The sequence below is a fragment of the Thioalkalivibrio sp. AKL12 genome (assembly GCF_000377925.1).
Lineage (GTDB): Bacteria > Pseudomonadota > Gammaproteobacteria > Ectothiorhodospirales > Ectothiorhodospiraceae > Thioalkalivibrio > Thioalkalivibrio versutus.
The window spans coordinates 170634-222409 of sequence record NZ_KB898892.1 but is presented as its reverse complement, the minus strand read 5'-3'; the positions used below and the strand labels follow the sequence as shown (position 1 = coordinate 222409).

The window sequence follows — 51776 nt, the reverse complement described above, 5'->3', positions numbered from 1 at the left end:
CCAGCGCCGCCCAGGGCGTGATCGCATCGATCTCCCCCAGAAAGCGGTCGCGCCGCGTCTGCTTGCGCTTGGCGGAGTACTCGAGATCGGAAAAGCTGCGCTGGGACATCGGCCATCACCTCGGGCAGGAAACCTGGCGCCATTATCCCAAACCCGCCAGGCGGGCGGGACCCACGGCGGATTAAATCAGTGTTTCCCTAGGGAGACCGAGGACGCTACTTCACATTCTGAGCAAGCCAGCGATCCAGGGCATTGCCGAAGGCCTGGCGGTCGCGCGGGCCCAGCGCCGCCGGGCCGCCGGTCTCGACCCCACTGGAGCGCAGCGTGTCCATGAAGTCGCGCATGCTGAGGCGCTCGCGGATGTTGTCGGGAGTATAGAGTTCGCCCCGGGGATTCAACGCCTGCCCGCCGTTCTCGATCACATCCGCGGCGAGCGGGATGTCCGCGGTGATGACCAGGTCCCCGGTACCAAGACGCCGGACAATCTCGTTGTCGGCCACGTCGAACCCGGCCCCGACCTGGATCGAGTCGATCAGCTTCGACGGCGGCGTGCGCATCGGCTGATTGGCCACCAGCGTGACCGGAACCCCCGTGCGCTTCGCCGCACGAAACAGAATCTCCTTGATGACCGCGGGGCAGGCATCCGCGTCGACCCAGATCTTCATGGTTCTCCTTCCCGAAAGCTCGCTAATGATCGGGGCGCAGGGTAGTCGTTTGCGGCGCCCGGCACATTTCCTCACCGTTCGGATTGGCGCCGGGGTGGTACACGTGCTATCTGCTTGGGAGACGTCAACCAACATGCTTGACCTTTCCGGGCCAAGCCTCGCAAGGAGCATTACATGGGCATTGAAGTCACCGGCATTCTGGGCCTGATCTGGCTGCTGATCGTGATCTGGGCAATCGTGCGCACCGCACAAAGCCCCGCGACCCCCATAGTGAAAGTACTGTGGATCCTGATCCTGCTGTTTCTTCCCCTGGTCGGTCTGATCGCCTGGTTGCTGCTCGGGCCCAAGTAGGCCCAACCCAGGCACCGGGCGCTCACATCCGGCGCAGGAACTCCGCAAGGGTCGGCGCGTCATCGCCCCCCTGACGCAGTCGCTCGAGTAGCGCCTCCTGGGGACCAAAACGGGCCGCGTCGTAGGCAGTTGCCGGCACACGAGACGCGGAGCCCGCCCGAGCGGGCCTGGCGGTCGACTCGTCCCGACCCTTCCAGCCGAAATCGGGCGGAGGACGGTCAGCCCCGGGGCGTCGACCCTCCCCGGCTTGCATGGTCGCCGGCGCCGCTACGTCTTGGGGTGCGTCCATCGCGGGCGCAAGCCGCGCACGCAAACGGCCCAGCAACCCGGCATGGGCCTCCGGATCCGCCTGCAGCGCGTCCACCAGTGCCATCAGATCGATCGCAGCGCGGCCTGTTCGCGCCCGGTACTGCTCGTGCATGGCGTCCAATTCCACCGCCAGCGCCTCGGGCTCGGAGACCTCCAGGGCCGCGTCGAACGCCGCGCGCAAGCGCCCGAGCACACCCTCTTCGCTGCCCAAACCGTCCGAGGCTTCCGAGGCTTCCGAGGCTTCCGAGGCTTCCGAGGCTTCCGAGGCTTCCGAGGCTTCCGAGGCTTCCGAGGCATGGTCGACCGAGGGCGGCTCCGCAGCGAGCGCCGGGGCTTGTGGACGGGCGTCCCCCAACGGCGTATGCGCAGCCGGATCATCCTGCTGCAGACGACGCCGCCAGAAAAGGCTGAATGCTGGCGCGTCTTCATGCGGAAGGCTGTCTTCCAGGGCATTCGCCAGACGCTGGAACGGACGCGCCGAGGGGTCATTCTCGGCGAACAGGGCGACCGGGTGCTGCAGTGTGACGGCTGACCGGAGGCTTTCGTCGCGCTGGACGAAGCCAAGAAATTCGACCCGGGTATGCAGATATTTCTCGACGGCATTGGCAAACCGCTGGAACACGCTGCGGGCCTCGGCGACATCCGCCACCATGTTCACAATCACGCGGACATCCAGGGCCTGACGCCGCAACGCCAGCTTGAGCAGGGAGAACGCATCGGTCAGCGAGGTTGGTTCCGGCGTCAGCACCAGCAGGACCTGGTGCCCGGCCGCGAGGAAATCGAGCGTGGTATCACCGATGCCCGCGGCGGTATCCAGCAGCAGGTCGTCGAAATCCGCCTCGATGTTCGCCAGTTCCTCCACCAGCCGCTGCTGATGCGCGCCGGAGAGCTCCGCATATTCGCGAACACCGCTGGCGCCGGGGATGATCTTCAGGCCGTGCGGCCCTTCCAGCAGGATATCGCGGATTCCACATTCGCCCGCCAGGACCTCCGCCAGGCCCTGTTGCGGGCGCAACCCCAGCAGTATGTTCACGTTGGCGAGGCCGGTATCGCCATCCAGGATGCCGACCCGCCGCCCGCGCCGCGCCAGCGTGATCCCCAGGTTCACCGCAATGCTGGACTTGCCCACCCCGCCCTTGCCGCTGGCCACGACAAGGACCCGCGGGCGCGCGGCGACCCGGGAACGGGTATCCGTCAAGGCGCTGTGACGGGACATCGCGGCTTCCTGCATGGCACTCATCGGCATTGGGAAAGAATGATGGCGAACTCACGGTCGGTCTACCCCATTCGGTGGCGCGGGGCAATACCACTCAGTATAGTCAGGAACCAGTGGTGATCCGACAGACTGCATCAGCGGTTCGGTTCCGGACACGCACACAGGGCAAAAGGCGCGGCAGGCCGACTGCACGCGACCGGGGAGCAGCATGACGAGCGTCAATACGGCAACGGACGGTCTACCGAGCCTGCCCCAGGCGCTCATCCCGGTGCTGGACGCCACCCAGGCCCATGAGGCCGATTTCCAGTCCCTGGCCCGGGCGATCATGCAGGACGCGGGCATGTCCAGCCGCCTGCTGCAGGCCGCCAACTCGCCCTTCTACTACCGCGGCTCCACCTGCCGCACCATCGATCGCGCCCTGTTCAGCCTGGGCCTGGATACCGTGCGCAGCCTGGCCCTGACCGCGTCTATCCAGCAGTTGTTCGGCGAGTTCGGACCGCGCCATCGCGGCTACCTGCGCACCATCTGGCAACGGGCGCTGACCACCGCCAACCTGGCACAGGTCCTCGCAACCCTCACCCGCTATCCGCGGCCCGAGGAGGCCTACCTCGCCGGACTGCTGATCGACATCGGGCGCCTGGTCCGCCTGGTGGGTGACGAGGGGCATTACTGGCCCATCCTCCAGTCCGCCGAAGACGACCCCCACCTGATCGAGACCGAACGCACAACCTACAGTCAACACTACGGGGAACTGGGCGGCGAATGCCTCGAGGCCTGGGGGCTGGGCCCGTTCCTGGCCGATGCCGTGCGCTACCACCTGGAACCGGCCGAGCGCGTGCGCGACGCCCATCACCTGGTCAAACTGGTCAACCTGTCGCATGCAATGGGCTGTCTGCCAGGCGCAGGCACACAGGATTCCGCGACCGGGTGCAACGAGACCGCCCTGGCCGCGGCGGATACGCTTTTCGGCCTCAACGAGGGATTGACCCGCGAATTGCGCGGGCGCGTGGCCGAGGATGTGCGGCGAATTGCCGGATCACTGGAAATCGATCTGGGCGCGACCCGGACCACGGCGGATCAAAAGCCGGAGGAGACCGATCACGCGGCGGAACGCGCACTGGCCGCCCGGGTCCGTGATCTGACCGAACTGGAACGCATGAATGGCGAACTGGCCAGGGCGGCCGACCTGCAGGAGCGTTGCACCGCCGCGCGCCGCACCCTGTACCTGACGCTGGGCATAGACCACAGCCTGCTGTTTCTGATCGACCCGGATCACCAGTCCATCGCCGCCTGGGTGGAGGACGACGAGACCCCCGATTTCACCCTGCCGCTGCTACCCGGGCGCAGCCTGGTGACCGATACGCTGCTGGATCGCGAGATTCAGCTCCACGAGGAAGAGAACGCCGCCGGCTTGCCCGTGATCGACCAGCAACTGTTCCGGCTCTGCGAAGCCGAAATCCTGTGGAGCTTTCCGCTGCTCGCCGACGGCCAGGAACCCGCGGGGGTGCTGATCCTGGGCCTTGCCCGCAGTCAGGCGCAGGCCCTGGAGGCTCGCTCGGACTTTATCGGCTCCCTCGCACGCGAGATCGCCCGGGCGCTGGTCGCCACACCCGAGCCGGCGGATGCCCCGGACGGCGCCACCGAGCAGCGCATCCGCGACACGGTGCACGAAGCCGGAAACCCGCTCAGCATCATCCAGAACTACCTGAGCGTGCTGAATCACAAGCTCGGCGAAGAACACGAAGCGCGCCACGAGCTGGGCCTGATCAAGGAGGAAATCGACCGGGTCGGGCGCATCCTGCTGCGCCTGCGCGATCCGCAGGCTGCCGGGAACGAGGACACCGGACCGGCCTCGCTGAATGCACTGGTCCGCCAGGTCGCCGATATCGTGGACGGCTCACTCTGTCGCACACGAGGCGTCCGCCTGCACCTGGATCTGACTCCCTCCGATCCGCCGCTGTCGGCCCCCGCGGATCACCTGCGGCAGATCCTCATCAATCTTCTGAAGAACGCGGCCGAGGCCCAGGCATCCGGCGGGGAGATCACCATCGCCACCCGTGCCCCAACCACCGTAAATGGCCGCAGGGTTGTGCCTCTGTCGGTAGAGGACAAGGGGCCCGGGCTCCCTGCCGAGGTCCAGGCCGCGGCATTCGCGCCTGTGACATCGACCAAGGGCACAGGCCATGCCGGGCTCGGACTCAGCATCGTCAAACGCCTGACCGAGGAGATCGGTGCGGGACTCTCATTCACCAGCGGGAGCGCAGGGACGCGCTTCGAAATCGCACTGCCCCACGCATCACGGGGGTTGGCGAGCGCATCAGGGACGACGCGACAATGATTCGCTACTGACCACGAGACCCCGATGCCCGAACGCGACGCGCCGATCGACCCGCAATCCGTCAAGATCCTCATTGCCGATGACGATCCCGGCCTGCTCGAGAGCCTGCGCGGACTCCTGACCATTCAGGGCTACCCCGTGCGGACGGCCGCGGGGGGTGGCGCGGCCATCGAGGCCCTGCGCGAAAAGCACTACGACCTGCTGCTGCTCGACCTGACCATGCCGGAACTCAACGGACTGGACGTGCTGCGCTTCATGCAAGCCGCCGGGCTCGAGACCCTCACCGTGGTCGTCAGTGGCAACAGCACGGTGGAGGATGTCGCCGGGGCGCTGCGCGAGGGCGCCCACGACTATCTGAAAAAGCCCTACGAGCCCGCCGAGTTACTGGCCACCGTCCGCAATGCCCTGCACCACAAGGCGCTGGAGGACGCCAATCGGACCATGCGGGCCCGCCTGGAGAAGTCCGAGCGCCTGCACCGGGTGATCGTCAATAACTCCCCGGATATTGTCTTTGTTCTCGGCGCCGACCATCGCTTCCGTTTCGTCAATTCACGAGTACACGAGCTACTGGGCCATGCCCGCCGTGACTTGATCGACCGCTCGGTGTTCGACCTCGTCGAACCCGAGGATCGCGACAAGGCGGAATACTTCTTCGAACAGGCCGCCAGCCCGCACCCCCACATCCGCTCGGTGGAACTGGCCCTGAAGCCCGGCACGCCTTCGCGCACCCGCCGCTTCTTCGAGGTCGCGGTGTGGCCGTCCAGCAACAGCGACGACGCGGACAACGGCGAAACGCTGATCTACGGCACGGCACGGGATATCACCGACCGCAAGGAATCCGAGGCCTTCATCAACTTCCAGGCCTATCACGACCTCCTGACCCGACTGCCCAACCGCGCCCTGTTCCGCGACCGGGTGGATGTGGCCATCTCGCATGCGCACCGCTCGGGCACCCAGCTGGCGGTGCTGTTCATCGACCTGAACCGCTTCAAGGTGATCAACGATTCCCTCGGTCACACCATGGGCGACCGCCTGCTGCAGGAGGTCGGCCAGCGGCTGCAAGCCTGCATCCGCAAGGGCGACACGCTGTCACGCTTCGGCGGCGACGAATTCACGCTGCTGATCCCGGGACTGGCCAGCAACGAGGCCGCCATCCAGGTAGCCGACAAGATCCTGGAAAGCCTGCAGGCCCCGTTCAAGATCGGCGACCAGGAGCTGTTCGTCGGGGCCAGCATCGGCATCGCGATCTACCCGGATGCCGGCGACAACCTCGAGGCCCTGATCAAGAATGCGGATATCGCAATGTACCGCGAGAAGAGCAGCGGCAAGACGGGTGTGCGCGTGTACAGCCCGGACATGGGCGGCCATCCGCCGCGGCGACTGCAACTGGAACAGGACATGCGCCGCGCACTCGAGCGCGACGAGTTTCACATCCTCTACCAGCCGCAGGTGGATACGGAAACCGGGCATATGGTGGGCGTCGAGGCCCTGATCCGCTGGGATCACCCCACGCTCGGGCTGCTGGGCCCGGCCGAGTTCATCCCGGTCGCCGAGGAGACCCGCCTGATTGTGGATCTCGACCGTCTGACCCTGCGCACCGCCATCCGCGAAATGCAGCGCCACAGCCGCGCCGGTTACCCGGAGCTGCGCCTGGCGGTGAACCTGTCGCCCGTGCTGGTCGAGCGTGACGACTTCGTCGAGGACTTCCTCGGCATCCTGGGCGAGACGGGATTCCCGCCCGACCTTCTGGAGGTCGAGATCACCGAGAACCTGCTGATGAGCGACACCCCGGACACGGTGCACAAGCTGAACCGTCTAGGGGCCGCCGGCGTGCAGATCGCGGTGGATGACTTCGGCACCGGCTATTCGTCGCTAAGCTACCTGCAGAAGCTGCCGATTCACACACTCAAGATCGACCGCAGCTTCACCCATACGATCTGCCGCGAGGACGAGGCCTGCATCGTCAACGCGATCATCTCCATGGCCCGCGGGTTGCACATGAACATCGTGGCCGAGGGGGTCGAGACCGAGGCCCACCGCGACTATCTGCGCGACCTGGAGTGCCCGATGATTCAGGGCTTCCTGTTCGGCCAGCCGGCGCCACTGCATACCCTGCTGGAGAACGAGGCCCTCTTCGCCGCACCCACTACCTGCCAGTAGCCTCTCCGGCAACCCGGGGGACGCTGCGACTCCATTGCGTGTCCCTACGAATCGGCCGCGACCACCTCAGGCGCCGCATCGGCCAGGAAGCGGTGTCCCTGGCGCAGGCAGTAGCGCAGCCACTTGTACAGGAACCGGTTATGCCTCCAGCGGCAGACCAGGCCCGGGTGACCGGTCAGCATCTCTGGCGCGCGACCGTCGCCCATCGTGCGGCAGTGCAGTTCCAGCACCTCCGCCTGCCGCGCATCATGGAACATGCGTACGCGCATGTCCGGCTGTTGCCGACGCTCGCCCTGGTGGTCGAACCGGTAGGTCAGGTGCAGCGTGGTCGTGTAGCGGGTGCGCTCCAGCACCTCCAGATACAGATCCAGCGCACCCTCGACCCGCGAGACCGACCGCAACGGCTGCCGCTCGAGCTCCGGGCACAAACGCCGCAGTGCGAGGTAGTTTTCCTCGTACATCTCCATCAGCGCCGCAAAGCTCTCGGGCCTGGGCTCCAGATGGGACGGGGTCTTACGCTCCAGCAACATGTCGCGCAGTCTAACAGCACCGATTCGCGGGACACCGATTGTCCGCATCCAGAGCAGGACACCCCCAGGGCTTTTTGGTAACGTCGACAGGGGAGGTGCCGAGCAATGTTGTACTCGCACGCGTTGGTGTCCATGTTCTCCGAGACCCGGCCCGGCACGCAGTCCGGTGGTGGTGCTACCGGCCCGTTCCTGTCCTCATCAAGGCGCAACACAGGATTTGGGAACACGGGGCACCCACCTCACAAGCCATCGAAAAACGGGACTCGGCCGCCCGTGCTGGATGAAAACGGGCCCGTTGCCCGCAAGGCGACTCCCTTGTGCCGAGCGACTGCACGCCAGTCACCACGCCCTGTCGGGCCACAGAATCGACTCGAGCGCGAGCGTCCGCATTGCTCAGCGTCTCCCCGGACAACAAGGATGAGCGACCCATGGACATAAGTGTCGTCACGACCCAGCCCTTTCCCGACCAGAAACCCGGCACCTCCGGTCTGCGCAAGCGCGTCCGGCAATTCCGCCAGCCGCACTATCTGGAGAATTACATCCAGAGCGTCTTCGATGCCTGCCCGGATCTGAAGAACGGCGAACTGCTGGTCGGCGGCGACGGGCGCTTCCACAATCGCGAGGCGATCCAGGTCATCCTGCGCATGGCCGCCGCCAACGGGGTGCAGAAGGTCGCCATCGGGTATGGCGGACTGCTGTCCACACCGGCCGCCTCGCACCTGATCCGGTCTCGGGGGGCCACCGGCGCCCTGATCCTGTCCGCCTCCCACAACCCGGGCGGGCCGGAAGGGGATTTCGGCATCAAGCTCAACACCGCCAACGGTGGCCCGGCCCCACACTCGGTGACCGACGCGATCTTCGAACAGAGCACCCGCATCAGCCATTACCGGATCGCCAACGGCGCTGAGCATGTCGACATCGATCATCTACACGCAGTACAGATGGGCGACATGGACATCGAGGTCGTCGACCCCGTGGGCACCTACGCCGACTACATGGCCACGCTGTTCGACTTTGACCGCATCGGCGAACTGCTGCGATCCGACCATTTCCGCATGCGCTTCGACTCCATGCACGCGGTTACCGGCCCGTACGCCGAGGAGATCCTGATCAACCGCCTCGGCGCCCCGGCCGACACCATCCTGCGCGCGGAACCGCTGGCCGACTTTGGCGGCCGTCACCCGGACCCGAATCTGTCCCATGCGCGTGAACTGAGCGAGGCCCTGTTCGGTCGGGATGCCCCGGATTTCGGGGCCGCGTCGGACGGCGACGGCGACCGCAACATGATCCTCGGGCGCCGGTTCTTCGTCACGCCGTCGGACAGCCTCGCCATCATGGCCGCCAACGCCCATCACATCCCGGCGTTCGCCGACGGCCTGAAGGGCGTGGCCCGCAGCATGCCCACCAGCCAGGCCGTGGACGTGGTCGCCGAGAAGCTGGCCCTCCCCTGCTTCGAGACCCCCACCGGCTGGAAATTCTTTGGCAACCTGCTGGACGACGGGCGCATCCGCCTGTGTGGTGAAGAGAGCTTTGGCACCAGTTCCGATCACGTACGCGAGAAAGACGGCCTGTGGGCCGTGCTGTTCTGGCTGAACCTGCTGGCCGTACGCCGCCAGTCGGTCGAGGAGATCGTGCGTGATCACTGGCGCCAGTACGGCCGCCACTACTACACGCGCCACGACTACGAAGCGGTGGAGAGCGAACGGGCCGAACAGGTCATGGCGCGCATCCGCGAGCAGCTCTCGGTACTGCCGGGCCAGTCCCTGGCCGGCATGCGCGTCGCCCAGGCGGACGACTTCGCCTACCGCGACCCGGTGGACAACAGCCTGACCGAGCACCAGGGCCTGCGGGTACTGTTCGAGAGCGGTGCCCGCATCGTCTTCCGCCTGTCCGGAACCGGCACCGAGGGCGCCACCCTGCGCCTGTATATCGAGCAGCACGAGACCCATCCCGAACACCTCGATGCCGACCCTCAGGAACTGCTGGGCCCGCTTATTGACGCCGCATCGCGCCTGGGCGACATCCCCGGCCTGACCCGCCGCGAGAAGCCCGACGTCATCACCTGACGGATGACGATCACTGCCACTGCGCAGCGCTGGAGCCACGGCTATGCCTTCTTCCTAGCAGCCACGGCCTCGGCGGTGGGGCTGGGGAACGTGTGGAAGTTTCCCTACATCCTCGGGCAGAACGGCGGTGGCGCCTTTCTCGCGATCTACCTCGGCTGCATCGTCCTGATCGGCATACCGATCATGATGGCGGAGGTCATGATCGGTCGCCGGGGCCGCCGCTCGCCTGGATACGCGGCCCGCGAAGTGGCTCGCGAGAGCGGCGCCCACGACCTGTGGCAGCTGGTCGGCTGGCTGGGCCTGTTCTCCGCCTTTCTGATCATGAGCTTCTACGTGGTGATCACCGGCTGGGCCTTCTCCTACATCCACAAGGCCGCCTCCGGCGCCTTTGTCGGCGCCGACGGAGACCAGGTGGCGGGAGTGTTCGCCGCCATGACGGCCTCCCCCGCCGAGATGCTCGCCTGGAGCACCCTCGCCGTTACCCTGGCCTTCGGCATTGTCGCCCTGGGCCTGCGCCAGGGGCTGGAACGCTGGCTGCATGTGCTGATGCCGGTGCTGCTGGTCCTGCTGCTGACCGCACTGGCCAGCGCCTGGTGGATTGGGGATGTCCGCCAGGCGCTGGATTTCCTGCTGCGGCCGGACTTCTCCGCGCTGACCTCGCACGGTGTATTGATCGCGGTGGGCCATGCGTTCTTCACCATGACGCTGGCCTCCGGGGTGCTGATGATGTTCGGCGCCTACCTGCCACAGCACACGTCCATCGGCCGCACTGCCATTGGCGTGGCACTGGCGGATACTGCGGTCGCCCTGATCGCGGGGCTGGCGATCTTCCCCATCGTGTTCGGTTTCGGGCTCGACCCGGCCGAAGGCCCCGGGCTGATGTTTCAGACCCTGCCGCTGGCACTGGCGGCCGTGCCCGCCGGCGTCCTGCTGACGACCCTGTTCTTCGCCACCCTGAGCCTGGCCGCATTCAGCACCATGATCACGAATGTTCAGGCCTTCGTGCACCTGTTCCACGAGCGCCTGCATGCGTCCCGCGTGCTCGCCGTCCTGGTGTGTGGCGGCGCTGTCTGGCTGCTGAGCCTGGCCAGTGTCTTCTCGTTCAGCGGAGCGGCCTGGACACGCCTGGACATCACCCTGCTGGGCCGCGAGATCCCGACCGTCTACCACGCCATCGAACACGTGGCCATCAACCTGCTGCTCCCGTTGGGGGGCCTGTTGATCGCGGTATTTGCCGGCTGGGTTGTGCATACCCGCGTGGCCCGCGACGAGCTCGCCCTGGCCCCCTTCGCGTTCACCATCTGGCGCCTCGTGCTCCGCTATGTTGCGCCAATCGGACTCGGTGCACTCCTGTTGAATCTGGCCGGTTGGATATAGCCCGACGGAGTGCGGCCAGGGGGATCACAACAAGCCCCGCAGGCGCGCGACGGCCTCGCGCAGGCGGGACTCGGACTGGGTGTAGGCGATGCGCAGGTAGTCTCGACCCCGGCTGGGGCTGAAATCCGTTCCCGGCGTCAGGGCCAGGATGCGCGCACAAAGGACCTCGGAGTCCGGGCCATGGGCGGTACAGTCGGCATAGATGTAGAACGCGCCCTCCGGCCGCGCCTGGACATCCAACCCGAGCCCCGGCAGCGCCTCCAGCAGCACGTCCCGACGGCGTTTCAGCTCGCGCACCCGCGATTGCAGCACCGCCTCGGTCTCGGGCGCGAAGGCCGCCAGCGCCGCGGTCTGGGCCATGCTGGCTGGGGCCACAAACAGATTCTGTGCCAGGCGCCGCACCGGGTCCACCCAGGTCTCCGGCACCACCATCCAGCCCAGGCGCCCGTGTTCGCCCATGGGCTGAACCCCGCCGCGGGGCCGGGTCTGATATTCGAGGCTCTGCCCCTGGCACTCTCGGCAATCCCGGCGGGTGTGCTGCGCGCGACCGTATTTTTCGTGGTCCTGGGTATCGGGGTATTCAGCACCATGATGGCCAATGTGCAGGTCTTCATGCACCTGCTAAGGGAGCGCTTCGGGATGCATCCGGCCGGGGCTGCGATGATCTCCGGACTCGCAATCTGGGGGCTCAGCCTGATCACCATTGCCTCGTTTACCGATGCCGAATGGGCGCAGATCGAGCTAACCCTGCTGGGGCGAGAATTGCCCACGCTCTACCACCTGATCGAGCATGCCTCAATCAATATCCTGCTACCCATGAACGGATTGCTGATCGCCCTGTTCGCGGGCTGGGTCACCCCCAACCAGATCGCCGCCAGCGAGATGGGACAGTGGCGAATCACCGACTCGTTACGGCGCACGATCCTGCGCTATCTCGCGCCCGCGGCCCTGCTCGGCCTCTTTTGGCAGCTGTCGGACCTGGGCGGCCATCTGCCGTTGTGAACGACGCCCGCTGCACGTTTCGTCCTCAGGCACCGTTAGAATACGCGCATGAATGATGAATGGATCGTCACGTTCGAGATCGCCGCCACCCTGTTCGCGGGACTCGGGCTGTTCTTCGTCGGCATCCGCCTGATCAGCGAACATCTGCGCCAGTTGGCGGATCGGCGCCTGCGCACCCTGGTCGGACGGGCAACCGCAAGCGATCGTTCGGCTGCCGCGCTGGGACTAGTCGGCGGGGCCATCAGCCAGAGCATCCACGCCGTAATCTTCGTGCTGATCTCGCTAGTGACCGCAGGCGTGCTGGATGCGCGCCGTGCCCAGCCGGTCATCAACTTCGCCAATCTCGGGACCTCGCTGCTGGTGCTGATCGCCGCCCTGGACCTGAGCCTGATGGTGTTCATCCTGGTGGGTGTGACCGGTCTGCTGTTCTATTTCGATCGCGACCAGTCCGCTCGCCTGCGCCATCTGATCCGCGCGCTGCTCGGCATTGGGCTGCTGTTTCTGGGCCTGATCTTCATCAAGGAGGGGGCCAAGCCGCTGGCCGACCTCCCCTGGATGACCGAACTGATGTCCCTCTCGGCGCAATCTCTGCTGATCGCGTTCGTGACGGGGCTGGTATTCGCGGTCATCGCCCACTCCGCCTCCAGCATCACCATCGTCACCATGGCCTTGGCCGCCAGTGGCGTGATTGATCTGGAGTACGGGCTGATGGTGGTCTACGGCGCGGGCTTCGGCACGGGCATCAGCACCCTTGTGCTGGCCGCCTCGCACAAGGGGCTCGGGCGGCAGCTAGCGCTGTACCAGTTTATCCTCAAGGCCATGGGGTTGGCCCTGCTGCTTCCACTGTTCTGGATCGAGTTCTACGGCGGCATCCCGCTGGTCGCGGCCTTGCTGGCCGCACTCCCGGTCGGGATTGGCTTCCAGATCGCGTTCTCCTATGTGCTCTATCAGATTGCCTGCGACATGGTCATGCACCCGTTCCACCACCGCGTCGCCGACTATCTCGAACGCAAGGCCCCACCCACCGCGGAGGAGACCCTGGGAAAGCCGAAGTACCTGTACGCCGGGGCCCAGAACGACGCGGGCAGTGCCCTGATGCTCGCTGAACAGGAGCAGCTGCGCCTGCTGCGGCATCTGCCGGAATATCTCGACGGCGTGCGCGACGAGATTCCACAGCCCCGTCACGACCGCGTTAGCCTGCAGCGCGGCGGAACCCAGGTCGCGGACGCGACGGCACAATTCCTGGACGAGATCCTGTCTGGCGCCCTCAGCGGCGCCACCCTGGACCATGCGATCGTATTGAAGAGCCGGAACGAACTGATCGGGTCGCTGCAGGAGACCCTCAACGACCTGGTCATCGAGGTCGAACGCGCGCGCACTGGCAAGGACTCGGCCGAGGCGCGTGCGCTGACCCATGGCCTGATCGAGACCCTCCACATGATGCTGCTGACGCTGAACGATGCGGCGCGTACCGAGGATGCCGACGACATCGAGCTGCTGCAGTCGCTGACCCATGATCGATCGGAACTGATGGACTCGATCCGTCGCCGTCTACTGACCGGCGGCGAACTCGTCGGCAGCACGCGCGACGCAGTGTTCGGTGCCACCAGCCTGTTCGAGCGCGGGGTCTGGCTGCTGCGCCGCTACTCCCTGCTGTTGGCCTCCCCGGAGGGCGCTCGCCACGAGGCCCCCGAAACCGCAGCCACCAGCGCATAGGAGCCGAGTACTTTCGGCGATCTTGGCCTCGCCAGCGCCCCTTCGGCCAGAGGGCTAGCCTCCTACAGTGCGATGGTCCCGGAACCGCGAGAGCCGTGTCACCCGCGGGCGAACACGGTTTGCAGGCGCTCCAGCGCCTCGCGCAGGCGGGACTCGGACTGAGTGTAGGCAATGCGCACATAATCACGACCGCGGGTGGGGCTGAAGTCCGTCCCCGGAGTCAGGGCCACCCCCGTCTCGTCCAGGATTCGGGCACAAAGGGCTTCGGAATCCACTCCATGCGCCCGACAGTCGGTCCAGACATAGAACGCCCCCTCCGGGCGTGCCTGCACTTCCAGGCCGAGCCTGGGCAACGCGTCCAGTAGCACATCCCGGCGCGCTTTTAGTTCCTGGACCTGGGACTGCAGCAGGGCCTCGGTTTCGGGGGCGAAAGCCGCGAGTGCGGCGGCCTGCGCCACAGTGCCCGGGGCCACGAAGAGGTTCTGCGCCAGACGCCGTACCGGGTCCACCCAGGCTTCCGGCATCACCATCCAGCCCAGGCGCCATCCGGTCATGGCGAAGTACTTGGAGAACGAGTTGATCACCACCACATCCGGGAAGCCGGCCGCGGCACTGGGCTCCGGGGTATCGAAGACGATCTGGGCGTAGATCTCGTCCATGATCACCAGGCCTCCCCGCTCGCGCACGGTCTCGACGATCGCAGCCAGCCGATCACGCGACAGGCAGGTCCCGGTCGGGTTCGCCGGCGACCCGAGCAGCACCGCCCGGGTATTGGCGCCCCACGCGGCGGCAATCGACTCGGCGGTCGGCTGGAAGGCATGTTCGGCCTGGACGGGCAAGCCCACGGGGGTCGCCCCACGCGCGGCGACGAACTGGCGGTTGCAGGCATAGCCGGGGTCCGGCAGCAGGACTTCCTCGCCCAGATTCACCCCCGCCGCCAGCGCCAGCAGGATGGCTGCGGAGGCGCCCGCGGTGATCACGATGCGTTCCGGATCGACCTCGGCCCCATGGCGTCGCCGATAGTCGGCGGAGAGCGCCTCGCGCAGGGCCTGGGTCCCGTGCGCGGGGGTGTAGCGGGTATCCCCCTCCGCCAGCGCGGCGCCACCGGCCGCGATTACCGCGGCCGGCGTCGGGAAGTCCGGCTCCCCTACCTCCAGGTGGATGATGTCGCGCCCGGAGCGCTCGGCCGCCTGGGCCCGTGCCAGGATGTCCATCACCCGAAACGGCTCCACTACCTCGGCGAAGCCGGACAGCGCCGGGTCACGCATCGGATTGGCGGGATGCCCCGGGACCACCGGCGCGATCAGCGGCGCACGTGCCGCATCAGACGCTTGCGCTTGTACTGCTGTCTCGGCGTGAGCTTGTTGCGCCGGCCCGCGTAGGGGTTGCGCCCGGAGCGGAATTCGAGCCGCAACGGTGTCCCGACCAGCTTGAGCTGCTTGCGGAAGAAGTTTTCCAGGTAACGCTTGTAGCTCCCGGCAAGCGCGTCGGTCTGATTGCCGTGGATCACGATCACCGGCGGGTTCTGCCCCCCCTGGTGCGCGTAGCGCAGCTTGATGCGCCGGCCGCTGATCATCGGCGGCGCATGCTCCGCCACCGCGGCCTCCAGCAGACGCGTGAGCTCCGGCGTGGAGATCTTGCGGAAGGCACTGGCGTGGGCCTCGCACACGTCGTCCAGAAGATGCCCGACATTGGTGCCGTGCAAGGCCGAGATCAGGCGCATGCGGGCAAAATCGACAAACCCCAGGCGCCGGTCCAGCTCGTCGCGGATGCGCTCGCGCGCGTGGTCGTCCAGCCCGTCCCACTTGTTCACGGCCAGCACCAGCGAGCGCCCGGCCTCGATGACCATCCCCAGCAGGTGGGAGTCCTGATCCGACAGGCCGGCATGGGCGTCCACCACCAGGACCACCACGTGGGCGGACTCGATCGCCTGCAGCGTCTTGATGACGCTGAATTTCTCGATCACCTCGTGGACCCGGCCACGGCGGCGTACACCGGCGGTATCGATCAGGGTGTACTCCTGACCGTCGCGCTCGAACGGGACAAAGATGCTGTCGCGGGTCGTACCGGCCACTTCCGTGGCCACCACGCGCTCATCGCCCAGGATACGATTCACCAGAGTCGACTTGCCGACGTTGGGGCGTCCGACGATCGCCACACGAATGCCCGGCCAGTCATCCAGCGCCGCCTGTTGTGACGCCTCGTCGAGGCCGTCACTGGCGGCCTCGACGTCTTCGGCATCTTCACTGGCTGCACGGCGTGCGGCCGCCACGTCCTTGCGCACCGCCTGCATCAGGCCCTGCACGCCGCGCCCGTGTGCCGCGGCAATGGACGTCACCTGCCCCAGCCCAAGCGCATAGAACTCGGCACTGACGGAATCGGCATCCAGACCATCGGTCTTGTTCACAACGACCCGCGCCTTGACCCCGGCGCCACGCAGCTGATCGGCAATCGCCTGATCCTGCGGCGTCAGGCCGTCACGGGCATCCACCAGGAACAACACATGATCGGCTTCGGCCACCGCACGCTGGGTCTGCTCGGCCATAGCCCGGTCCATCTGCGCGCCCTCGCCCGAGAGCCCGCCGGTGTCCACGACCAGATAGGGAAAGTCGCCGACCTTGCCAATGCCGTACTGGCGATCACGCGTCAGTCCGGCGACGTCCGCCACCAGGGCATCGCGCGAGCGCGTGAGCTGATTGAACAATGTGGACTTGCCGACATTCGGCCGACCGATCAGGGCGATAACCGGAATCATCTGCGGCTGCGCCCTGCGCGGAGAACCCGGCGCCCTGAAAACCTGTGGCTCACTCGTCACCCCGGATTGAGGGATTCACGGCCGTCAGCTGCCCGTTGTCGGTGACGACATACAGCGTGCCGTTCACCAGGGTGGGACGCGTAACCACGGAACCGGAACTGGCGCGCAGCCGGGCGACAATGCGCCCGTCCTCGACGTCGATCCAGTGCAGGTAGCCCTCGTAATCACCGACGATGGCGTGCTGGCCAACCACCACAGGCGCGGTCACACCACGCAAGCGCAGGCCATCCATCTGCCACAGGTCACCACCGCTGCGGGGTTCCAGGCCCCACAGGTGGCTCTCGGCATCGGTCACGACCAGGACATCGGAACGCGTATCCACATCCCCGCCTTGATAGGAAGAGAAATCACGAACCCAGAAGATCTCGCCGGAGTTGAGATCCAGCGCCGCGAGCCTCCCCTGGTAGGTGGCCGCAATGGCAGCGCCCCGATACATCGGGATATGCCCGTCCAGATCCACCATGCGCTCGACCTCCGTGCGCCCGGTGGGGACCCCCAGGGTGGTCTCCCACAGCACGTTGCCGCGGTTGAGCCCCAGCATCAGCAGGCGGCCGTTGTCGAACCCGGCCAGCACACGGCCGGAGGTGATCTGCGGGCGCTGGGCCCCGCGCAGGCTCAGCGAGGGTGTGGTGCGCAGCGCGGTCCACTGGGTGGCGCCGGAGTCGGCGTCCAGGGCATGGATGCGGCCGTCGTTGGTACGCACGATGACCAGCCCGCCGGACACATCCGAGACTGCCAGCACCTCGCTGGAGAGCGCCGCACGCCAGCGTTCGCCATCGCCGTCCAGATCCACGCCGATGGCGTAGCCGTCCAGCGTGCCGACCACGGCGAGGCCGTCACCGACGCCGACCCCCGCGGAGACCCGGGCATCATCCAGGCGCACCTGCCAGCGCTGGCTGCCACCGTCGGGATTCAGACCGGAGACCCTCCCGGCGGCGTCGCTCATCACGACCAGGTCGTCGGTGATTCCGGGATAGACCTGCCACAGGAAGCGCTCGCCACCGCTGCCCACCGAGCGCGACCACAGCCGCTCCGGCTGCGCTTCGGCCTCGAACTCCGGCAGGTCCGCAGGCGGCTCGGTGGTATCGCGCGACCACAGACCGCAGGCGCTCAGGGACAGGATCAGCGCGCTGGCAATCAGCAGGCGCACGACCGGACTCGCAAGGGAAGGCACAGACATCAGGCGACGGGTCCTCTAGACGGAAAGTTCTTCGTATTTCAGACGCAGGTACTCGGGGCTGTGCCCCGCGTCCAGTGCAGCCTCGTAATGCTCGCGGGCCCGCTCGCGATCGCCACGGGCGCGGGCCAGATCCCCTTCGAGCTCGCGCTTCAGCCCCGTGAAGGCATCGCTGCGAACGTCCGCCAGGGTCGCGTCGGCGTCATCCAGGCGCTCGGCCAGGATCATCTGGCGCGCAAGACGCAGCGTCAGCATCTCGCGATACCCGCGATCGGGGGCCGCGTCGCGCGCAGCCTGCAGCGCGTCGATCGCGGTATCGGTGTCGTCCTGCGCGATCGCCACATCGGCCCGGTAGACCCAGGCAAGCGCGCGGTAGGGCGTACCCCGTCCCTGTTCGATCACCGCGTCGGCCAGTTCCAGCGCGCGATCGGTCTGGCCGGTCTGACCGGCGACCTGCAGGGCCTGATACATCTCGGAGGCCACCTGGGCGCGCGATTCCTCGCGATCGCTCCACCAGTTCCAACCGAACAGGCCGCCGACCCCCAGAACCAGGCCAGCCACAATCGCCATGCCGTTGTTCGCCCACCACTGCTTGATGCGTTCGGCTTTTTCTTCGTCGGTGAGATAACTCATCGTGTTCTCTATCCTTGCGTTGACTACGAGCGCTCTTGCAGAGCCGTGCGCAGATGGTCGGCGAGGGCGGCACGGTCGACGGCCACCTGCTCGCCGCCCTGCGATCTTAACGGCTTCACCGTGACGGTGCCCGCGGCATGCTCGTCACTACCGAGCACCAGGGCATAGTGCGCCCCCAGACGATCGGCACGTTTCATCTGCGACTTGAAGCTGCCGCCACCACAGTGCTGGACCAGTCGCAGCCCCGGCAATTCGCCACGCAGCTGGTCCGCCAGTTGCAGTGCCGGGCCGACCAGTTCGTCGCCGCCGACGATCAGGTAGGCATCCGGACCCGGCGCTGCCGGGGCGTCTTCGCGCGCCTCCAGCAGCGCAACCAGCCGCTCCAGGCCCATTGCCATCCCGATCGCCGGGGTGCCACGGCCACCGAGCTGTTCGACCAGGCCGTCGTAGCGCCCGCCGGCGCAGACCGTACCCTGGGCACCGAGATCCTCGGTGATCCACTCGAATACTGTATGCGTATAGTAATCGAGCCCGCGCACCAGGCGCGGGTTGTGCTCGTACGCGATACCCAGCGCATCCAGATGCGCGCACAAGCCGTCGAAATGGGCGCGCGACTCAGCGTCCAGATCATCCATCAGGCTGGGGGCCTGCGCGACCACCTCGCGGGTATCGGGATGCTTGCTGTCGAGGATGCGCATCGGGTTGTCATAGAGCCGGCGCTGCGCCTCCTCGTCCAGGGCGTCACGATGCTGCTCGAAATAGGCGATCAGGTGGTCGCGATAACGCTGCCGGCTTTCCGGGGTTCCCAGCGTGTTCAGCTCCAGGCGCACGTTCGAGAGCCCGAGCATGCGCCACAGCCGTGCGGTCATCGCGAGCATCTCGGCGTCGACATCCGGCCCCGGCAGGCCGAACACCTCGACCCCAACCTGGTGGAACTGGCGATAGCGCCCCTTCTGCGGGCGCTCATGGCGGAACATCGGCCCCAGGTACCATAGTCGCTGCACCTGGTTGTGCAGCAGCCCGTGCTGGATCCCCGCGCGCACGCAACTCGCGGTGCCTTCCGGGCGCAGGCTCAGGCTGTCGCCATTGCGGTCGTCGAAGGTGTACATCTCCTTTTCGACGATATCCGTGACATCACCGATGGAGCGCTTGAACAGCTCGGTCGACTCCACGATCGGCATGCGGATCTCGTGGTAGCCGTAGGCCTCCACAACCTCGCGCAGGGTGGCTTCCAGATGCTGCCAGACATGAATGGACTCGGGCAGGATGTCATGCATCCCGCGGATCGACTTGATCGCTTTCATGGTGTCTTTTTGTTTGTACGTGATGGCCTGCCGGAAAGACCCGGTCTCAGCCTTCCAGATCGAAGCGCGCGGTGCGGTCGCTCCGGATATGCGTCTCGACGTCCACCGGCTCGCCATCCAGCGTCAGCGAGACCCCGGACGCGTTGCCCAGGATCACCCGGCCAGGCAGATCCAGGCGAATCTCCTCGCGGTCACCCGAGCTGAGCACGCCGGTCAAAACCACCTCGTCGGCAGCATCGCGGATCTCCACCCAGGAGGTCTCGCCAAATTCCAGCACCAGTTGCGCGCCCTCACCCGCCACCGAACCTTCACCGGAAGTCTCGATCACCGGGGAAGCATCCAGTGGGGCTGCGCTTTCGGCCCGCACGGGGGGCTCTGGCGTGACCGGCTCTTCCGGCACGGCCAGGCGTTCGGTCAGGGCCTCAGCCAGCACGGTGGATTCCGAGGATGCTTCCGGGGCACCGGCCGATCCCTCGGCACCCGCCGGCTCCGGCTGGGTGCCCTCCGGGAGGGCCTCCGGCGCGGGCGTGGCGGGCTCCGGATCGGTGCTCCCGGCAGTCGACGGGCTCCGCCCTTCGGCGTCGTCCGGGGTCTGGAAATCGGCGAGGCTCGGGACGGCATCCCGCGCCTCGCCCAGGTTCAGTGACGGCCACCCGGGCGTGTCCGTGCGCTCGCTCCAGGCATAGACCCCAAGCCCAAGCAGGATCACGGCCAGCAGCAAGGCGAGCCAGTAAATACCGCGGCCGCGCCGACGCTGACGGTCGCGCGCGGAGGGCGTTGCGACGGCCCGGAGTTCGGGGTCGACCATCCCGTGGCTCTCGAAGGACTGAATCCACGGATCCGCGGCCACGCCCAGCTCGCGGGCGCAGGAGCGCAGATAGCCGCGCACGTACGCCGGCGGCATGTGATGAAAGCGATTGGCTTCCAGGTCTTCCAGGGTGCCGCGCCCGAGGTGGATGCGGCTGGCCAGGGTCGCGGTGTCCAGACCGGCCGCCTCACGCGCCCGCCGCAGACTGGCGCCGGGCTCGTCCTCACCGCGGGGCGCCTCCGGTCCGGATGCCTCCGGGTGGTCCCGGGTGGTCAGACCATGCGCGGCGGAGAAGGACGGCTCCGGATCGGGGTCCGAACCCTCGGTGCGCAGGGAGGCGACGTTGTTCGTTGAATCATCGACATCCTCGACTCGCCCGAGGCCCGGTTCCTTGTCGCGTGGATCGCTCACCCTTCACGCTCCAGGCGGCGCAGCTCGGCCATCTCGTCGCTGTCCGGGTGATGGCGGCTCAGGCGCTCGGCACACGCGTTGGCCGCGCGGCTGTTGCCCAGCGCGCTTTCGGCCTGATAGCACAGCAGCAGCGTCTCGGCATTCTCGACCCCCTGGCTGTCCAATCGCTGCAGGAAGGCCCGCGTCTGCATCGGCCGGTCGTCCTGATAAGTCAGCCGCGCCATTTCCAGAAGCGCGCGGGGATACTGCGGATTGAGTTCCAGCGCCCGGCGCAACTGCCGCTCGGCCTCCTCGGCATCGCCCGCGTCCGCGTGACAGACGCCGGAGTTCATGTGGGCGATGTCGCGGCGATCGTAATCCGGATTCTTGATCGCCTTGGCGAACAGCTCCTGAGCCTCGTCGAAGTCCTCGCGGGCGCAAAGCAATGCGCCCAGATTGGTCTGCGCAAAGGGGTTGTCCTCGTCGCGGCGCAGGGCCCGGCGATAGTGTTCCTCGGCACGGTCCAGCTGGTCCTTGCGCTCGTAGATCGCTGCCATACCGATATTGGCGAGGACATAGCCGGGGTCATAGTCCAGCGCCCGCCGCAGGTTGCGCTCGGCCTGCTCGAACTCGCCCTCGCGCAGATAGCCGATGCCCAGTTCGGCATGCACCTCGGCGGCATCCTCGCGTTCGCCGGAGACCGGTCGGTCGGCCGTGGCGGCACAGCCACCCAGCAGCAGCGCCAGGGTCAGAACCCCGGCGATGCGCAAACCCGCGCGTCCAGTCATGAAGCCCTCCGATCCGTCTGTGGCAGCTCGGCATGCAGGCGGAACATGCGCATGCCACGATTGGTTCGATCCTCGACCTGCCCCACCAACTGCCCGCAGGCGGCATCGATGTCGTCGCCCCGGGTGCGCCGGACGGTGGTCACGTAGCCGGCCTTCTGCAGGCGCCGCTCAAAGGCCAGGACGGTGGCCTCCGACGGGCGTTCGAACGGAGCCCCCGGGAACGGGTTGAACGGGATCAGGTTGATCTTGCCGGGAATACCCCGCAACAGCCCGGCGAGCTCGTTGGCGTGCTCGGGCTGGTCGTTGACGCCGGCCAGCAGGACGTATTCGAACGTCACGCCACTGTGGGCATCGGTTGCCTCCACGTAGCGGCGGCAACTGTCCAGTAGCTCGGCGAGCGGGTACTTGCGGTTGATCGGCACCAGACGGTCGCGCAACGCGTCATTGGGCGCATGCAGGCTGACGGCCAAGGCGACATCGGTATGTGCGCTCAGACGATCGAGGGCTGGAACCAGGCCGGAGGTCGAAAGGGTCACACGGCGCCGGCTGAGACCGTAGGCATTGTCGTCGGTCATCAACTGACAGGACGGGACCACCGCATCGAAATTGGCCAGCGGCTCGCCCATACCCATCAGGACCACGTTGCTGACTGCGCGTTTGCGGCCGTCCGGCGCCGGGAGGCGCTGCATGGCCAGCCACACCTGACCGATGATCTCGGCACTGGTGAGATTGCGGTTGAAGCCCTGCTGGGCCGTGGAGCAGAAGGTGCAGTCGAGCGCACAGCCGACCTGGGAGGAGATGCACAGCGTCCCGCGCCCACCCTCGGGGATGAAGACGGTCTCGATGGCATTGCCGTCGGGGAGCCGCAGCACCCACTTGACGGTACCGTCGGAGGAGGCCTTTTCCAGACCGATCTCGGGAACGCGGATCTCGGTCTCGCGCTCCAGACGATCGCGCAGCTTGCGCGACACGTCGGTCATCTGTTCGAAGTCGGTGACCCCGCGCTGATGAATCCACTTGATCAGCTGGGTGGCACGAAAACGCGGTTCACCCCACTGCGCCAGCAGCTCGACGAGCTGTTGGTGGCTGTAGCCCAGGAGATTCAGGGGGGTGGAGGATGTGTGTGCCATAACAGGGACCGGTTGGCTCAAGTCCCCTAGTGTACTGTGCCGAAGGGATGCCTGCCTACGGGGCCCGCTGCGCGGTGCAGCCGGGCCCCGCAGTGCCTGCGGAGCTCTTATCGGGTACGCGGGCAGACGCCGTCGTCACCGAAGAAGAACGCGATCTCGCGCTCGGCGGTTTCCGGGGCATCGGAGCCGTGCACGGCGTTCTCGTCGATGGAGACAGCGAAGTCGGCGCGGATGGTGCCCGGAGCCGCTTCCTTCGGGTTGGTCGCACCCATGATGTCGCGGTTCTTGGCAATGGCGTCCTCGCCTTCCAGGACCTGCACCAGCGCCGGGCCGGAGATCATGAACTCGACCAGATCGTTGAAGAACGGGCGTTCCTTGTGCACGTCGTAGAAGCCTTCGGCCTGCTCGCGGCTCAGGTGCATCATGCGCGCGCCAACGACCTTCAGGCCGGCCTTTTCGAAACGGCTGATGATGTCGCCGATGGCATTCTTGGCAACGGCGTCAGGCTTGATGATGGAAAGGGTGCGTTCAACGGCCATGGGGCGGCTCTCCTGGTACTTGGATTGAATATCGGTCGCTGGGCCCGGCTGCAAACGCGAGAACCCGCCGAACGGCGGGTTCCCAACGCAAAAAAGACGCGGACGCAACGTGCGGCGCGTAGTCTAGCGACCTGACGCCCCTGCAGCAACGTCACCGGCCTGGATTCACCACGAAGCGCACGCAGACACGCAGAAGGTCGAGGGACGACACAGAAGCACAGGCCGGGATACCACTTCGCATCGGTGAGCTATCCTGGCTTCGGGTAGGCGTTTCAGCCCCTTGCCCGTCCCGGTGTCCTCTGTGCTCTCTGTGGCGAAAAAGGGTCTGGCCCTTCTTCGTGTGCTTCGTGGTCGATCCAAAAACCCGTCAGTCGTCGACGTCGGCCTCGTCCATCCAGGCAAGCTGGATCGCCTCGAGGACGCGTTCTCCCGAGCGCTCGGGGTCGTCGTCGAATTCCGGCAGGTTCATCACCCACTGGCGCAGATCCACGAAGTTGATATGGCGCGGATCGACGTCCGGGTGCTCATCGGCCAGCTGGATCGCAATTTCCTGGGTTTCAGTCCACTTCATCGCCTATCCCTCGCTCAGTGGTTCTCGGAGACCTGGTTAATGGTGTACTTCGGCAGTTCCACCACGAGATCGCGGTCGGCCACAACGGCCTGACAGGAAAGGCGCGAGTCCGGCTCCAGCCCCCAGGCCTTGTCGAGCATGTCTTCTTCGTCCTCGGTGGCCTCACCCAGGCTGTCGAGGCCTTCACGTACATAGACATGACAGGTCGTGCAGGCGCAGGACTTCTCGCAGGCGTGCTCGATCTCGATGCCGTTTTGCAGTGCAAGATCACAGATGCTGATGCCCGAAGGGGCATCGAGGGAGGCGCCTTCGGGGCAGATTTCCTCGTGGGGTAGAAAGATTACCTGGGGCATGTTCTCAGTTCCCTGCGTCGTATTCGCTAACGTTGTGACCGGCGAGTGCCCGCCGGATGCTGTCATTCATGCGCCGCGCGACGAAGGCCTCGGAGGCCTGCTCGACGCGCTTGCGCGCGGCCTCGATCGCGTCCGGGTCGTCGCCCTTCTCGCGTTCGGCGCGCAGGGCATCGCGCGCCTGTTCGATGGTCTGGCGCTCCTCCGGCTCCAGGTAGCGATCACCATCGGTCTGCAGCGCGGCGTCGATCGCCTCCAGCACGCGGTCGGCCTCCACCTGTTCTTCGCGCAGGCGGCGGGCCTCCATATCCTCGCGCGCGGACGATGCCGAATCGCGCAGCATCTGCTCGATCTCGGAATCGGTCAGCCCATAGCTCGGCTTGACCTCGATATGCGCCTCCACGCCCTGAGTCTGTTCACGCGCGGTCACGTTCAACAACCCATCGGCATCCACCTGGAAGGTCACCCGGATGCGCGCCGCGCCGGCGACCATCGGCGGGATGCCGGACAGGGTGAACTGGGCCAGCGAGCGGTTGGCGTCCACCACGTCGCGCTCGCCCTGCACCACATGCAGGGACATCGCCGTCTGACCATCCTTGAAGGTGGTGAACTCCTGGGCCCGCGAGACCGGGATGGTGGTGTTGCGCGGGACAATGAACTCGACCAGGCCACCCATCGTTTCCAGGCCCAGGGACAGCGGGATCACGTCCAGCAGCAGCAGTTCCGTATCCGGCTTGTTGCCGGCCAGGATGTCGGCCTGCTGCGCGGCGCCAATCGCCACCACGCGGTCCGGATCGATCCCGGCATGCGGGACCCGACCGAAAAACCCTTCCACCGCCTCGCGCACCGCAGGCATACGGGTGGAGCCACCCACCAGCACGACCTCGTCAATCGCACCCGTCTCCAGGCCCGCATCCTCGAGGACCTGCTGGCAGGCCTTCATGGTGCGATCCAGCAATGGACGAGCCAGCCCCACGAGGGTTTCGCGATCCAACGCGCCGGACCAGGTGGAGCCGTCCGCGCGTACAACCTCGACGGCAGTACTCGCGGCATCGGTCAGGGTCTCCTTCGCCTGGCGCGCGGCCAGCAACACCCGACGCAGGCGCTGCGGGTCGTTCTCGCCGCCCATCCCGGCCTGGTTCAATAGCCAGTCGGCGATGGTGCGGTCGATGTCATCGCCGCCCAGGGCCGAGTCGCCACCGGTCGCCAGCACCTCGAACACACCGCGGCGCAGCTGCAGTATGGAGATGTCGAAGGTCCCACCGCCCAGGTCGTAAACCGCGATGGTGCTCTCCTCGCCCTGATCCAGCCCGTAAGCCACCGCTGCGGCAGTCGGTTCGCTGATCAGGCGAAAAACGTTCAGCCCCGCCAATTGCGCGGCGTCGCGCGTGGCCTGGCGCTGGGCATCATCAAAGTACGCGGGCACGGTGATCACCACGCCCTCGAGTTCGTCGCCCAGGGTCGCTTCGGCCCGCTGGCGCAGGGTGTGAAGGATATCGGCGGACACCTCGACCGCGGTCTTGTCACCCGCGGCCGTCTCGATCCGCGGCACGCTGGACTCGCCGGTCTTGAGGCGGAACGGCAGCTCGCCGGACAGGCGCGCGACATCCGCCGCGCCGCGTCCGATGAGGCGTTTAACCGAGGCGATGGTGTTGTGCGGATCATCCGCCGCGTGCTCCGCGGCCGCATACCCCACGCTCACCCCATCCGCGGCGTAGTGGACCACCGACGGCAGGATATGCCGGCCCTGCTCGTCCGGCAGGGTATCCGCCTCGCCACTACGCACCGTGGCGACCAGCGAATGGGTCGTGCCGAGGTCGATCCCGGCCGCGAGGTGGCGCTGATGCGGCGCGGACTCGGCTCCGGGTTCGGTGATCTGCAATAACGCCATCGGGTGTTCGGCTCCTTCACATGGCCGCGGATCAACCGCGCGCCAGGTTCTGTCGGGTTCGTTTCAATTCGTCCAGCAAGCGGTCGAAAAAGCGCAATTCCAGCACTCGGTCCTTGGCCTCGGGCGCCGGGGCCGCCGGGTCCTTCAGGGCATCCGCGACCTTTGCCCGTGCATCGGCCCGGGCCTGCTCCAGCTCTTCGCCGGCGGCCTCCAGCGCGGCACCATCCCTGGCCGCCGCGGCCTCTTCCATGCGTTCGCGCCACTCGATCTGCGCCTCGATGAACTCGATGTTCTGGCTGGTATCGCGTTCCGGGTCGAACGCCACGCCCGTGCGCTCCAGCAGGTGCAGCGCACGGCGGTAGTCATCCCCGAGGATCGCGTAGGCCTCGTTCACGTCGGCCGCCACCGCCGCCGCCATGCGCCGGGCCTGGTCGCCCTGGCGCACGAAGCGGTCCGGATGCAACTCTGCCTGCAGGCGGCGAAAGCGCTCGTCCAGCTGTTGCCGGTCCACCTCGAAGGCGACCGGCAGGTCGAACTGCTCGAATGGGTCGTTCATCAACTCTCGGCCTCGGGAAGCACTGGCGACGCACTGACAAAAGAAAAGGGGTGGGACGACGACCAGCAATCGGCCGCCATGCACCACCCCGGATGCGATCGTCAGTCAGATACTGAAGCTTTCACCACAGCCACATCGGGCCTTCTCGTTCGGATTATTGAACTTGAACCCTTCGTTCAGGCCTTCCTTGCCGAAATCGAGCTCGGTGCCATCGAGGTACACGAGGGACTTCGGATTCACCACCAGCTTCACGCCGCGATCCTCGAACACCGTATCGGTGTCCTCGATATCGTCGGCAAACTCCACCACGTAGGCCATGCCGGAGCAGCCGGTCGTCCTGACAGCCAGCCGCACGCCCACGCCCTTGCCTCTCTTGTCGAGGAAGTTGTGGATCCTTTCGGCTGCGGGTTCGGTCACTGTAATCGACATAGCACCCTCAGGCAGACTTCTTCTCGGCTTCCGCGGCCTCGCCGTGGCGCTCCTGGTAGTTGGACACGGCCGCCTTGATTGCGTCCTCGGCCAGCACCGAGCAGTGGATCTTCACCGGCGGCAGCGCCAGTTCCTCGGCGATCTGGGTGTTCTTGATCTGGCTGGCTTCTTCCAGGGTCTTGCCACGCACCCATTCGGTGAGCAGCGAGCTGGAAGCGATCGCCGAACCGCAACCGTAGGTCTTGAACTTGGCGTCCTCGATGATGCCGTCGTCGTTGACCTTGATCTGCAGCTTCATCACGTCGCCGCAGGCCGGGGCACCGACCATGCCGGTGCCGACCGTGTCGTCGTTCTTGTCGAAGCTGCCGACGTTGCGCGGATTTTCGTAGTGGTCCAGAACCTTGTCACTGTAAGCCATGACCGTTCTCCTGTTGCGTGTGTACGCGTTGCGTTAGTGGTGTCGAGCGGACCCCTAGTGGGCCGCCCACTCGACGGTGCTCAGATCGACGCCGTCCTGGTACATCTCCCACAGTGGCGAGAGTTCGCGCAGCTTGGCGACCGCGGCGCGCACAATCTTGACCGTGTGGTCGACCTCTTCCACCGTCGTATAGCGACCGATGGAGAAGCGGATGGAGCTGTGGGCCAGCTCGTCGTTGCGGCCCAGGGCACGCAGGACGTAGGACGGTTCCAGACTCGCCGAGGTACAGGCCGAGCCGGAGGACACGGCGATGTCGCGCAGCGCCATGATCAGGCTCTCGCCCTCGACGAAGTTGAAGGAGACGTTCAGGTTGTGCGCCACGCGCTGTTCCTGATCGCCGTTCAGATAGACCTCTTCCATGCCGTCGAGACCCGTCCACAGACGGTCGCGCAGCATGCGGATGCGCTCCAGCTCGGGGCCCATCTCGGCACCGGCGAGCGCAAAGGCCTCACCCATGCCGACAATCTGGTGCGGTGCCAGCGTGCCGGAGCGCATGCCACGCTCGTGGCCGCCGCCGTGCATCTGCGCCTCGATCCGCACGCGCGGCTTGCGGCGCACGAACAGCGCGCCGATGCCCTTCGGACCGTAGGTCTTGTGCGCAGAGAAGCTCATCAGATCCACCGGCAGGCTGGACAGGTCGACTGCGACCTTCCCGGTCGACTGGGCCGCGTCCACATGGAACACGATCCCGCGCTCGCGGCAAAGGTTGCCGATCGCCTCGATGTCCTGGATGACGCCGATCTCGTTGTTCACGTGCATCACCGAGACCACGATGGTGTCGTCACGCATCGCGTCTTGCAGCTCCTGCAGGTCGATCAGGCCGTTTTCCTTCACACCCAGGTACGTGACCTCGAAGCCCTCGCGCTCAAGTTGACGCGTGGTGTCGAGCACGGCCTTGTGCTCGGTCTTCACGGTGATGATGTGCTTGCCCTTGCGCTGGTAGAAGTGCGCGGCACCCTTGATCGCCAGGTTATCGGCCTCGGTCGCACCGGAGGTCCAGATGATTTCCTTGGGATCGGCGCCCACCAGCTCGGCGACCTGGCCGCGAGCGTTCTCCACCGCCTTCTCCGCGCTCCAGCCAAAGCTGTGGCTGCGCGAGGCGGGATTGCCGAACAGGCCGTCCTTGGTCAGGCAGCCGGCCATCTTTTCGGCCACGCGCTCGTCAACCGGCGTGGTCGAGGAATAATCGAGGTAGATCGGCAGTTTCAGGTCACTCATTGCGCGTTAGCTCCTTTCCGCGGCCGCTTTGGCGGTCGCATGGCTTTTTCCGGTCGAGGCTTGCAGAGGGGCGCCGTGCATCACGACCTCCTGCACGCCGTCTTTTTCCATTTGTTCCCGATGGCGCTGCAGTACATCCGCCAGCGAGCGGGTGCTGAGGAAGTCATAGACCTGCTGACTCAGATCGGTCCACAGGTCGTGCGTCAGGCAGCGCGAATCCGAATTGCAGTTGGCCTTGCCGCCGCAGCGGGTGACGTCCACCGGCTCGTCCACCGCCACCACGATATCGGCCACGCTGATCCCCTCCGGTTCACGGCTGAGGGCATAGCCCCCGCCCGGCCCGCGACTGCTGTTCACCAGCCCCTTGCGGCGCAGCCTGGAAAAAAGCTGCTCCAGATAGGACAGCGAAAGCTTCTGCCGCCGCGCCACTTCGGCCAGGGATACCGGCCCGTTGCGGGTGTGCATCGCCACATCGAGCATGGCGGTGACGGCGTACCGGCCTTTGGTCGTCAGTTTCATGGTTGAGTGCACTTGTCAGTCATTTGCCGGCAAGCTTAGCAATACCCGAGCAAAACGATCAAGTATTCCCTTGCTGTTTACGTTCTTGTTGGGGCGCCACGTTCGGCGGAACCTCGCACTCGTCCGGCTCCAGACCTTCCAGATCACAGGCCTCCAGCGGGCCCGAATCGTCCTCGCCCAGGGCCTCGCCCGGATCGATACCGGCGCGCTTGAGCGCCTGGCAGGCCCGTTCCATGCGCTCGTCCAGGTCGTGTACGCGCTGCACGATGCGGTGGATCGCGTTGGCCACCGGATCTGGCATGTCCCGCGAGAGGCCGTAGGCATCGAAGCCCATGCGGTCCGCCATCTGCTGGAAGCGCGGATCGGGCTCGGGCCGCGGGCCGAGCACCCGGGCGGGAATGCCGACCGCGGTCGCCTCCGCCGGAACATCCTTCAGCACCACTGCGTTGGAGCCAATGCGCGCGTGGTCGCCCACGTGGATCGGGCCCAGCAATTTGGCACCCGCACCGATCACCACCTCGTTGCCGAGCGTCGGGTGGCGCTTGCCGCCTTCCCAGGTGGTGCCGCCCAGGGTCACCTGGTGGTAGATCGTGCAGTCGTCGCCGACCTCGGCGGTCTCGCCGATCACCACCCCCATGCCATGATCGATAAAGAACCGTCGGCCGAGGGTCGCCCCCGGATGGATCTCGATGCCGGTCACCCAGCGGCTGAAGTTCGCGATCACGCGCCCCAGCCAGCGCATCCGGTGGTTCCACAACCAGTGCGCGAGGCGGTGATACCACAGCGCATGCAGGCCGGGGTATGCGGTGAGCACCTCGAAGGCGTTGCGTGCCGCCGGGTCACGGTCAAACACGCAGCGAATGTCCTCGCGCATCCTGTCAAACATGGGCCGGCCTCAATTCCCGAGTCATCCGCTAGGTTATCACGCCGGTTTCCGGCGCCCTCAGCGGCCCTTTTCCGTGTGCGTCAATATACCGCGCAGCATGCGCACCTCGCTGCCGGTCAGTCCGGCGCGCATATAGAGGTGCCGCAAGCGCCGCATCAGATTGCGCGGATTGTCCGGGTCGAGCACCTCGATGGTCGTCAGGGCCTGCTCGAAATGACGGAACAGACCCTCCATCTCGTCTTGGGTCGCGAGCGGGTCGCGTGCCTCCCCTGCCGCACTCGCCTGCCCGGGATCCATTCCGGTCAGGTCCGCCATGCGGAGCGCGTAGGTCATTACCTGCACGCTGCCGGCCAGGTTCAGGGAGCTGAAATCCGGCACCGTCGGGATCTGCACAAACGCGTTGCAGTAATCCAGCTCGGTGTTGGTCAGACCACTGTGTTCACGTCCGAAAACCAGGGCCACCGGGCCCAGGGCCGCGTTCTCCAGCGCCTGCCCGGCCGCCACGTCCGGGCCCAGCACTGGTACCGAGTGGGTGCGCAGCCGGGCACTGGTACCCACCACCCACACGCAGTCGGAGACCGCGGCGGCCACATCATCCACCACGCGCGCCCGCGCCAGCAGGTCATCCGCCCCGGACGCCAGCGCCGTGGCATCGGCATGCGGAAACCGCTCCGGCGCCACCAGCACCAGATCCGTCACTCCCATGGCCTTCATCGCACGTGCGGCGGACCCAATGTTGCCCGGATGCGTCGTACCCACCAGCACGACGCGCACCCGGTTCAGGCGTTCTTCCATTCGTGGAGTCTCCGTTGCCATGCCCGCATCAAAGCTCGCGGATTGTACACAGGGGGGCTCTCGACTTCCCAAAAAAGAGCGGCTTGTGTATTGTTCGCGGCCTTCCCGCGGCGCGTGCGCGCGCCCGCCGGACACCCCGAAGAACACCAGGAGACACCCCATGCACCCCATGCTGAACACGGCGGTATCGGCGGCCCGCGAGGCCGGACGCATCACCACCCGCGCCTGGGGCCGGCCGGATCGCATGAACACCCGCGAAAAGGCCCGTAACGACTGGGTGTCGGATGTCGACCTGTCCGCCGAGCAGGCCATCGTGAGCACCCTGCGCCGCGCCTACCCCGACCACTCGATCATGGCCGAGGAAGGCGGCGAACAAAGCGGCAGCGACGCCGACTTCGTCTGGATCATCGATCCGCTGGATGGCACCACCAACTACCTGCGCGAGATCCCGCAGTACGGCATCTCCATCGCCCTGAAACACAAGGGCCGGCTGGAGCAGGCGGTGGTCTACGACCCGCTGAAGGAAGAGCTGTTTACCGCCACGCGCGGCGCCGGCGCCTTCCTCAACAGTCGCCGTATCCGCGTCTCCGAACGCAAGGACCTGAACGGCGCGTTGCTGGGCACCGGCATCCCGTTCCGCGAGGGCCAGGACCTGGAGCGCTACCTGAGCAGCCTGCGCCACTTGGTCCCGGGCACTGCCGGAATACGCCGCCCCGGCTCGGCCGCACTGGACCTGGCCTGGGTCGCCTGCGGGCGCTTCGACGGCTTCTGGGAGATGGGCCTGCAGCCCTGGGACATGGCCGCGGGCCTGCTCCTCGTGCAGGAAGCCGGCGGCGTGGTCAGCGACTGGCAGGGCAACCCGGACGTGATGCGCCGCGGCGACGTCGTCGCCGGCAACCCGAAGGTCCTCAAGGCCATGCTCCAGCGCCTGCACAAGGCCGAAAAGGAAGCCACCTCCCGCTCCGACCAATGAAGGCCTCGCGCCCGCCCCGGGCGCCGGGGGTCAGCCCCCGCCACGCCTGACCTTGCGCTCGATGCGCGTGCGCATCAACCGCAGGGACAACCACACCCCCGCGACCACGACCGGCACCGCCATTCCGATGGCCATGTTCACCGGTAACTGCAACGCAACCACCTCGTCCAGCCCACGTAACAGGTAGGCCACCAGGCTGGTCAGGTAGTAGCTGATCACCACCACCGAAAGCCCTTCCACTGTCCGCTGCAGGCGCAACTGCAGGTCGGCGCGCCGGTTCATCGAGCTCAGCAGGTCACGGTTCTGCCGCTCCAGCGCCACGTCCACCCGGGTGCGCAACAGCGATCCGGTGCGGTGGATGCGCGTGGACAGCACCTCCAGCCGCTCCGCCTGCGACGCGCAGGTACCCATGGCCGGATCCATGCGCCAGCCCAGGTATTCGCACAGGGTCTGCAACCCCGGCATGCGCTTGGTTCTCAGTTCCTCAGCGCCCCTGCTCACCAGCGAGGCATAGGCGCGGGATGCGTGGAAACGGCTGCCGGCATAGCTGCTCAGGCGCTCGACGTCGGATGCAAGGTCGGAGAGCACCGCCAGCAACTGCTGCTCGCGGTCCGATGCGGCGAACTGCTCGGTGATCCCCGCCATCTCGTCGTTAATGTCGTTCAGCCGGCCCTCGAGTTCGTCGAGTTCCGGCATCAGCTCGCGGACCAGCGGGAGCGCCAGCAGGGCCAGCAGCCGGTAGGTCTCCAGTTCGAACAGGCGCTGGGCGATACGCCCGGCCTCACGCCGGGTGAGATCGACATCGCGCACCAGGAAGCGGGAGAAACCGTCCTCGTGGACCCGAAAATCGGTCCATACCAGGCCATCCCCGCCAGCCACGCCGTTGCCGACAATGGGATGCGGAGCGAATACGGCTTCCAGCTTCTCGAAGGATCGCTCCGGCATGTCACGCGACTCCAGCGCCAGATGGATCGCGGCGATGGTGCTCCCTGGCAGCTCGCTCAGCCAGTCGGCCGGCACGCGGTTGATCGCCGGGTCGGCGAACGGGTCGCTGAAGGCTTCTCCGGTCACGAAGAATGACCAGGTGGAGAACTCGTTGTGGCGTTCCCAGCGCAAGCGAAACGGCCCCAGATCGCAGGCGACGAAGTTCTTCTGCGGGACCGGCTCGTTCACGCCAAAACGACGGCAGAGCTCCGCTACCAGTTCACGTTCGCGCTCGGCGGAGTCGCGCGGCGACAAAAGCGCCAGCCACGAGGCAGTCGCAGGGGCGTCCAGCGGCTCGTAGAAACGCGCATGGACTTCATCGTGAATCGACTCCCGCAGGGGGTGACTCGGGGGCAGGGACGGACTCTCTTTCATCGCGGATTAAACCTGAAGACGGCTTCCAGAAGCCCGGGCAGGCCACGCTGACGGAAGTGGATATGGACGGCAAGGACAGCGTGCTGGCCCAGACGCCGCACCGATCAACTTCACTTTAGAGCGCCCGAACCTCGATTGCCGTCACCACGAAGGGCGGACCACTCCTCTCGCCGGGCGAGCTGCCCGCAGCCTGCCCGCCTGCACGACCAGCATGGCCCTGGGGAACCCAGCGTAGTTCGCGCACACCTGCGGCGGCAACGCGAACAACCCCGATTCAGACGGCACCCGTTAGTCGCGTTCCTGCAGCCAAAGGATCAGGCGGGCATGCTGCTCCGGGTCGGCATCGATGGCGCGGCCCGGGCGCAGGTCGTAGTCCGCGAAGGCGGCATCCACCGTCTCGCTGCCCTCGGCCCATTCCTCGCTGAGACGGAAGATCAGGGTCGTCGGGGACGGCCGGTGCACCGCCGGGTGGAAACGCTGGGAGATCATCCCCGGCAGCGGCGGCTCCGGCTCCGAACGGAAGCCGTCACCATCGCGGAAGCGCTCCCAGGCCGCCTCCAGCAGTGCCAGGGCCGGGCCATGTTCACCCTCGCCGGTTGCCGCTTCCCAGTCGCGCAGGCCGCGCGCGACGTAGGCGTAATCGTTGAGCGTAGCGGTGCCCGCCTGCTCGGCGGGCAGCCCCATCAGCGCCGGCAGCTCCGCCGGGTCGGCGGCGACCTCCAGCAGCCAGGCTTGAACCGCCGCGCCCGCGTCAAGGAAGCGCGCATCGTGCGCCGACGCCTCCGCCAGGGCGGACAGCAACAGCCCGTGCGCCCCGGTCAGCACCTTCTCGTCACGCGGCAGGCCGCGCGCCTCGCGCGCCTGGATCAGGGCCTCGCGGCCGGACTCCACCTGCTCGCGAACCTCGTCCCCTGCCAGGTCGAAACGCTCCGCAAGCTGCTCGATCCCCGCGCCACTGCGCGGCAGGTAGCCAAGATCAAAGACCGAGCTGCCCTCCATGCCGAACCAGGCACGCACCAACTCCGGGTACTCGTGGTCCGCGAGTGCGGCTTCCAGATCTTCTTCCGGCCACAGGTAGGCCCCGCCCTCGCGGCCCTGATCGTCCACGGCCGACAGGCTGGAGGCGAACCCGCGGAAACCGCCCTCCGCAGCCTCCGCCTGCGCACCCGTCTCATCCTCGCGCAGGGCCATGTCCCGCTTGACGAAATCGAGGTTCTCGAGCCCCAGATCCACCCAGTCCTCGCGGCCGAAATATTCACCGGCACGCAGATAAACCAATGCGAGCTGTGCCTGATCCTCCAGCATTACCTCGAAGTGAGGCTCGTTCCAGTCCGGTGATTCGGAGTAGCGGAAGAAGCCGCCCCCCAGCACGTCACGCAGACCGGAGTGGGCCATCTCGTCCAGGGTGATCTCGAGAAACTCGGCAACCCAGCCTGGGGCCGTGCCGGCCTGCTCGGCCTCCAGCATCGCGTGCAGGTAGGGCGAATGGGGAAACTTGGTGGAACTACCGAAACCACCCTGAAGGTCGTCGGCCTCGCGCTCCAGGCGGCTCCACAGGACCTGCGGCAGTCGGCCCGCGCGGCCCTCGGAAAGCGGTTCCTCTCCCTTGCGCAGTTGCTGGGTGAGCTCCTCGCCCCCACGCCGGGCGAGATCCACCAGTCGGTCGTAATCCGACTCCAGGCGCTGGGTGATGCCATCGAGGAATTCGGCGAACTGGTCACGCGGGGCATACACCACGCCCGTCAGGGCATGACCGTCGGGGGTCACCACCACATTGAGCGGCCAACCTGCACTACCGGCCGTTGCACGCTGGAACTCCAGCAGATAGCTGTCCAGCGCCCCATTGACCTCGCGATCCACCTTCACCGGAATGAAGTTCGTGTTCATCCGTTCGGCAATACCGTCGTCCTTGAAGCTCTCCTCCTGCATCACGTGACAGTAGAAGCAGGAGTAGTAGCCACTGGAGATCAGCAGCGGGCGTTGTTCTTCCCTGGCCTTTTCCAGCAACGCCGGATCCCAGGCGCGCCACTCAACCGGGTCGTCCACATGCAGACGCAGGTACGGTGACACACTGTCGGCCATCTCCGGGTTGGCTTGAGCCGCACCGGGTGCAGCCAGTGCCACAAGCAACAACGGGACATACATCCCGATCCAGCGGTTTCCGACGGTTGCATACATGCGGGTCTCCAGCAGCATCTAGAAAAGGTTGCTACCCTTTTGGGACGCGCAGACAGGGAAGGTTCATTCCCTTTCCCGGAATCACGCGGATCGCATCGTGCATCACCCCCCCCCTTGTACATGCGATGTACAAATGTCGTACAATTATTTCATGGCGAGCGCGACGCACATCGAACTTCAAGACGAAGAAGGGTTGTACCCGATCCGCCACGTGTGCGCGGAGACGGGGATCAACGACGTCACCCTGAGAGCCTGGGAGCGCCGCTACGGGCTGATCCGGCCGATGCGCACCCCCAAGGGTCACAGGCTCTACAGCCAGAGTGACATCGCCCGCATCAAACGGATCATGGAACTGCTCGAACAGGGCATCCCGGTCTCGCAGGTCCATCGCGTACTGAATGACGAGTCCGCACACGGCACCGCCAGGGCCGAATCACCCGAAGCCGATGACACCTGGCCCCAGGCCGCCAGCGAACGCCGCGCCAGCCCCGGCCCCGGGATCGCCCCCCACACCATGGATCCGATCGCCGAGGCTCTGTATGCCTCGGTGGCCAACCTTAATGCCGACGAGCTGGATCGAATCTACACCCGGCTGGTCATGCGGCACGGCTGGGACGGCGTGCATGAAAGCGCCTTTCTGGAGGTTTATCGCCGCCTGCGCGAGGAATCCCGCCACAGTGCCGAAGGCGAGGTTCGCCTGGCCATCTTCGCCGCCTGGGCCACCGCGGCCTTCGCCGATCAGTTGCGCTCGGCCACACGGGCCTGCGACGAGCCGTCCTACCCCTGCCTGGTGCTGGGCGGCGGCCACCAGCAGGTTGGGGGCATGCTGCTGCAGCTCGCCTGCGCACGCCGCGGCATGAAGACCCTGCCCCTGTTCGATGCCACCAGTCCCGAGGGCCTCGACACGCTGATCCGCCGCCTGCGCGCGCCGGCAATGATCATCCATGGCTCCTCGCAGCTGATGCGCAGCCCCGAGCTTCCGCGGGTGGAGGCGATCCTCAAGCAGTCCGGCCCGCCCTGCTATCTCGCCGGCTCGGCCGCCCTCGAGCTGTCGCAGATGGAACACGGTCGCGAGATCGAGGTCCTGCCCGGACCTCCGCTGGAGGCCGCCGCTCGCCTCTCGCGCCACCTGCCCGACTAACCCCGCTCCACCCGCGCCGGCCCCGTGCCCGATTCCACCTCGCCCGTGGCCGTGCGCACCCTTCTGGTCGTGCTCGGCGACCAGCTGGCCCCGGACCACCCCGGTCTGCAGGGACTGGACCCGACGCAGGATCGCCTCTGGATGGCCGAGGTGGCCGAAGAATCCCGACATGTCCCGTCGCATATCGCGCGGACCGCGCTGTTCCTGTCGGCGATGCGTCACTTCGCCAGGGAACGCCGGGATGACGGTTTTTCCGTCCATTACCGCCACCTCGGGGAACGCCCCGAGCAGACCCTGAACGACGCCCTGCGCGCCGACCTCGAACACCTCCAACCGCAAAACGTGCGCGTGTTGCAGCCGGGCGAACACCGCGTGCTGCGCCAGCTGCAAGCCGCCTGCGCCGACCAGGCGATCCCGCTCGAGGTCCTGGACGATCCGCACTTCCTGGTCCCGCTGGACGCTTTTCACCAATGGGCCAAGGGCCGCAAGCAATTGCGCATGGAGTACTTCTACCGCGAGCAGCGCACAGCCCTGGGCGTGCTGATGAACGGCGACGAGCCCGCCGGTGGACAGTGGAATTTCGACGCCGACAACCGCGGGCATTTCGGGCGTGACGGCCCCGGCCTGCTGCCACCACCCCTTTCCTTTCCGCCGGACGCGCTCACCCGCGAGTGCCTGAACGACATCGCCCGGCATCTCCCGGACCTGCCGGGCCAGGCCGACGGCTTCGACTGGCCCGTCACCGCGCAGCAGGCACAACAGGCGCTGGACGACTTCATCCAGCACCGCCTGCCCGCCTTCGGCACCTATCAGGACGCGATGTGGACTGACCAGCCCTGGCTCTACCACGCCCGCCTGTCCACTGCGCTCAACCTGCACCTGATCCATCCGCGCACGGTGATCGACGCCGCGGAACAGGCCTGGCGCGATGGCCATGCCCCGCTGGCCGCGGTCGAGGGCTTCATCCGCCAGATTCTCGGCTGGCGCGAATACGTGCGCGGGCTGTACTTCCATTTTGGCGAGGCCTGGCACGAGTGGAACGCGCTGGAGACCGACCAGCCGCTCCCCGCCCTCTACTGGGACGCCGACACCTCCATGCAGTGCCTGCACCAGGCCGTCGGCCAGACCCTGCAACTGGGCTACGCCCACCACATCCAGCGGCTAATGGTCACCGGTTTGTTCGCCCAGCTGCTTGGCGTGCGGCCTGCCGCGATCCATGCCTGGTACCTGGGCATCTACGTCGATGCCGTGGAATGGGTGGAGCTCCCCAACGTGATCGGCATGTCGCAATACGCCGACGATGGGCGCATGGCCTCCAAGCCCTACGTGGCCACCGGGCGCTACATCCAGCGCATGAGCAACTACTGCGCGCACTGCCCGTTCGACCCGGCCGAGGCCTTGGGCGACAAGGCCTGTCCGTTCACCACGCTGTACTGGGACTTCCTCGACCGCCACCGCGACCGCTTCGCCCGCCACCCGCGCACCGCGCTGCAGTGGAAACACGTCGAAAAGATGGACCCCGACCGCCTGCAAGCCATCCGCGACCGGGCCGGAGAACTCCGCAAGACTCTCGCCCAGGGAGACCGCATCTGATGCAAAGCCCCGGCCCCACCCTCGTCTGGCTGCGCCGCGACCTGCGCCTGGCCGACCAGCCCGCACTGCAGGCCGCCTGCGAACGCGGCGGCCCGGTGATCCCGGTGTTCATCCATGCCCCGGAGGAAGAGGCCCCATGGCAACCGGGGGCCGCATCCAACTGGTGGCTGCACCACAGCATCAACGCGCTGGACCACGACCTGCGTGCGCAGGGCTCGCGCCTGATCCTGCGCGCCGGTCCCAGCCTCGACACCCTGCGGGCCCTGATCCGCGAGACCGGCGCCACCGCCGTCTACTGGAACCGGCTGTACGATCCCGCCATCGTCCTGCGCGATCCGGACATTAAGGCCGGGCTGCGCGCCGACGGCATCGAAGTACACAGCTTCAATGCCCACCTGCTGATCGAGCCCTGGGAGGTCGCGACCGGCCAGGGCCGCCCCTACAAGGTCTTCAGCCCGTTCTGGAAGGCCTGCCTGCAACGCGGTATCGACCGCGACCCGCTGCCCGCACCCTCCGAGCTCCCGCGACCCGAGGCCTGGCCCGACTCGCTCAATCCCGAACAGCTGGGGCTCCTGCCCGCGATCGACTGGGCCGGCGGCCTGCGCGCCACCTGGACCCCGGGCGAGACCACGGCCCGCGAGCGCCTGGAAGCATTCCTCGACAGCGCCGTGCGCACCTACGCCGAGGGGCGCGACCGCCCGGATCAGGACGGCACCTCGCGCCTGTCGCCGCATCTGCACTTCGGCGAGATCTCCCCGCGCCAGATCCTGCGCGCCCTGCGCGCGGCCGGCCTGCACCCGGACAGCGGCGGCCCCGAGGCCTTCGTGCGCGAACTCGGCTGGCGCGACTTCGCCCATCACGTGCTCTACCACTTCCCGCACACCCCGGAGCAACCGCTCAACCCACGCTTCGAGACCTTCCCCTGGCGCCAAGCCGATCGCGACCTGCGGGCCTGGCAGCGCGGCGAGACCGGGATTCCGATCATCGACGCCGCAATGCAGCAGTTGTGGGAGACCGGCTGGATGCACAACCGCCTGCGCATGGTGGTCGCATCCTTCCTGACCAAGAACCTGCGCCTGCACTGGCAGCACGGGGCCCACTGGTTCTGGGACACCCTGGTGGATGCCGATCTCGCCGCCAACACCCTGGGCTGGCAATGGGCCGGCGGCTGCGGTGCCGATGCCGCGCCCTACTTCCGCGTCTTCAACCCGCAAACCCAGGGCGAACGCCACGACCCCGACGGCACCTTCGTGCGCCGCTTCGTGCCCGTGCTCAAGGATGTCGAAACGCGGTATATTCACGCGCCAGGCGCCGGCGGTGCGCGCGGCTATCCGGCCCCGATCGTGGACCTGAAAGCCAGCCGCCAGGCCGCACTCGAGGCCTTCGAGGCCGTAAAAAACCACTGACCCAGACAGGCCCAACCATGACCTTTTCCGAACAGAATCTGTACTACCCGAAGAATGTCAGCTACAACTTCAGCCGCTACGACGAGACCAGTCCCGTGCGTGTAACCCACGACGGCAAGCGCTTTGTTGGCCAGTTGCTGAACTGCGTGGCCCCCTTCCGCATCCGTGTCACCGAGGAAATCACGGGCCCGGGCGCCTCGCGCTTTACCCCGGTCCGAGAAATCGAGATCCAGAGCCTCGACGGCGTGGAGTACCTGCACAAGGGCCACCACGGCCACTGAGCAGCACGCAAAGGCCGGACCGCTTTCCCGATCCGGCCATTCATTACCCACCCTGACGTTCGCACCCGGAACCCTGCATCGCAGAACCGGGGCAAACACCGATGCGTGTCATTCATGCAGTGTTGCCCTGGCCTGCTACCCTTGAGACAGGACATCCGCAAAAGGGACGAACGCCATGCAACGCCTTCTCGCCTCCTTCCTGATGTGCACCCTGCTGATCCCCGGCCTGGCACTCGCCGACAAGCCCGGCGACCAGCGCGCCATCGCCGGCATGGACACGGGACGCATCCTCTGGGACATCACCATTGCCGACCCGGAACGCCTTATTGCCCGCCTCAGCGTGATCCGCGAGACCTATGACGACATGCAGCGCCAGGGCCTGGAGCCGGAAATGGTCTTCGCCTTCCGTGGCGGGGCGGCCGGCCTGATCGCCCGCTCCACCGATCACCTGGAGCTCGAGGACGTCTCTGCGGTGCGCCATATCCATGAGCGCCTGGAGGGCCTGCTGGAGCTGGATGGCATCCACATGGAGGCGTGCAACATCGCCACGCGGCGCTTCGAGCTCGAACAAGACGACCTATTGCCCGGCATCCACATGGTCGGCAATACGTTCCTGTCGATCATGGGTTACGAGCACCAGGGCTACGCGACCATACGCATCGACTAACCCCAACCGCGGAATGCCGTTACAATCGAGTCGGGCGGACATTCGGCGCGGCCCCGGGACCGCGCCGAAGGCACGGTCACCGGGTCATTTGACCGGGTCACAAATGGCAGCGAACGACTGCCGAGCAAGACAAGGGGAGGCCTCTTTGGCGCATATGGAAATCACGACCTTCGGCACCGTTGGTGTACGCGTGGAGGACCGTGACATACCCGCCCTGTCCGGGACGAAGCTCGGGCTGCTCCTCACCTATGTGGCCGCCGAGAGCCCTCGGCGTATCCCGCGCGAGGAACTGGCCCGCCTGTTCTGGCCGGATCTGGACGCCGACAGCGCCCGGGTTAACCTGCGTCAGGGGCTGTTTCAGCTACGGCGCCAACTCCCTGCCGGCGACCCACCCCTGCTCGACACTACACCCCGCTACGTGCGTTTCCAGCCCCAACCTGAATCGCGCATCGACTTCCTCACCCTGAATCGCGCGCGCGCCGAGCGCCGCACTGCCGAGAGCCGCGAGACGACCGCCGCGTCTGCCGAGCGTGCCCGCGCCGAGCGGCGCACCGCCGAGCGACGCACTGCCGAAAGCCGCGCAGCCACAGCCACCCATCCGAACCTCGCAATCGTCTGCGACTACCGCGGGCACTTCCTCGAGGGACTGCGCGCCCTGCAGGATCTTCCGGAACTGTCCGCCTGGGCCCAGGCCCAGCGTGACCATCACTGGCAAAATCTGCTCGTCTTCATCACCCACAACCTCGTCGCACTGGCCAAGCCCAACGAAGGCGAACCCCTGCTCGCCGAGCTCCACCGCCTGCTGGCGATGGAGCCACACGACGAGACCCTGCACCGCCTCCTGATGAAGGCCCTCGCAGCCAGCGGCCACCCGAAGCGCGCGCTCGATCACTATGCCCATCTCGAGGCCGAGGCCGGCAAGGCACCCGGCGAACTGCTGGCGCGCACGCGCGAGGAAATCCTCGGCGCCGAGCGGGCCGAAGCCACTAGCCAGCGCGTCAAGACCGAGGAGGCCGAACCGGCCATCCTGCGCCCGGAACGTCGTCGGGTCACCGTCGTGGCCTGCCATGTCCAGCCCGACGCGGAAGCCGACATCGAGATCCAGCAGCAGCAGGTGAACCGCGCCCTGGAGCACGTCGACTTCGTCCTGCTGAGCCATCACGGCCATGTGGTGCCCTCCCCGGGACACGGCCTGCTGGCTTATTTCGGCTACCCGGCCGGTCGCGAAGAGGCCACCGTCGACGCCGTACACGCCGCCTGGCAAGCGCTGGAGACCGCCCCCGCCGACTGCAAGCTGCGTCTGGCCGTGGATAGCGATCTGATCGTCACCGGTGCCGACCCCGACCTGCCCGATCCAACCGGCCAGCTCACCGCCCGTGTCCACGACTGCGCGCAGCAAGCCGATCCCGGGACCCTGCGCGTCAGCGCACCGACCTACGCCCGTGTCTCGGGATACTTCAGCTTCCGCGCGACCGACGACGGTACCGGTGCCTACCGCGTCACCGGCGACCCCGGCCCGCTGGACCGGGTGGATGCACAGAGCCTGCGCGACCTCACGCCCCTCACCGGGCGCAGCCAGGAACTGCAACAGCTTCGGGGGCACTGGGACCAGGTCCTGGAAAGCAGCGAGGTCCGCTTCGTGCTGGTCCAGGGTGAGGCCGGGCTAGGCAAGAGCCGGCTTGCCCGGGGACTCGACCAGCAAGTCCGCGGGCAGGCTCGCTCACGCTACCTGCTCAAGTGCCGCGAAGATCGCACTCGGCAGCTCCTGGCGCCTGTACGTCAGGCCTTTGCCACCTGGATGGGTCAGGATAGCCTGCGCGAGGCCCGCCAGCGGCGCCTCGAAGGCGCCCTCAAGATCGCGGGCACCCCCCCCAAACTCGCACCACGCCTCGCCCATTGGCTGACCCACCCGGAGGCCGACGGCCCCGAGAGCCTGGCTCACGAGGGGCTGGACCGCGACCGCATCATCGACACCCTGGTCGAACTGGTCCACCGACGGTCGGCCCATGGATCGACCCTGCTGATCTGCGACGACCTGCACTGGATGGACTCCGGTACCTCGGAGTTCCTGCGACGCCTGTACCAGCGTCTGCATCACCGACCGATCATGGCCATCCTGACGGCCCGCATGAGCTTTCGCTCCTCCTGGCGCGACCTGTCGCTGGAGCACATCCGCCTCCACGGCCTGGACGATGCCGCCGCACACGGCCTGGTGGACCGTCTGGACCCGAATGGCCGCCTTTCCAGCGGCCTGCGCGACCAACTGGTCGAGCGTGGCGAGGGCGTCCCGCTCTTTCTCGAGGAACTCACGCGCTATGCCCTCGAAGCCGCCCGCACCGGCCAGCTGCCCGAAACCCTGCCGCCAGGACTCTCCAATCTCCTGGTCGCGCGTCTGGAACAGCTCGGCAGTGCCCGCGAACTGGCGCATTCCGCCGCAGTCATCGGGCGCGACTTTGACACCCGAATCCTCAGCCGCCTGCGCGGCCAGCCCGCCGATACCATCCGCCGCCAGCTGACGCGCCTGACCGGGAAGGGCTTCATCGAACCCGCCGGCATGGTGGATGGTGTGCGCTATCGCTTCCGCCACGTCCTGTTCCGCCAGGCGGCCTACGAATCGATGCTGCTGAGCGACCGCACCCGTCTGCACGGCCAGCTGGCCGACTTGATGCAGGAAGACGGCGAGCATGGCATGCAGACCGCCGACTGGGGTCGCATCGCCAACCACCTTTACCACGCCGGTCGCTATCCGGAGGCCGTAAACGCCTGGCTGCAGGCCGGTGAAGCCGCCTTCGCCCGCGGCATCCTGCCCGAGGCCTCGCACTACTTCGAAGACGCGCTGGACTGCCTGGAGCGTCACCCAGAGGCCCACGCGAGCGGCGATCTGGCGACCCACGAACGTGACACCTTGCGCGCCCTGGGTGGCCTGGGGGCCTCCAACCTGGCCCTGCTGGGCTACGGTTCGCGCACGGTCAACGATATCTTCGAACGCGCCATGCGCCTCACCGCCCCGGAACAGGACCCGGTGCAATACTTCCGCGTCCTCTGGGGCCTGTGGCACGGCGCCGGCTCCTGGCATGGATTCCAGGAGGCTCATCGCCTCGCCGCGGAGATGGAGCAACTGGCCGAGCGCTCCGGCGACCGCCTGCTGCGCATCGCGGCCCATTATGTCCAGGGCAACACCCATTTCTGGACCGGCCGCTTCGCCGAGGCGCTGGAACACCAGACGCGGGCGGTCAAGCTCTATCGCGACGCCGACCACGCAACCCTGGTGGCGCGCCATACCGAAAACCCGGCCATCAGCGCCCGGGGCTTCATGGCCTGGACGTTGCTCCATCTGGGAAATCACGCGCGCGCCTGGACCGAAATGGATGCCGCGTGCCAACAGGCAGACCAACTCGGCCATCGGCCTACCGAGGCCTTCGTATATGCCTTCCGCTCGGTACTCGGCTTCTACTCCAGCGACCCGGAATCCGCGCTGCCTGCAGCGCGCCACGCGCTATCCATCGCCCGCGAGTACGACTATCCGCTGTGGCGCGCCGCCGGCATCACCCTCGAGAGTTGGGCCCTGGCCCGGCAGGGCCAAGCCGATGCCTACCAGGCCATCGAACAGCAGGTCGAGGCGATGCGCCACATCATGGATGGCGTCAACACCATCTTCCAGCTCATCCTGCTGGACGCCCTGGAGACCAGTGACATCGCGGCCGAACAGCGTCTGGCAATAGCCGACGAGGCGCTGACAGGCTGCCGCAAGCGCGGCGATCTCGCCTTCGAACCGGCCATCCGCCGGTTGCGCGCCGTCGCCCTTCTCGCCAGCAGCAAAGGGAAAGCCGACGACGGCTGGCAGGACCTGGAAAGCGCGCGCAGCATCGCCCACGAACAGGGCAATCCCAACATCGAACGCCAGGCCCTGCTCGATTACGCCCGATTCGCCAGCGACCCCCAGGTGCAATCCTGGGCCGAACGCGAACTCTTGCGCATCAACCACTGCATCATCCCGCGCCCGCACCCCGACGAACCCCGCCAGCGCGATCCCCGCCTCGCCTAAGAAGGCGGCGCTGATTCTTTAATCAGCGCCGCCGTGCGCCTCGGCAACAAAACCTTAACGCCCGCGCAACAAAACCTAGACACTGCTGTAACGACTCGGCCTTAGCCTAGGCGCTCGCTTTTTACCAGGCTACGCCATGCAAACGCCCAACAGCTCTCCGCTGCTTGAGTGTCGGCAACTTCGCAAAACCTTCGGGGCCCATATCGCCCTTGATTCCATCGACCTCCAGGTTGACCCAGGCGAGTGTCAGGTCCTGCTCGGTCCCTCCGGCTGCGGCAAGACCACCTTACTGAATTTGGTCGCAGGGTCTCTGGAGGCGGATGCGGGCACCCTCTCGATCGCGGGCAAGACCATGGATGACCCGGTGCGCGGCATTCACCAGCCGATGCAGACGCGTGGGCTGGCGATGGTCTTTCAGAACCACAGCCTGTGGCCGCATATGAATGTGGCGGAAAACGTGGGTTTCGGCCTGAAGCTGCGGGGTATCCCCCTCCCTCAGCGCCGAAATCAGGTCATGGAGATGCTCGAGCGCCTGCAGATCGGGGCGTTTGCGGAACGACCCATCAGCACTCTCTCAGGTGGTCAGCAGCAGCGCGTTTCGATCGCGCGAGCGCTGGTCGTACAACCACGTCTGCTGCTGATGGACGAACCGCTGTCGGCGCTCGACGCCCGTTTGAAAGAAGAACTGAAGTCCGAGATCGCGATGCTGATCCGGGACACCGGCCAAACCGTGATCTACGTGACCCATGATCAAGGGGAAGCCTTCGCTCTAGGTGACCGGATCGCGCTGATGGCGAACGGCGCCATTGTGCAAAACAGTTCACCCGAGACCATCTACCAGACCCCGAGCAGCCGCTTCGTTGCCGAGTTCATCGGCAACGCAAACATACTGGCGTTTCAACGCCGCGGCGACGAAATTGTCCTCGACAACGCCCTGCGCCTGGCCGCCACCCAAGGGCTTCCGGCCCAAGGACATCTGGTGGTGCGACGGGAGGACATCGACCTGGCCCCCGGCGAGGCGCCGCCTCCCGAGGCTCGCCCCAATGGTGTACTGCCCGGATCGGTGCGTCATTCACGTTTTCTCGGCGACCGGCACGAAATCCTGCTGGATCTCGGTCAAGGCCTGCGGCTGCACGCCTTTCACCGCTCGGCCCTTGCCAGCGGCGAACTGGTCGGCGTACGGCTGGATCTGCAACGTGCACACGTTGTTCGTGCCTAATGAAACGGCTCCGAGTTCTGCTGCCCGCGCTGGCGATCATGCTTGTGGCACTGAGCGGATGTCCGGGACCCACGACGGATGACGACACGCTGGTGGTCTATTCAGCGGGCCCCCGCCCCCTGATCGAGCGCATCGTCCGCGAGTTCGAGGCGCACCACGACATTCAGATCGAGTTGTTCGCCGCCACTACCGGGCAGGTCATGGCGAAGTTGGAGGCGGAACGCTACCGCAATCGCGCGGACGTAGTCATTTTCGCCTCGGAACTCGCAGCCGAGGCCCTGAAGCGCGATGGGCGACTGCGCCCCTATCGCCCACGCGACATCGAACAGACACCGGCCGAGTGGCACGACCCGGACGGCCACTTCCATGCCACGGCGGCGGCAATGGTCGGCATTGCCGTGCGTAACGATCGTCCCGTCGGCGAACATCCATCGATCGATTGGCCCGATCTGATGCAAACCCCGTATGCGGAGCGCACGGTAATGCCATCCCCATCGCGCTCTGGGGCCAGCGGCGACTTCCTGGTGAACTTTGCCCAGGTACGCGGGGATGCATTGTGGCCCGCTTTCGTTGCAGCCCGAGCCAACGGCCTCGACTTCGCAGCCGCCAACAGCCAGGCCATTGGGGGCCTCACGACTGGCGCCTACGACGCGATTCTGGGCGTCGTGGACTATCTCGTCCTGCGCCAGAGCGAGCGCAACCCCGACATCGAGATGCGCTATCCAACCAGCGGCGCCGCCATGGTGCGCAGGCCCATCGTCATCCTCGATCAGGCCCAGGCACCGGAACAGGCCGAGGCCTTTGTCGATTTCTACTTCTCCGAATCGGCCCAGCAGGCGGTCGCCGAGCAACACCTGATTCCCGCGCGGGAGGGCATCGAAAACAGCTCCCTGCGCCAGGCGGCCTACGAAGCCGCACCACCGATCCTCGACCTTGACCGGGGGGCAGCGCTCGCCGCACAGAACCGTCTGTTGCGAAGGTTCCAGCTGGAGGTCGAACGCGCCGAGATCCCACGTCGACCGCGAAGCGGGCAGCCATGACGTCCGTTGCCTCGATATCGCCGCGCCCGTTCATCCTGTCCTGGGCTAGTGCCCGTCTACCGGTGCTGCTGGTCTCGGCGATCTTGTTGATCGGTGCCGGCTACCCCATGGCGCTGCTGTTCCTGACCAGCATCTTCCCCGAAATCATGGGGGGGCGCTTTGACGGTTTCCTCGACGCCTATCGCCGTATTGGCGAGACCGAAGGCATTGGCTCGATGTTGTGGAACTCGTTCGCCTGGGCGGCGGCAACCACCGTGGTCAGCTGGATCTTCGGGGTGCCCTGTGGCTACCTGCTCGCGCGGACCAACCTCCCGGGCAAGCTCTGGGCCCGGCTGTCCCTCCTGGTGCCCATCATGACACCGCCTTACATCGCGGCTCTGTCGTACATCCTGGTCATGCAGGACGGCGGGTTCATCGACCAATTGCTCGGGCCGATGCCAGAAAGCCTCCGCGCCTGGTTCTTCTCCTTCTGGGGCGTAACCCTGGTGATGGCCCTGGCTTCATTCGGCTACGTGGCACTGGCGACCGAGGCCGCACTCTCCGCCATACCCCGCCGGCTAGAGATCGCCGCCGCCCAGCTCGGCGCCAGCTGGAGTCAGACGTTGCGGGTCATTCTGATCCCGTTGTTGTTGCCCGCGCTGTTCAACTCCGGCCTGCTGGTATTCCTCGAGGCCCTGTCCAATTTTGGCGTCCCCGCCGTTCTTGGAACACGCGCGAATCTCCCGCTCCTGCCGGCCGAGATCTTCTATCTGGTAACGAGCTGGCCGCTCGACCTGGCACTGGCCACGGCGTTGTCTTCCCTGCTCTGCCTGGTGGCCCTGATCGCCCTGTACGGCTCGCGCCTGATTGCTAACTTCATGGGGAACGGCCGCTACGAGCCCGAAACCCCGCACCAATTCGAATTGGGACCAAGCCTACGCCTTCTGGGTCTGGCGTGGTTTGGAGGACTGTTCTTCCTGTCTACCCTGCTTCCGTACTTCGCCATGATCATCACGAGCGTGGCGGACCAGTGGCGGGGCACCCTGCCCAGTCTGACCCTGGAGCATTATCGCGCCATCCTGACACCAGGCTCGCGCGGCTCGGAAGCGCTATTCACCAGCCTGTGGCTCGCCTTCGCCGCGGCCACCATCAGCATCTTCCTCGGCGCGTGGATTGCGTATGTCACCTCCTGCACCCGTGGCTGGCTACGGCACGCACTGGAAGGACTCGCCACTCTGCCGCGCGTGATACCCAAGATCGTCCTGGCTGTCGGCCTGATCCTGGCCTGGAACGCCTTCTGGGTACCAGTCTCGCCGTACAACACCGTTTGGATGCTGCTTCTGGCCTACGTGGTGATTTACATCACCGACGCACTGAATTACTCCAACAGCCGCCTGCAGTCGATGGACCCCGGGCTAGAACATGCGGCGTCCATCCTCGGAGCCAGCCGCCAGCGCGTATTCCTAGAGGTCGTCCTGCCACAGCTCAAGCCTGCGCTTCTGGCCGCCTGGCTGACCACCTTCATCGTCACCATGCGCGAGCTCGTAGCCTCCATCCTGCTGCTGCCCCCAGGCGTGGACACCTCCGCAACCTTCATTTTCAACCAGTTCGAACAGGGCGATCTCGCGGTCGCGATGGCCATGGCCAGCATCACCATCGCGTTGAGCTCCATTGTCCTGGTCGTCTTTCAGATCCGGAGCCGCCAACGTGCTCCCACCTGATCACGCCGAGAGGTGTGTGTACCCATCACGTCCGGTTCGCGGGAGTCATGCCGGATGTGTTTTTACCCAAAACTCACAGGAAAAGACCATGAAATCGTTCAAGCCTCATGCACTACTCACCGCGCTAATCAGCGGCGGCCTGCTTGCCTCGCCGGCTCACGCCGGGGACTCCAACTCCGCCCTGATCGACAAGCTGATCGAACGCGGCGTCCTGACCGAGCAGGATGTCCGCGACCTCCGCGAATCCGAGGCGCAGGAAGAACAGCGCCGTGCCGAACAGGTGCAGGCCGAGGATCGGTATCAGGGACTGGAGTATGAACCCACGCTACCGCTGCAAAACGTGGATGACCGCATCCAGGCGCGCAAATTCCGCGTGGAAAGCCAGGACGGAAAAAACCGCTTTGGCCTGCGGGGCCGGCTGATGGTTGACACGGAAGTAGCCAATTGGGATGACAATCTTTCCGAGGCAGCCAATGAAGCCGACCCGATCCCCGAGCATGGCACTTACCTGCGCCGGGCTCGCCTCGGGGCGATCGGTGTCTACAACAACCTTTGGGAATGGCAACTGGAAGTAGACTTCCGCGACAGCGACGTGCGATTCGCCAATGCCTATGTGGCACGACTATTCGATCAGGGTCGTCTCGCGGTCGGCAATTTCAAGGAGCCCTTCTCCCTAGAGAGTTCGACCAGTTCGCGCCGCCTAACGTTCATGGAACGCGCAACCCCGGTCGATGCTTATCGCCCGAGCCGCGAAATCGGTCTCATGTACGAGACGCTCGTCCCTGACTGGTATTTCGCAGCGGGCGTCTTCGGCGGCGACGGGACAGACCGTGATCGCGACGTCAAGGAAGGCTACAGCCTTGCGACTCGAGGGTCCTTTGCCCCGTACATGTCCGACGACACCTTCACGCACCTCGGGGCCTCGTTCAATCACCGCGTCAACGCGACGGACGAAGGTACCCTGGAAGATGTACGTCTACGTTCACGCGAGGGGGCACGTGCGATCGACGTTCGACTGATCGGCCGGAATGACCTTGAAGGCGTCGATTCCTACAACCGCTATGCGCTGGAAGCCGCCTGGGGAAAAGGGCCGTTCTCCCTGCAAGGCGAGTATCTTCGCGTCGATCTTGACCTCGACCGAGAGCAGGTCCTTGATGCACATGGAAGCAACGCAACGGACAAGAGCAGCCTCACACTGGATGGTTACTACGTTCAGGCGAGCTATTTCCTGACCGGCGAACAGCGCAACTACCGGCCGTTCAGCGGGGACTTCGGCGCCGTTCGTCCAAACTCCACGTTTGGTCACGGGGGCACTGGCGCCTGGGAAGTAGCCGCGCGCTATGCCCACGCCGATTCCATGGAACACACCCGCGTGGGGCGCGGGAACAAGATGGACCACTACACCCTTGGCCTGAACTGGTATCCCAATCAGGACATGGTGTTCAAGTTGAACTACATGTACTTCGACTATGAGGGCCGTGGTGGGAAGTCCGACGGCAACCACGTTCTGGCAGCTCGCGCCCAGTTCGAGTTCTAGGCCCGACGGTTGGGCGGGCACACGGACGTTCCCGCCACTTCACAAGTCGCAACCACAGCAAAAGAAAAGGCCCGAACCTTGCGGCTCGGGCCTTTTCGGGATATGGCGTCCCCACGGGGATTCGAACCCCGGTCGCCGCCGTGAAAGGGCGGTGTCCTAGGCCTCTAGACGATGGGGACGTAGAGGCAACGTCTTCTTCTTACTTCCGCTTGCTTACTCGGGTGGGCCCTTGGGCCGGTCTTCCTCGCTACCTGGTGCGCGATGCAGAAGCGTCGTCACCAGACCGTTGAACACCAGCAAAAACCCGACCGGTACCAGCGCGATGAGGGGCTTCGACCAAGTCTGTTCCCCGGTGAGCATCAGCCCGAATCCGCCGATCAATCCGATCACTGCCAGCACCAATCCAACGTAGAGCGATATGACTCCAAAACGATGCATTAATGAACTCGCAGTACCCCTGAGTGGTGGAGCCAGGCGGGATCGAACCGCCGACCTCCTGCATGCCATGCAGGCGCTCTCCCAGCTGAGCTATGGCCCCGTGTCAGGCGAGCGCGTACTGTAGCCAGCACCCCCAAATGTGTCAACCCGCTGCGGCGGAAATTTTCTGCAACGCACGGTCGATACGGGCCAGAACGCGCTCGCGACCAATGAGCACCAACGTGTCATCGATGGGCGGGGACACCGTGCCGCCGGTAAGGGCCACACGCAAGGGCTGCGCCACCTTGCCGAGCTTGAGTTCCAGCCGCTCGCCAGTGTGCACCACCACCTCGTGCAGCGCCTCTTTCTCCCACGCCCCGAGAGCGCTGAAGCCATCGTGCAGGGTTTGCAGCACGGGCTGCGCCTCGGCGGTCAGCTGCTTGCGCGCCGCCTTCTCGTCGTAGTCCTCGAACTCGCGATAGAAATACACGCTGTTCTCGGCCATCTCGCGCAGGGTACGCGCCCGTTCACGCTGCGCGATGACCACATCGCGCAGTTCCGGCCCTTCGGAGGGATCGATCCCCAGCTGCCCCAGGTGCCAGCCCAGTTCCAGCGCGACGTGGTCCGGGTCCAGCGTCTTGATGTAGTGCTGGTTCAGCCACAGGAGCTTGTCCGGGTTGATGGCGGAGGCGGATTGGTTCACGTCCTTGATATCGAACAGGCGAACCAGTTCGTCCAGTCCGAAGATCTCCTGGTCGCCATGCGCCCAGCCCAGGCGCACCAGATAGTTGAGCAGGGCCTCCGGCAGGTAGCCCTCGTCGCGGTACTGCATGACCGACACCGCGCCGTGGCGTTTGGACAGCTTGGCGCCGTCGGGCCCCATGATCATCGGCAGGTGGCCATAGCGCGGCGGCTCCACCCCCAGCGCCTTGAGGATGTTGATCTGGCGCGGCGTGTTGTTCAGGTGATCGTCGCCGCGCACCACGTGGGTGATGCCCATATCCATGTCGTCGACCACCACCGTCAGGTTGTAGGTCGGCGAGCCATCCGAGCGGGCGATGATGAGGTCATCCAGCTCGTGATTCTGGAACGCGACCTTCCCGCGCACCATGTCGTCAACAACTGTCACGCCCTCGTCCGGCGTGCGAAAGCGGATGACCGGCTCCACGCCCTCGCGCGGCTCGGTACGGGCGCGGCAGCGACCGTCGTAGCG

At 66.2% G+C, this 51776-nt stretch carries 43 protein-coding genes, 2 tRNA genes and 3 pseudogenes (1 of these 48 only partly in view); 18 read left to right on the top strand and 30 right to left on the bottom strand.

Translation table 11 applies throughout. The features are described 5' to 3' along the window. Both D579_RS15065 and D579_RS0104730 read right to left on the bottom strand, forming a co-directional pair. Positions 1–109 (bottom strand): annotated as a pseudogene (locus D579_RS15065) (IS5/IS1182 family transposase); the annotation flags it as partial. A 106-nt stretch (positions 110–215) separates the two neighbouring features. Further along, complete coding sequence (locus D579_RS0104730) at positions 216–665, bottom strand: YaiI/YqxD family protein (RefSeq protein WP_018951260.1); 450 nt, start codon at positions 663–665, stop codon at positions 216–218. A 174-nt stretch (positions 666–839) separates the two neighbouring features. Between D579_RS0104730 and D579_RS14610 the strand changes: the two genes are divergently transcribed. After that, a complete protein-coding gene (locus D579_RS14610) occupies positions 840–1016 on the top strand; it encodes a PLDc N-terminal domain-containing protein (RefSeq protein WP_018145966.1) in 177 nt (58 codons plus the stop codon). A gap of 22 nt (positions 1017–1038) precedes the next feature. Here D579_RS14610 and D579_RS0104720 read toward each other — a convergent pair whose 3' ends face one another. Next, the gene (locus tag D579_RS0104720; protein WP_018951259.1) at positions 1039–2541 is read right to left on the bottom strand and encodes a MinD/ParA family protein; all 1503 of its coding nucleotides are present in this window, start codon (positions 2539–2541) and stop codon (positions 1039–1041) included. Between the two features lie 208 nt (positions 2542–2749). Between D579_RS0104720 and D579_RS0104715 the strand changes: the two genes are divergently transcribed. After that, positions 2750–4879, top strand: a complete 2130-nt coding sequence (locus D579_RS0104715) for an HDOD domain-containing protein (protein WP_018951258.1) — start codon at positions 2750–2752, stop codon at positions 4877–4879. A gap of 24 nt (positions 4880–4903) precedes the next feature. After that, a complete protein-coding gene (locus tag D579_RS0104710) occupies positions 4904–7039 on the top strand; it encodes an EAL domain-containing protein (RefSeq protein ID WP_018951257.1) in 2136 nt (711 codons plus the stop codon). Positions 7040–7083: 44 nt separating this feature from the next. On the opposite strand, the gene D579_RS0104705 is transcribed toward D579_RS0104710, so the two are convergent. Further along, on the bottom strand, positions 7084–7569 hold the full coding sequence (locus tag D579_RS0104705; protein ID WP_018145970.1) for a DUF1249 domain-containing protein: 486 nt from the start codon (positions 7567–7569) through the stop codon (positions 7084–7086). 428 nt (positions 7570–7997) lie between these two features. Here D579_RS0104705 and D579_RS0104700 point away from each other — a divergent pair, with 428 nt between their 5' ends. Beyond that, positions 7998–9635: an alpha-D-glucose phosphate-specific phosphoglucomutase gene (locus D579_RS0104700; RefSeq protein WP_018951256.1), complete on the top strand. Its 1638-nt coding sequence runs from the start codon at positions 7998–8000 to the stop codon at positions 9633–9635. A gap of 3 nt (positions 9636–9638) precedes the next feature. Further along, positions 9639–11012, top strand: coding sequence for a sodium-dependent transporter (locus D579_RS0104695; protein ID WP_018951255.1), 1374 nt, complete (start codon positions 9639–9641; stop codon positions 11010–11012). Positions 11013–11036: 24 nt separating this feature from the next. Here the strand turns inward: D579_RS0104695 and D579_RS0104690 are convergent. After that, a pseudogene (locus D579_RS0104690) lies at positions 11037–11456 on the bottom strand (aminotransferase class I/II-fold pyridoxal phosphate-dependent enzyme); the annotation flags it as partial. A 3-nt stretch (positions 11457–11459) separates the two neighbouring features. Here D579_RS0104690 and D579_RS0104685 point away from each other — a divergent pair. Both D579_RS0104685 and D579_RS0104680 read left to right on the top strand, forming a co-directional pair. Next, a pseudogene (locus D579_RS0104685) lies at positions 11460–12014 on the top strand (sodium-dependent transporter); the annotation flags it as partial. Positions 12015–12062: 48 nt separating this feature from the next. After that, on the top strand, positions 12063–13730 hold the full coding sequence (locus D579_RS0104680; protein WP_018939084.1) for a Na/Pi symporter: 1668 nt from the start codon (positions 12063–12065) through the stop codon (positions 13728–13730). Between the two features lie 98 nt (positions 13731–13828). Here the strand turns inward: D579_RS0104680 and D579_RS0104675 are convergent, their stop codons facing one another. From D579_RS0104675 to D579_RS0104585, 19 genes are all read right to left on the bottom strand, one after another. After that, a complete protein-coding gene (locus D579_RS0104675) occupies positions 13829–14998 on the bottom strand; it encodes an aminotransferase class I/II-fold pyridoxal phosphate-dependent enzyme (protein ID WP_018951252.1) in 1170 nt (389 codons plus the stop codon). Between the two features lie 35 nt (positions 14999–15033). After that, complete coding sequence (gene der, locus D579_RS0104670) at positions 15034–16485, bottom strand: ribosome biogenesis GTPase Der (RefSeq protein WP_018951251.1); 1452 nt, start codon at positions 16483–16485, stop codon at positions 15034–15036. A 49-nt stretch (positions 16486–16534) separates the two neighbouring features. Then, positions 16535–17695 carry an outer membrane protein assembly factor BamB gene (bamB, locus tag D579_RS0104665; RefSeq protein ID WP_018951250.1) on the bottom strand — a complete coding sequence of 387 codons (1161 nt, stop codon included), beginning with the start codon at positions 17693–17695 and terminating at the stop codon, positions 16535–16537. 45 nt (positions 17696–17740) lie between these two features. Continuing rightward, positions 17741–18355, bottom strand: coding sequence for a tetratricopeptide repeat protein (locus D579_RS0104660; protein ID WP_018951249.1), 615 nt, complete (start codon positions 18353–18355; stop codon positions 17741–17743). Between the two features lie 23 nt (positions 18356–18378). After that, positions 18379–19659, bottom strand: a complete 1281-nt coding sequence (gene hisS, locus D579_RS0104655; RefSeq protein ID WP_018939089.1) for a histidine--tRNA ligase — start codon at positions 19657–19659, stop codon at positions 18379–18381. A 46-nt stretch (positions 19660–19705) separates the two neighbouring features. Beyond that, entirely contained in the window at positions 19706–20878 is a 1173-nt protein-coding gene (locus D579_RS0104650) for a helix-turn-helix domain-containing protein (RefSeq protein ID WP_018939090.1), read from the bottom strand. Continuing rightward, positions 20875–21645, bottom strand: coding sequence for a type IV pilus biogenesis/stability protein PilW (pilW, locus tag D579_RS0104645; protein ID WP_018169508.1), 771 nt, complete (start codon positions 21643–21645; stop codon positions 20875–20877). The genes D579_RS0104650 and pilW overlap by 4 nt, the downstream gene beginning before the upstream one ends. After that, entirely contained in the window at positions 21642–22775 is a 1134-nt protein-coding gene (locus D579_RS0104640) for a bifunctional tRNA (adenosine(37)-C2)-methyltransferase TrmG/ribosomal RNA large subunit methyltransferase RlmN (RefSeq protein ID WP_018145980.1), read from the bottom strand. Before D579_RS0104640 ends, pilW begins: the two co-directional genes overlap by 4 nt. A gap of 107 nt (positions 22776–22882) precedes the next feature. Further along, complete coding sequence (gene ndk / locus D579_RS0104635; protein WP_018145981.1) at positions 22883–23314, bottom strand: nucleoside-diphosphate kinase; 432 nt, start codon at positions 23312–23314, stop codon at positions 22883–22885. Between the two features lie 367 nt (positions 23315–23681). After that, positions 23682–23885, bottom strand: coding sequence for a Fe-S cluster assembly protein IscX (iscX, locus tag D579_RS0104630; RefSeq protein ID WP_018145982.1), 204 nt, complete (start codon positions 23883–23885; stop codon positions 23682–23684). Positions 23886–23899: 14 nt separating this feature from the next. After that, complete coding sequence (gene fdx, locus D579_RS0104625; protein WP_018951248.1) at positions 23900–24238, bottom strand: ISC system 2Fe-2S type ferredoxin; 339 nt, start codon at positions 24236–24238, stop codon at positions 23900–23902. Positions 24239–24242: 4 nt separating this feature from the next. After that, complete coding sequence (gene hscA, locus D579_RS0104620; RefSeq protein WP_018951247.1) at positions 24243–26126, bottom strand: Fe-S protein assembly chaperone HscA; 1884 nt, start codon at positions 26124–26126, stop codon at positions 24243–24245. Positions 26127–26157: 31 nt separating this feature from the next. Then, entirely contained in the window at positions 26158–26682 is a 525-nt protein-coding gene (gene hscB, locus D579_RS0104615; RefSeq protein ID WP_018951246.1) for a Fe-S protein assembly co-chaperone HscB, read from the bottom strand. Positions 26683–26787: 105 nt separating this feature from the next. Then, positions 26788–27111, bottom strand: coding sequence for an iron-sulfur cluster assembly protein IscA (iscA, locus tag D579_RS0104610; RefSeq protein WP_018939093.1), 324 nt, complete (start codon positions 27109–27111; stop codon positions 26788–26790). Between the two features lie 7 nt (positions 27112–27118). Beyond that, complete coding sequence (gene iscU, locus D579_RS0104605; protein ID WP_018145987.1) at positions 27119–27529, bottom strand: Fe-S cluster assembly scaffold IscU; 411 nt, start codon at positions 27527–27529, stop codon at positions 27119–27121. Between the two features lie 54 nt (positions 27530–27583). Then, positions 27584–28807 carry an IscS subfamily cysteine desulfurase gene (locus D579_RS0104600; RefSeq protein ID WP_018145988.1) on the bottom strand — a complete coding sequence of 408 codons (1224 nt, stop codon included), beginning with the start codon at positions 28805–28807 and terminating at the stop codon, positions 27584–27586. A 6-nt stretch (positions 28808–28813) separates the two neighbouring features. Continuing rightward, the gene (locus D579_RS0104595) at positions 28814–29326 is read right to left on the bottom strand and encodes an Rrf2 family transcriptional regulator (RefSeq protein WP_018145989.1); all 513 of its coding nucleotides are present in this window, start codon (positions 29324–29326) and stop codon (positions 28814–28816) included. Positions 29327–29384: 58 nt separating this feature from the next. After that, a complete protein-coding gene (gene cysE, locus D579_RS0104590; RefSeq protein WP_019568247.1) occupies positions 29385–30212 on the bottom strand; it encodes a serine O-acetyltransferase in 828 nt (275 codons plus the stop codon). A 57-nt stretch (positions 30213–30269) separates the two neighbouring features. Beyond that, positions 30270–31007 carry an RNA methyltransferase gene (locus tag D579_RS0104585; RefSeq protein ID WP_018951245.1) on the bottom strand — a complete coding sequence of 246 codons (738 nt, stop codon included), beginning with the start codon at positions 31005–31007 and terminating at the stop codon, positions 30270–30272. Between the two features lie 160 nt (positions 31008–31167). Here D579_RS0104585 and D579_RS0104580 point away from each other — a divergent pair, with 160 nt between their 5' ends. Continuing rightward, positions 31168–31980: an inositol monophosphatase family protein gene (locus D579_RS0104580; RefSeq protein WP_018951244.1), complete on the top strand. Its 813-nt coding sequence runs from the start codon at positions 31168–31170 to the stop codon at positions 31978–31980. Between the two features lie 30 nt (positions 31981–32010). On the opposite strand, the gene D579_RS0104575 is transcribed toward D579_RS0104580, so the two are convergent. Continuing rightward, the gene (locus D579_RS0104575; RefSeq protein ID WP_018951243.1) at positions 32011–33339 is read right to left on the bottom strand and encodes a DUF3422 family protein; all 1329 of its coding nucleotides are present in this window, start codon (positions 33337–33339) and stop codon (positions 32011–32013) included. 288 nt (positions 33340–33627) lie between these two features. Continuing rightward, positions 33628–35517 carry a thioredoxin domain-containing protein gene (locus tag D579_RS0104570; protein WP_018938730.1) on the bottom strand — a complete coding sequence of 630 codons (1890 nt, stop codon included), beginning with the start codon at positions 35515–35517 and terminating at the stop codon, positions 33628–33630. 133 nt (positions 35518–35650) lie between these two features. On the opposite strand from D579_RS0104570, the gene D579_RS0104565 reads away from it, so the two are divergent. The 10 genes from D579_RS0104565 (at position 35651) to D579_RS0104520 (ending at position 50146) form a co-directional block, all read left to right on the top strand. Then, complete coding sequence (locus D579_RS0104565; protein WP_018951242.1) at positions 35651–36658, top strand: MerR family transcriptional regulator; 1008 nt, start codon at positions 35651–35653, stop codon at positions 36656–36658. A 45-nt stretch (positions 36659–36703) separates the two neighbouring features. Beyond that, a complete protein-coding gene (locus D579_RS0104560; RefSeq protein WP_018951241.1) occupies positions 36704–38251 on the top strand; it encodes a cryptochrome/photolyase family protein in 1548 nt (515 codons plus the stop codon). After that, entirely contained in the window at positions 38251–39657 is a 1407-nt protein-coding gene (locus D579_RS0104555) for a deoxyribodipyrimidine photo-lyase (protein WP_018951240.1), read from the top strand. Before D579_RS0104560 ends, D579_RS0104555 begins: the two co-directional genes overlap by 1 nt. 17 nt (positions 39658–39674) lie before the next feature. Then, complete coding sequence (locus D579_RS0104550; protein ID WP_018938726.1) at positions 39675–39938, top strand: hypothetical protein; 264 nt, start codon at positions 39675–39677, stop codon at positions 39936–39938. A gap of 175 nt (positions 39939–40113) precedes the next feature. Continuing rightward, positions 40114–40605: a hypothetical protein gene (locus D579_RS0104545; RefSeq protein WP_018951239.1), complete on the top strand. Its 492-nt coding sequence runs from the start codon at positions 40114–40116 to the stop codon at positions 40603–40605. Positions 40606–40759: 154 nt separating this feature from the next. Then, a complete protein-coding gene (locus D579_RS0104540; protein WP_018951238.1) occupies positions 40760–44650 on the top strand; it encodes an AAA family ATPase in 3891 nt (1296 codons plus the stop codon). Between the two features lie 136 nt (positions 44651–44786). Continuing rightward, complete coding sequence (locus tag D579_RS0104535; RefSeq protein ID WP_018951237.1) at positions 44787–45869, top strand: ABC transporter ATP-binding protein; 1083 nt, start codon at positions 44787–44789, stop codon at positions 45867–45869. After that, positions 45869–46909, top strand: a complete 1041-nt coding sequence (locus D579_RS0104530) for an extracellular solute-binding protein (RefSeq protein WP_018951236.1) — start codon at positions 45869–45871, stop codon at positions 46907–46909. Before D579_RS0104535 ends, D579_RS0104530 begins: the two co-directional genes overlap by 1 nt. Next, positions 46906–48609, top strand: a complete 1704-nt coding sequence (locus D579_RS0104525) for an iron ABC transporter permease (protein WP_018951235.1) — start codon at positions 46906–46908, stop codon at positions 48607–48609. Before D579_RS0104530 ends, D579_RS0104525 begins: the two co-directional genes overlap by 4 nt. Before the next feature lie 88 nt (positions 48610–48697). Beyond that, positions 48698–50146, top strand: coding sequence for an OprO/OprP family phosphate-selective porin (locus D579_RS0104520; protein WP_018951234.1), 1449 nt, complete (start codon positions 48698–48700; stop codon positions 50144–50146). A gap of 103 nt (positions 50147–50249) precedes the next feature. On the opposite strand, the gene D579_RS0104515 is transcribed toward D579_RS0104520, so the two are convergent. From D579_RS0104515 to gltX, 4 genes are all read right to left on the bottom strand, one after another. Continuing rightward, positions 50250–50325 (bottom strand) — tRNA-Glu (locus tag D579_RS0104515). Between the two features lie 34 nt (positions 50326–50359). Next, the gene (locus D579_RS0104510; protein ID WP_019568239.1) at positions 50360–50584 is read right to left on the bottom strand and encodes a hypothetical protein; all 225 of its coding nucleotides are present in this window, start codon (positions 50582–50584) and stop codon (positions 50360–50362) included. 24 nt (positions 50585–50608) lie between these two features. Then, positions 50609–50684 (bottom strand) — tRNA-Ala (locus tag D579_RS0104505). 42 nt (positions 50685–50726) lie between these two features. After that, on the bottom strand, positions 50727–51776 hold the 3' portion of the coding sequence (gene gltX / locus D579_RS0104500; RefSeq protein WP_018951233.1) for a glutamate--tRNA ligase. 357 nt of this gene lie beyond the right edge of the window; only the last 1050 of its 1407 coding nucleotides appear in the window; its start codon lies beyond the right edge, outside the window — the gene reads right to left on this strand; it ends in the stop codon at positions 50727–50729.

Excerpts from the sequence above, each read along its gene's own strand:
- iscU (WP_018145987.1), bottom strand. The coding sequence starts at position 27,529 with ATGGCTTACAGTGACAAGGTTCTGGACCACTACGAAAATCCGCGCAAC.
- D579_RS0104570 (WP_018938730.1), bottom strand. The coding sequence starts at position 35,517 with ATGTATGCAACCGTCGGAAACCGCTGGATCGGGATGTATGTCCCGTTG.
- D579_RS0104720 (WP_018951259.1), bottom strand. The coding sequence starts at position 2,541 with ATGTCCCGTCACAGCGCCTTGACGGATACCCGTTCCCGGGTCGCCGCG.
- der (WP_018951251.1), bottom strand. The coding sequence starts at position 16,485 with ATGATTCCGGTTATCGCCCTGATCGGTCGGCCGAATGTCGGCAAGTCC.
- D579_RS0104550 (WP_018938726.1), top strand. The coding sequence starts at position 39,675 with ATGACCTTTTCCGAACAGAATCTGTACTACCCGAAGAATGTCAGCTAC.
- D579_RS0104540 (WP_018951238.1), top strand. The coding sequence starts at position 40,760 with ATGGAAATCACGACCTTCGGCACCGTTGGTGTACGCGTGGAGGACCGT.
- pilW (WP_018169508.1), bottom strand. The coding sequence starts at position 21,645 with ATGACTGGACGCGCGGGTTTGCGCATCGCCGGGGTTCTGACCCTGGCG.
- D579_RS0104555 (WP_018951240.1), top strand. The coding sequence starts at position 38,251 with ATGCAAAGCCCCGGCCCCACCCTCGTCTGGCTGCGCCGCGACCTGCGC.
- iscA (WP_018939093.1), bottom strand. The coding sequence starts at position 27,111 with ATGTCGATTACAGTGACCGAACCCGCAGCCGAAAGGATCCACAACTTC.
- D579_RS0104715 (WP_018951258.1), top strand. The coding sequence starts at position 2,750 with ATGACGAGCGTCAATACGGCAACGGACGGTCTACCGAGCCTGCCCCAG.
- D579_RS0104640 (WP_018145980.1), bottom strand. The coding sequence starts at position 22,775 with ATGGCACACACATCCTCCACCCCCCTGAATCTCCTGGGCTACAGCCAC.
- D579_RS0104580 (WP_018951244.1), top strand. The coding sequence starts at position 31,168 with ATGCACCCCATGCTGAACACGGCGGTATCGGCGGCCCGCGAGGCCGGA.
- ndk (WP_018145981.1), bottom strand. The coding sequence starts at position 23,314 with ATGGCCGTTGAACGCACCCTTTCCATCATCAAGCCTGACGCCGTTGCC.
- D579_RS0104535 (WP_018951237.1), top strand. The coding sequence starts at position 44,787 with ATGCAAACGCCCAACAGCTCTCCGCTGCTTGAGTGTCGGCAACTTCGC.
- iscX (WP_018145982.1), bottom strand. The coding sequence starts at position 23,885 with ATGAAGTGGACTGAAACCCAGGAAATTGCGATCCAGCTGGCCGATGAG.
- D579_RS0104660 (WP_018951249.1), bottom strand. The coding sequence starts at position 18,355 with ATGAGTTATCTCACCGACGAAGAAAAAGCCGAACGCATCAAGCAGTGG.
- D579_RS0104525 (WP_018951235.1), top strand. The coding sequence starts at position 46,906 with ATGACGTCCGTTGCCTCGATATCGCCGCGCCCGTTCATCCTGTCCTGG.
- D579_RS0104530 (WP_018951236.1), top strand. The coding sequence starts at position 45,869 with ATGAAACGGCTCCGAGTTCTGCTGCCCGCGCTGGCGATCATGCTTGTG.
- D579_RS0104710 (WP_018951257.1), top strand. The coding sequence starts at position 4,904 with ATGCCCGAACGCGACGCGCCGATCGACCCGCAATCCGTCAAGATCCTC.
- D579_RS0104510 (WP_019568239.1), bottom strand. The coding sequence starts at position 50,584 with ATGCATCGTTTTGGAGTCATATCGCTCTACGTTGGATTGGTGCTGGCA.
- D579_RS0104680 (WP_018939084.1), top strand. The coding sequence starts at position 12,063 with ATGAATGATGAATGGATCGTCACGTTCGAGATCGCCGCCACCCTGTTC.
- D579_RS0104600 (WP_018145988.1), bottom strand. The coding sequence starts at position 28,807 with ATGAGTGACCTGAAACTGCCGATCTACCTCGATTATTCCTCGACCACG.
- D579_RS0104545 (WP_018951239.1), top strand. The coding sequence starts at position 40,114 with ATGCAACGCCTTCTCGCCTCCTTCCTGATGTGCACCCTGCTGATCCCC.
- D579_RS0104565 (WP_018951242.1), top strand. The coding sequence starts at position 35,651 with ATGTCGTACAATTATTTCATGGCGAGCGCGACGCACATCGAACTTCAA.
- hscB (WP_018951246.1), bottom strand. The coding sequence starts at position 26,682 with ATGAACGACCCATTCGAGCAGTTCGACCTGCCGGTCGCCTTCGAGGTG.
- cysE (WP_019568247.1), bottom strand. The coding sequence starts at position 30,212 with ATGTTTGACAGGATGCGCGAGGACATTCGCTGCGTGTTTGACCGTGAC.
- hisS (WP_018939089.1), bottom strand. The coding sequence starts at position 19,659 with ATGAAAGCGATCAAGTCGATCCGCGGGATGCATGACATCCTGCCCGAG.
- D579_RS0104520 (WP_018951234.1), top strand. The coding sequence starts at position 48,698 with ATGAAATCGTTCAAGCCTCATGCACTACTCACCGCGCTAATCAGCGGC.
- hscA (WP_018951247.1), bottom strand. The coding sequence starts at position 26,126 with ATGGCGTTATTGCAGATCACCGAACCCGGAGCCGAGTCCGCGCCGCAT.
- D579_RS0104585 (WP_018951245.1), bottom strand. The coding sequence starts at position 31,007 with ATGGAAGAACGCCTGAACCGGGTGCGCGTCGTGCTGGTGGGTACGACG.
- D579_RS0104595 (WP_018145989.1), bottom strand. The coding sequence starts at position 29,326 with ATGAAACTGACGACCAAAGGCCGGTACGCCGTCACCGCCATGCTCGAT.
- D579_RS0104705 (WP_018145970.1), bottom strand. The coding sequence starts at position 7,569 with ATGTTGCTGGAGCGTAAGACCCCGTCCCATCTGGAGCCCAGGCCCGAG.
- fdx (WP_018951248.1), bottom strand. The coding sequence starts at position 24,238 with ATGCCCCAGGTAATCTTTCTACCCCACGAGGAAATCTGCCCCGAAGGC.
- D579_RS0104695 (WP_018951255.1), top strand. The coding sequence starts at position 9,639 with ATGACGATCACTGCCACTGCGCAGCGCTGGAGCCACGGCTATGCCTTC.
- D579_RS0104675 (WP_018951252.1), bottom strand. The coding sequence starts at position 14,998 with ATGCGTGACCCGGCGCTGTCCGGCTTCGCCGAGGTAGTGGAGCCGTTT.
- D579_RS0104700 (WP_018951256.1), top strand. The coding sequence starts at position 7,998 with ATGGACATAAGTGTCGTCACGACCCAGCCCTTTCCCGACCAGAAACCC.
- D579_RS14610 (WP_018145966.1), top strand. The coding sequence starts at position 840 with ATGGGCATTGAAGTCACCGGCATTCTGGGCCTGATCTGGCTGCTGATC.
- D579_RS0104575 (WP_018951243.1), bottom strand. The coding sequence starts at position 33,339 with ATGAAAGAGAGTCCGTCCCTGCCCCCGAGTCACCCCCTGCGGGAGTCG.
- D579_RS0104730 (WP_018951260.1), bottom strand. The coding sequence starts at position 665 with ATGAAGATCTGGGTCGACGCGGATGCCTGCCCCGCGGTCATCAAGGAG.